This window comes from Streptomyces sp. NPDC005574 (assembly GCF_040605435.1).
Taxonomy (GTDB): domain Bacteria; phylum Actinomycetota; class Actinomycetes; order Streptomycetales; family Streptomycetaceae; genus Streptomyces.
In genome coordinates, this window is sequence record NZ_JBEXCW010000052.1 from 1 (window position 1) to 57671 (window position 57671).

Annotated in this window: 51 protein-coding genes and 1 pseudogene (1 of these 52 running past the window's edge); 29 read left to right on the forward strand and 23 right to left on the reverse strand. The window is 72.6% G+C overall.

Annotated elements, in window-relative coordinates:
- Positions 1-99: 99 nt before the first annotated feature.
- Complete coding sequence (locus ABZT03_RS27680) at positions 100-924, reverse strand: NAD(P)-dependent oxidoreductase (RefSeq protein WP_356044015.1); 825 nt, start codon at positions 922-924, stop codon at positions 100-102.
- A 243-nt stretch (positions 925-1167) separates the two neighbouring features.
- Between ABZT03_RS27680 and ABZT03_RS27685 the strand changes: the two genes are divergently transcribed.
- From ABZT03_RS27685 to ABZT03_RS27770, 18 genes are all read left to right on the forward strand, one after another.
- Complete coding sequence (locus ABZT03_RS27685; protein WP_356044018.1) at positions 1168-2109, forward strand: 5-dehydro-4-deoxyglucarate dehydratase; 942 nt, start codon at positions 1168-1170, stop codon at positions 2107-2109.
- Positions 2106-3269 (forward strand): hypothetical protein, encoded by a 1164-nt coding sequence (locus ABZT03_RS27690; RefSeq protein ID WP_356044021.1) that lies wholly within the window; start codon positions 2106-2108, stop codon positions 3267-3269. Before ABZT03_RS27685 ends, ABZT03_RS27690 begins: the two co-directional genes overlap by 4 nt.
- A gap of 301 nt (positions 3270-3570) precedes the next feature.
- Positions 3571-4164, forward strand: coding sequence for a TIGR03086 family metal-binding protein (locus ABZT03_RS27695; RefSeq protein ID WP_356044024.1), 594 nt, complete (start codon positions 3571-3573; stop codon positions 4162-4164).
- Positions 4165-4420: 256 nt separating this feature from the next.
- Entirely contained in the window at positions 4421-5077 is a 657-nt protein-coding gene (locus ABZT03_RS27700; RefSeq protein ID WP_356044027.1) for a GntR family transcriptional regulator, read from the forward strand.
- Positions 5074-5985, forward strand: a complete 912-nt coding sequence (locus ABZT03_RS27705) for a dihydrodipicolinate synthase family protein (protein ID WP_356044030.1) — start codon at positions 5074-5076, stop codon at positions 5983-5985. Before ABZT03_RS27700 ends, ABZT03_RS27705 begins: the two co-directional genes overlap by 4 nt.
- Positions 5982-7721, forward strand: a complete 1740-nt coding sequence (gene araD, locus ABZT03_RS27710) for an L-arabinonate dehydratase (RefSeq protein WP_356044033.1) — start codon at positions 5982-5984, stop codon at positions 7719-7721. The genes ABZT03_RS27705 and araD overlap by 4 nt, the downstream gene beginning before the upstream one ends.
- 197 nt (positions 7722-7918) lie before the next feature.
- Entirely contained in the window at positions 7919-8854 is a 936-nt protein-coding gene (locus ABZT03_RS27715) for a sugar ABC transporter permease (RefSeq protein WP_356044036.1), read from the forward strand.
- On the forward strand, positions 8851-9750 hold the full coding sequence (locus ABZT03_RS27720; RefSeq protein WP_356044038.1) for a carbohydrate ABC transporter permease: 900 nt from the start codon (positions 8851-8853) through the stop codon (positions 9748-9750). Before ABZT03_RS27715 ends, ABZT03_RS27720 begins: the two co-directional genes overlap by 4 nt.
- A gap of 124 nt (positions 9751-9874) precedes the next feature.
- Positions 9875-11041, forward strand: coding sequence for a Gfo/Idh/MocA family oxidoreductase (locus ABZT03_RS27725; protein WP_356044041.1), 1167 nt, complete (start codon positions 9875-9877; stop codon positions 11039-11041).
- Positions 11041-11886, forward strand: coding sequence for a PmoA family protein (locus tag ABZT03_RS27730; protein WP_356044043.1), 846 nt, complete (start codon positions 11041-11043; stop codon positions 11884-11886). Before ABZT03_RS27725 ends, ABZT03_RS27730 begins: the two co-directional genes overlap by 1 nt.
- Entirely contained in the window at positions 11883-13403 is a 1521-nt protein-coding gene (locus ABZT03_RS27735) for a family 43 glycosylhydrolase (protein WP_356044045.1), read from the forward strand. The genes ABZT03_RS27730 and ABZT03_RS27735 overlap by 4 nt, the downstream gene beginning before the upstream one ends.
- 125 nt (positions 13404-13528) lie before the next feature.
- Positions 13529-14875, forward strand: a complete 1347-nt coding sequence (locus tag ABZT03_RS27740; protein ID WP_356044048.1) for a sugar ABC transporter substrate-binding protein — start codon at positions 13529-13531, stop codon at positions 14873-14875.
- 157 nt (positions 14876-15032) lie between these two features.
- Entirely contained in the window at positions 15033-15827 is a 795-nt protein-coding gene (locus tag ABZT03_RS27745) for a rhamnogalacturonan acetylesterase (RefSeq protein ID WP_356044050.1), read from the forward strand.
- A 45-nt stretch (positions 15828-15872) separates the two neighbouring features.
- Positions 15873-17195: a pectate lyase gene (locus tag ABZT03_RS27750; RefSeq protein WP_356044051.1), complete on the forward strand. Its 1323-nt coding sequence runs from the start codon at positions 15873-15875 to the stop codon at positions 17193-17195.
- A gap of 83 nt (positions 17196-17278) precedes the next feature.
- Positions 17279-18406: a pectinesterase family protein gene (locus ABZT03_RS27755; protein WP_356044054.1), complete on the forward strand. Its 1128-nt coding sequence runs from the start codon at positions 17279-17281 to the stop codon at positions 18404-18406.
- Between the two features lies 1 nt (position 18407).
- Positions 18408-19439: a pectinesterase family protein gene (locus tag ABZT03_RS27760; protein WP_356044057.1), complete on the forward strand. Its 1032-nt coding sequence runs from the start codon at positions 18408-18410 to the stop codon at positions 19437-19439.
- 154 nt (positions 19440-19593) lie between these two features.
- Positions 19594-20706 (forward strand): chondroitinase-B domain-containing protein, encoded by a 1113-nt coding sequence (locus ABZT03_RS27765; protein ID WP_356044059.1) that lies wholly within the window; start codon positions 19594-19596, stop codon positions 20704-20706.
- Between the two features lie 113 nt (positions 20707-20819).
- Positions 20820-21617, forward strand: coding sequence for an HAD family acid phosphatase (locus ABZT03_RS27770; RefSeq protein ID WP_356044061.1), 798 nt, complete (start codon positions 20820-20822; stop codon positions 21615-21617).
- A gap of 334 nt (positions 21618-21951) precedes the next feature.
- Here the strand turns inward: ABZT03_RS27770 and ABZT03_RS27775 are convergent, their stop codons facing one another.
- Together ABZT03_RS27775 and ABZT03_RS27780 are read right to left on the reverse strand one after the other, a co-directional pair.
- Positions 21952-22809, reverse strand: a complete 858-nt coding sequence (locus tag ABZT03_RS27775; RefSeq protein WP_356044063.1) for a hypothetical protein — start codon at positions 22807-22809, stop codon at positions 21952-21954.
- Positions 22806-23372, reverse strand: coding sequence for a SigE family RNA polymerase sigma factor (locus ABZT03_RS27780; RefSeq protein ID WP_356044066.1), 567 nt, complete (start codon positions 23370-23372; stop codon positions 22806-22808). Before ABZT03_RS27780 ends, ABZT03_RS27775 begins: the two co-directional genes overlap by 4 nt.
- Before the next feature lie 266 nt (positions 23373-23638).
- Here ABZT03_RS27780 and ABZT03_RS27785 point away from each other — a divergent pair, with 266 nt between their 5' ends.
- Entirely contained in the window at positions 23639-25090 is a 1452-nt protein-coding gene (locus ABZT03_RS27785) for an NCS2 family permease (protein WP_356044069.1), read from the forward strand.
- Positions 25091-25169: 79 nt separating this feature from the next.
- Here the strand turns inward: ABZT03_RS27785 and ABZT03_RS27790 are convergent, their stop codons facing one another.
- The 3 genes from ABZT03_RS27790 to ABZT03_RS27800 all read right to left on the reverse strand — a co-directional run bounded on the left by ABZT03_RS27790 (position 25170) and on the right by ABZT03_RS27800 (position 27992).
- Positions 25170-26621: a penicillin-binding transpeptidase domain-containing protein gene (locus tag ABZT03_RS27790; RefSeq protein WP_356044070.1), complete on the reverse strand. Its 1452-nt coding sequence runs from the start codon at positions 26619-26621 to the stop codon at positions 25170-25172.
- Between the two features lie 126 nt (positions 26622-26747).
- A complete protein-coding gene (locus ABZT03_RS27795; RefSeq protein WP_356044073.1) occupies positions 26748-27215 on the reverse strand; it encodes a GNAT family N-acetyltransferase in 468 nt (155 codons plus the stop codon).
- A 3-nt stretch (positions 27216-27218) separates the two neighbouring features.
- Complete coding sequence (locus tag ABZT03_RS27800; RefSeq protein ID WP_356044076.1) at positions 27219-27992, reverse strand: IclR family transcriptional regulator; 774 nt, start codon at positions 27990-27992, stop codon at positions 27219-27221.
- Positions 27993-28143: 151 nt separating this feature from the next.
- On the opposite strand from ABZT03_RS27800, the gene ABZT03_RS27805 reads away from it, so the two are divergent.
- From ABZT03_RS27805 to ABZT03_RS27825, 5 genes are all read left to right on the forward strand, one after another.
- A complete protein-coding gene (locus ABZT03_RS27805) occupies positions 28144-29673 on the forward strand; it encodes an aldehyde dehydrogenase (NADP(+)) (RefSeq protein WP_356044077.1) in 1530 nt (509 codons plus the stop codon).
- 117 nt (positions 29674-29790) lie between these two features.
- Entirely contained in the window at positions 29791-30399 is a 609-nt protein-coding gene (locus ABZT03_RS27810) for a DUF1349 domain-containing protein (RefSeq protein ID WP_356044080.1), read from the forward strand.
- 49 nt (positions 30400-30448) lie between these two features.
- Positions 30449-30958: a GNAT family N-acetyltransferase gene (locus ABZT03_RS27815; RefSeq protein ID WP_356044082.1), complete on the forward strand. Its 510-nt coding sequence runs from the start codon at positions 30449-30451 to the stop codon at positions 30956-30958.
- Between the two features lie 73 nt (positions 30959-31031).
- Positions 31032-31754: a DsbA family oxidoreductase gene (locus tag ABZT03_RS27820; RefSeq protein WP_356044085.1), complete on the forward strand. Its 723-nt coding sequence runs from the start codon at positions 31032-31034 to the stop codon at positions 31752-31754.
- Between the two features lie 119 nt (positions 31755-31873).
- On the forward strand, positions 31874-32932 hold the full coding sequence (locus tag ABZT03_RS27825; RefSeq protein WP_356044086.1) for an aminotransferase class V-fold PLP-dependent enzyme: 1059 nt from the start codon (positions 31874-31876) through the stop codon (positions 32930-32932).
- Here the strand turns inward: ABZT03_RS27825 and thpD are convergent.
- The 5 genes from thpD to ABZT03_RS27850 form a co-directional block, all read right to left on the reverse strand.
- Positions 32916-33809, reverse strand: a complete 894-nt coding sequence (gene thpD, locus ABZT03_RS27830) for an ectoine hydroxylase (RefSeq protein ID WP_356044088.1) — start codon at positions 33807-33809, stop codon at positions 32916-32918. The two genes, ABZT03_RS27825 and thpD, sit on opposite strands and share 17 nt — an antisense overlap.
- 7 nt (positions 33810-33816) lie before the next feature.
- On the reverse strand, positions 33817-34221 hold the full coding sequence (locus ABZT03_RS27835; RefSeq protein ID WP_356044090.1) for an ectoine synthase: 405 nt from the start codon (positions 34219-34221) through the stop codon (positions 33817-33819).
- Between the two features lie 92 nt (positions 34222-34313).
- Complete coding sequence (gene ectB / locus ABZT03_RS27840) at positions 34314-35585, reverse strand: diaminobutyrate--2-oxoglutarate transaminase (protein ID WP_356044091.1); 1272 nt, start codon at positions 35583-35585, stop codon at positions 34314-34316.
- Between the two features lie 45 nt (positions 35586-35630).
- The gene (ectA, locus tag ABZT03_RS27845) at positions 35631-36149 is read right to left on the reverse strand and encodes a diaminobutyrate acetyltransferase (protein ID WP_356044093.1); all 519 of its coding nucleotides are present in this window, start codon (positions 36147-36149) and stop codon (positions 35631-35633) included.
- 367 nt (positions 36150-36516) lie between these two features.
- Positions 36517-37626 (reverse strand): aminotransferase class V-fold PLP-dependent enzyme, encoded by a 1110-nt coding sequence (locus ABZT03_RS27850; RefSeq protein WP_356044095.1) that lies wholly within the window; start codon positions 37624-37626, stop codon positions 36517-36519.
- A gap of 178 nt (positions 37627-37804) precedes the next feature.
- Here ABZT03_RS27850 and ABZT03_RS27855 point away from each other — a divergent pair, with 178 nt between their 5' ends.
- From ABZT03_RS27855 to ABZT03_RS27870, 4 genes and pseudogenes are all read left to right on the forward strand, one after another.
- Entirely contained in the window at positions 37805-38668 is an 864-nt protein-coding gene (locus ABZT03_RS27855) for a transporter substrate-binding domain-containing protein (RefSeq protein WP_356044097.1), read from the forward strand.
- Positions 38665-39505, forward strand: a pseudogene (locus ABZT03_RS27860) (amino acid ABC transporter permease). Before ABZT03_RS27855 ends, ABZT03_RS27860 begins: the two are co-directional and overlap by 4 nt.
- Positions 39502-40299 carry an amino acid ABC transporter ATP-binding protein gene (locus ABZT03_RS27865; RefSeq protein WP_356044099.1) on the forward strand — a complete coding sequence of 266 codons (798 nt, stop codon included), beginning with the start codon at positions 39502-39504 and terminating at the stop codon, positions 40297-40299. Before ABZT03_RS27860 ends, ABZT03_RS27865 begins: the two are co-directional and overlap by 4 nt.
- Positions 40300-40342: 43 nt before the next feature.
- Positions 40343-41434, forward strand: a complete 1092-nt coding sequence (locus ABZT03_RS27870) for an amidohydrolase family protein (protein ID WP_356044101.1) — start codon at positions 40343-40345, stop codon at positions 41432-41434.
- A gap of 269 nt (positions 41435-41703) precedes the next feature.
- Here ABZT03_RS27870 and cobC read toward each other — a convergent pair whose 3' ends face one another.
- The 6 genes from cobC to cobM are packed head-to-tail and all read right to left on the reverse strand — an operon-like array spanning position 41704 to position 48051.
- Positions 41704-42780, reverse strand: coding sequence for an Rv2231c family pyridoxal phosphate-dependent protein CobC (gene cobC / locus ABZT03_RS27875; RefSeq protein ID WP_356044102.1), 1077 nt, complete (start codon positions 42778-42780; stop codon positions 41704-41706).
- Positions 42770-43693 (reverse strand): sirohydrochlorin chelatase, encoded by a 924-nt coding sequence (locus ABZT03_RS27880; protein ID WP_356044104.1) that lies wholly within the window; start codon positions 43691-43693, stop codon positions 42770-42772. Before ABZT03_RS27880 ends, cobC begins: the two co-directional genes overlap by 11 nt.
- Positions 43690-44298 (reverse strand): precorrin-8X methylmutase, encoded by a 609-nt coding sequence (locus tag ABZT03_RS27885; protein WP_356044105.1) that lies wholly within the window; start codon positions 44296-44298, stop codon positions 43690-43692. The genes ABZT03_RS27880 and ABZT03_RS27885 overlap by 4 nt, the downstream gene beginning before the upstream one ends.
- Positions 44295-45992 carry a precorrin-3B C(17)-methyltransferase gene (cobJ, locus tag ABZT03_RS27890; RefSeq protein ID WP_356044107.1) on the reverse strand — a complete coding sequence of 566 codons (1698 nt, stop codon included), beginning with the start codon at positions 45990-45992 and terminating at the stop codon, positions 44295-44297. The genes ABZT03_RS27885 and cobJ overlap by 4 nt, the downstream gene beginning before the upstream one ends.
- The gene (gene cbiE / locus ABZT03_RS27895) at positions 45989-47236 is read right to left on the reverse strand and encodes a precorrin-6y C5,15-methyltransferase (decarboxylating) subunit CbiE (RefSeq protein ID WP_356044109.1); all 1248 of its coding nucleotides are present in this window, start codon (positions 47234-47236) and stop codon (positions 45989-45991) included. The genes cobJ and cbiE overlap by 4 nt, the downstream gene beginning before the upstream one ends.
- On the reverse strand, positions 47233-48051 hold the full coding sequence (gene cobM, locus ABZT03_RS27900) for a precorrin-4 C(11)-methyltransferase (protein WP_356044111.1): 819 nt from the start codon (positions 48049-48051) through the stop codon (positions 47233-47235). Before cobM ends, cbiE begins: the two co-directional genes overlap by 4 nt.
- Before the next feature lie 143 nt (positions 48052-48194).
- Between cobM and ABZT03_RS27905 the strand changes: the two genes are divergently transcribed.
- Positions 48195-48956: a ZIP family metal transporter gene (locus ABZT03_RS27905; RefSeq protein ID WP_356044112.1), complete on the forward strand. Its 762-nt coding sequence runs from the start codon at positions 48195-48197 to the stop codon at positions 48954-48956.
- Positions 48957-48967: 11 nt separating this feature from the next.
- Here ABZT03_RS27905 and cobI read toward each other — a convergent pair whose 3' ends face one another.
- The 6 genes in view from cobI to ABZT03_RS27935 are tightly spaced (each overlapping or abutting the next) and all read right to left on the reverse strand, a layout consistent with a single transcriptional unit that may run on beyond the window.
- Positions 48968-49717: a precorrin-2 C(20)-methyltransferase gene (gene cobI, locus ABZT03_RS27910; RefSeq protein ID WP_356044115.1), complete on the reverse strand. Its 750-nt coding sequence runs from the start codon at positions 49715-49717 to the stop codon at positions 48968-48970.
- A complete protein-coding gene (locus ABZT03_RS27915) occupies positions 49714-51162 on the reverse strand; it encodes a cobyrinate a,c-diamide synthase (RefSeq protein ID WP_356044118.1) in 1449 nt (482 codons plus the stop codon). The genes cobI and ABZT03_RS27915 overlap by 4 nt, the downstream gene beginning before the upstream one ends.
- Positions 51156-51764, reverse strand: a complete 609-nt coding sequence (gene cobO, locus ABZT03_RS27920) for a cob(I)yrinic acid a,c-diamide adenosyltransferase (protein WP_356044119.1) — start codon at positions 51762-51764, stop codon at positions 51156-51158. The genes ABZT03_RS27915 and cobO overlap by 7 nt, the downstream gene beginning before the upstream one ends.
- A complete protein-coding gene (locus tag ABZT03_RS27925) occupies positions 51764-53788 on the reverse strand; it encodes a putative cobaltochelatase (protein WP_356044120.1) in 2025 nt (674 codons plus the stop codon). Before ABZT03_RS27925 ends, cobO begins: the two co-directional genes overlap by 1 nt.
- The gene (cobN, locus tag ABZT03_RS27930) at positions 53785-57438 is read right to left on the reverse strand and encodes a cobaltochelatase subunit CobN (protein ID WP_356044121.1); all 3654 of its coding nucleotides are present in this window, start codon (positions 57436-57438) and stop codon (positions 53785-53787) included. The genes ABZT03_RS27925 and cobN overlap by 4 nt, the downstream gene beginning before the upstream one ends.
- On the reverse strand, positions 57435-57671 hold the final stretch of the coding sequence (locus tag ABZT03_RS27935) for a cobyric acid synthase (protein ID WP_356044122.1). It continues 1272 nt past the right edge of the window; 237 of the gene's 1509 nt are visible here — the last part of the coding sequence; its start codon lies off the right edge, out of view — the gene reads right to left on this strand; the stop codon is at positions 57435-57437. Before ABZT03_RS27935 ends, cobN begins: the two co-directional genes overlap by 4 nt.

Genomic DNA, 57671 nt, shown 5'->3' on the forward strand with positions numbered 1-57671 from the left:
CGGCATCGCCCTCGCGCTCACCGTGATCCTGATCGCCGGGATCCGGGAGCCGAGGCCCGTTCGGTGCCCGCCCGCCGCCGTGTCCGTGTGTTCCGGGTGTCAGTGGGGCCAGATCGGCGGGTCGTTGACGAAGTGGCCGCCCAGGTGGGCGTGGGCCACGTTGTCCGGGTCGAGCTCGCCCTGCTCGGCGACGAGTTTCGCGGCGTACGGCTCGGAGTCGTCCTGCGGTTCGTAGCCGAGCGCCCGCGCGCTGGTCAGGTCCCACCACAGCCGGGTGTTGGCGGAGGAGCCGTAGACGACGGTGTGGCCGACGTTCTCGGCGGTGAGGGCCGCGTGGAAGAGCCGGGCGCCGTCGGGCGGACTCATCCACAGCGACAGCATGCGCACGCTGGTCGGCTCGGGGAAGCAGGAGCCGATGCGGACGGAGACGGTCTCCAGGCCGTGCCTGTCCCAGTAGAGCTGTGCCAGGTCCTCGCCGAAGGACTTGGACAGGCCGTAGAAGGTGTCGGGGCGGCGCGGGGTGTCGACCGGGATCAGCGCGTCGGGGTCGAGCGGTGTGTCGCCCGGCGGGCGGGGGGTGTAGCCCACCACGTGGTTGGAGGAGGCGAAGACGATCCGTGCGACGCCCTCCTCGCGGGCGGCCTCGTACAGGTTGTACGTCCCCTCGATGTTCGCCCGGAGGATCTTCTCGAACGGGGCTTCCAGGGAGATGCCCGCGAGGTGGATGATCGCGTCGACGCCCCGGACGGCCTCGCGCACGGCGTCCTTGTCGGCGAGGTCCGCGGTGATCGCGTCCGGTTCGCCCTCGATCGGGCGCATGTCGAGCAGACGCAGGTCGTAGCCGAAGGCCGGCAGCAGGTTCTGCATGAGGGAGCCGAGCCCGCCGGCGGCGCCGGTGAGCAGAACGGTGCGGGGAGCGGGCATCCTCGGTTCTCCTTGGTTCGGCGGCCGCGCGTCGACGACTTCACTCGTGGACGTCATTCACATGCGTGGACAAGCTAAGGATGCTGCGTCCTGCCCGTCAAGTGCGTCGCCGACCTGGGAAATCTACTCTCCTGTTGGCCTTTTGGGCGCTTGACCCGCCCTGATGGGGCTCCTTAGGGTGGGTGCGTTCATAAATGTAGACGTTGATCAGAAGAACGTACGCGCCTGTCCTAGGGAGAGCCCGTGACGCAAGCCCTGCTCGCCGCTCGACTCAGCGCCCCCGGCGGGCCGCTGTTCTTTCCCGTCACCGCCTACGGCCCGGACGGCTCGGTCGACCTCGACGTCTACCGCGCGCATGTGCGCCGCGGCGTGGACGCCGGGGCCGCCGCCGTCTTCGCGTGCTGCGGCACCGGGGAGTTCCACGCCCTCGCGCCGGAGGAGTTCGAGGCGTGCGTGCGGGCGGCCGTCGAGGAGACCGCCGGGCGGGTGCCGGTCGTCGCGGGCACCGGCTACGGCACCGCGCTCGCCGTGCGGTACGCGCGCCTCGCCGAGGCGGCCGGCGCCGACGGGCTGCTCGCCATGCCGCCCTACCTGGTGGTCGCCGGGCAGGAGGGGCTGCTGCGGCACTACCGCGAGGTGGCCGCGGCGACCTCCCTGCCCGTCGTCGTCTACCAGCGCGACAACGCCGTGTTCACCCCGCGGACCGTCGTCGAACTGGCGCGCACCGAAGGGATCATCGGGTTCAAGGACGGCCTCGGCGACCTCGACCTCATGCAGCGGATCATCAGCGCCGTCCGCACCGAGGTCCCCGGCGACTTCCTCTACTTCAACGGGCTGCCGACCGCCGAACAGACCCAGCTCGCCTACCGCGCCCTCGGCATCACCCTCTACTCCTCCGCCGTGTTCTGCTTCGCCCCGGAGATCGCCCTCGCCTTCCGCGCCGCCCTGGACTCCGGCGACGACCCCACCGTGCACCGGCTCCTGGACGGCTTCTACCGGCCCTTCGTCGAACTGCGCGCCCAGGGCCGCGGGTACGCCGTCGCCCTGGTCAAGGCCGGTGTACGGCTCCGGGGCCTCGACGTGGGGGAGGTGCGGCCCCCGCTGCACGAGCCGAGCGAGGATCATGTGAAGCAGCTCGCGCAGATGATCGAACGCGGCTACGCGCTGATCGAGGAGGACAAGTGAAGGCGTCGGCGTTCGTCTACCCCTGGGACGTCAACGGGGACCCCGCGGCCCCCGAGCGCATCGCCGCGCTGGGCGTGGAACAGGTGACGCTCGCCGCCGCCTACCACTCCACGCGCGCGCTCACCCCCCGCCACCCGCGCCACCGCGTGGTCACCGCCGAGTACGCCGCCGTGCTCTATCCGCCCGGCGACCGCTGGGAGGGCCGCACCCCGCGCCCCCACCCGGCGGGCGACTGGGCCCCGGGGGACGCGTTCGGCGAGGCCGCCGACGCGCTCGCGGGCGCCGGTCTGGAGGTGCACACCTGGGTCGTCCTCGCGCACAACTCGCGCCTGGGCGCCGAGCATCCGGACACCTCGGTCGTCAACGCCTACGGCGACCGCTACCCCTGGGCGCCCTGCATCGCCCAGCCCGCCACCCGTGCCTACCTCGTCGACCTGGCCGCCGAGGCGGGGGTGCGGCCCGGGGCGCGCGGCACCGAACTGGAGTCCCTGGGCTGGTACGGGCTCCAGCACCTGCACGCCCACGACAAGACCGGCGGGGTGGGGCTCGGCGACGCCGGACAGTACCTGATGTCCCTGTGCTTCTGCCCGGTCTGCCGGGAGGGCTACGGCCGGCAGGATCTGGACGCCGACGCGCTGGCGGCCGCCGTGCGGGCCGCGCTGGCCCCGGTCTGGCAGGGCGCGAGCTCCGACGGCGGCTGGGCCGGCGTGGAGAAACTGCTCGGCGAGACCCTCGCGAACGCCACGCGTGCCTGGCGCGAGGAAGCCGCCCGCACCCTCCAGGAGGCGGCCGTCGCCGCCGTCCGGGAGGCCGCATCCGACGGCTTCCAGGTGCTGCTGCACGCCGACCCCGTGTGGTACCACGTCGGGGCGAACCCGGGTGTCGACCCCGCGCACATCCTGTCCGTCGCGGACGGCGTCGTCGTGCCCTGCGCGGGCGGCCCCGGCCCGCTGACCCCCTTCGCGGAGCAGCGCCGCGAAGGTGCTGTCCTCGCCGCCAACTTCACCGTGGTCTCGGGCATGGGCGGCAACCCGTACACCCTGGCCGCGGACGCCGCCCTCGCCCGCGACCACGGCGCGACCGAACTACGCCTGTACCACGCCGGGTTGGCATCGGACGGCGACCTGTCGGTGGTGAGGGAGGCGCTCAGCGAGCGGTGAGCCGGGCGAGGGCGGCACGGGAGCCGGCGAGCCCGCCCGCACCCGTCCGGCCCCGGGCCTGCCCGCACGCGTCCGGTCCCGGGCCTGCCCGCACGCGTCCGGTCCCGGGCCTGCCCGCACCCGTCCGATCCCGGGCCGGGCTCGCCCGATCCCGGGCCTGCCCGCACCCGTCCGGTCCCGGGCTCGCTCCTCCCCTCGCCGCCGCCGCCGTCGGCTGGTCCGCATTCCTCTCCTCCCGGCCGATGAGTTCCGCCGTTCCGGGCGGTCCACCTCTCGGGAAACGAATCGTGAGGAGCAGCGGATGACCGACACCATCTTCGATCTCGGGCCACAGGCGCGGATCGTGGCCCGGCTCGCGGAAGGCGTGCTCGACGAGCGGCTGGGAGGCGGGACGCCGTGTCCGGGCTGCGCGGTGCGCAACATGCTGGGACACCTGGCGGGCCTGTCCGTCGCCTTCCGTGACGCCGCCCGCAAGGAACTGGGCGCCACGACCGACACCGCGCCGAACGCCGCCGTGCCCGACATCGGACCGGGCTGGCGCGAGGAACTGCCCAAGGCGCTCGACGAACTCGCCGACGCGTGGCGCGACCCCGCCGCCTGGACCGGCATGACCCGGGCCGGGGGAGTGGACCTGCCCGGCTCGCTCGCCGCCGCCGTGGCCGCCGACGAACTGGTGATCCACGGCTGGGACCTGGCCCGGGCCACGAGCCAGTCCTACGAGCCCGACCCCGCCGCACTGCGGGCGGCCCACGCCTTCCTCCACGCGGGAGCCGAGGATCCGGCCGGCGGCCAGGGGGTCTTCGGGCCCGTGGTGGCCGTCCCGGCCGACGCCCCGCTGCTGGACCGGGCGGTCGGCCTGAGCGGGCGCGACCCGGGATGGCGGCAGAGGGCCTGACCTGGGGAGGACCTGGTCCGCACGCCGGAGCGTGAGGAAGAGGCGGGGAGCGTACGGACGCCGTACGCTCCCCGCCTCTTCCCTGTCCCGGCGGCACCTTCCGCGCCGGGCAACCTCAACTTCCTCTGCAGGAAGCATTGACGAAACACGGGGCCCCTCCTACGTTCGACCCCGTCGTACTTCGTACGTCATATATGAGACGCGATACGCGAGATCCCATACGTGAGATCCGATACGCGAGATCCGAGAGGCGCGCATGACCTCTGTGCCCACGCCGATCCCCTCCCGCACGCAGTTCGTGCTGGAAGGGATCAAACACCGCATCCTCACCGGACAGCTGACGCCCGGTCAGGCCCTGGTCGAGACCGAACTCGCCGCGCAGTTCGGGGTGTCCAAGACCCCGGTGCGGGAGGCGCTCAAGACCCTGGCCGGCACCGGGCTCGTCGTGATGAACCAGTACAAGGGCGTCACGGTGCGCATGGTGGACGCGGACATGGCGCGCGAGGTCTACGACGTACGGCTGCTCCTGGAACCCGAGGCGCTCAGGCGCGCCGTCCGGCGCGAGGCGTCCCTGGACGCGGCGCGCTCGGCGCTGACCCGGGCCGACGACGCCACCGACACCGCCGAACGCTCCCTGGCCAACCGGGAGTTCCACCGCGCCCTGTACCTGCCGTGCGGCAACCCGCTGCTCGGCCGGATGCTCGACGAGGTCCGGGACCAGGCGGCCCTGGTGTCCGCGGTCGCCTGGGCGGCCTCGCCGTCCTGGGAGCGGGAGGCCGGCGAGCACCGGGAGATCCTGCGGCTCGCCCTGGCCGGTGACGCGGACGGCGCGGCGAGCGCCCTGCACGCGCACATCGCGTCGTTCGTGCAGCGGGCGTTCCCGGGGGCCGGCGAAGAGGAGGGGCAGGAATGAGCGGCGTGACCTTCGAGACCCAGCGGACGGCCCTGGCCGACGTGGTGGCGATCCCGGTGACCCCGTTCGCCGAGGACGGCTCCGTCGACCAGGACGCCCACCGGGCCCTGCTGCGTCGTCTGCTCGACGGCGGGGTGCGGACCCTCACCCCCAACGGCAACACCGGCGAGTTCTACGCCCTCACCCCCCGGGAGCGGCGACTCGTCACCGAGCTGACGGTGGAGGAGGCCGGTGGCCGGGCCGCGATCCTCGTCGGGGTCGGCCACGACGTGCCCACCGCCGTCGCCTCCGCACGCCACGCCCGCGACCTCGGCGCCGGCATGGTCATGGTCCACCAGCCCGTCCACCCCTACGTCTCGCAGAGCGGCTGGGTCGACTACCACCGGGCGATCGCCGAGGCCGTGCCCGAGCTGGGCGTCGTCCCGTACATCCGCAACGCCCAGCTCACCGGCGTCCGCCTCGCCGAACTCGCGGACGCCTGCTCCAACGTCATCGGCGTGAAGTACGCCGTCCCGGACGCGTCCCGGTTCGCCGCCTTCGCCAGGGACGCCGGCCTGGACCGCTTCGTGTGGGTGGCCGGCCTCGCCGAGCCCTACGCCCCCTCCTACTTCTCCGCGGGCGCCACCGGCTTCACCTCGGGGCTGGTGAACGTCGCCCCGGCCGTGTCGCTGAACATGATCGAGGCGCTGCGGGCCGGGGACTACCCGGGCGCGATGAAGGTCTGGGAGCAGATCCGCCGCTTCGAGGAACTGCGCGCCGCCAACGGCTCCGCGAACAACGTCACCGTCGTCAAGGAGGCCCTGGCCTCCCTGGGGCTGTGCCGGCGTGAGGTCCGTCCGCCGAGCAGGCAGCTGCCTGAGGACGAGCGCGCCGAGGTCGCCGCCATCGCCTCCGGGTGGTCCGTATGAACCGGCCCGTCGCCGCCAGGCGCCCGGAGGAACTCCGCAGCCACCAGTGGTACGGCACCGAGGGGCTGCGCTCCTTCAGCCACCGGGCCCGCACCCGCCAGCTCGGCTACCTGCCGGAGGAGCACCTCGGCAAGCCCGTCATCGCGATCCTCAACACCTGGTCCGACATCAACCCCTGCCACGTGCACCTGCGCGACCGCGCGCAGGCCGTGAAGCGGGGCGTGTGGCAGGCCGGGGGCTTCCCGCTGGAGTTCCCGGTCTCCACGCTCAGCGAGACCTTCCAGAAGCCCACCCCGATGCTCTACCGCAACCTGCTCGCGATGGAGACCGAGGAACTGCTGCGGTCCTACCCGGTCGACGGGGCCGTCCTGATGGGCGGCTGCGACAAGTCGACGCCCGCGCTCCTGATGGGCGCGGCCAGCGTCGACCTGCCCACGGTGTTCGTGCCCGCCGGGCCGATGCTGCCGGGTCACTGGCGGGGCGAGGTCCTCGGCTCCGGCACCGACATGTGGAAGTACTGGGACGACAAGCGGGCCGGTCTCATCGGCGACTGCGAGATGACCGAGCTGGAGAGCGGCCTCGCCCGCTCGCCCGGGCACTGCATGACGATGGGGACGGCGTCCACGCTGACGGCCGCGGCCGAGGCGCTGGGCGTCACGGTCCCCGGGGCGTCGAGCATCCCGGCCGTCGACTCCGGGCACGACCGGATGGCCGCCGCTTCGGGCCTTCGCATCGTCGAACTCGTGCACAGGGGAAGGACGTTGAACGACATCCTCACCCGGGACGCCTTCGAGGACGCGGTGACGACGGTCCTCGGCCTCGGCGGCTCCACCAACGCCGTCATCCACCTGATCGCGATGGCCGGCCGGGCCGGCGTCCGACTCACCCTGGACGACTTCGACCGGGTGGCCCGTACGGTCCCGGTCCTCGCCAATGTACGCCCCGGCGGCCGGACGTACCTCATGGAGGACTTCCACTTCGCGGGTGGCCTGCCCGGCTTCCTGTCCCGGATCCCGGACCTGCTCCACCTGGACCGGCCGACGGTCTCCTGCGACACCCTGCGCGAGCAGCTCGCCGGCGCACAGGTCCACAACGACGACGTCATCCGGCACCGGGACAACCCGGTGGCGGACGAGGGCGGGGTCGCCGTCCTGCGCGGCAACCTGTGCCCGGACGGCGCGGTCATCAAGCACATCGCGGCCGAACCGCACCTGCTCGAGCACACCGGCCCGGCGGTCGTCTTCGACGACTACCGCACGATGCAGCGCACCATCAACGACCCGGACCTCGGCATCACCGCGGACAGCGTGCTGGTGCTGCGCAACGCCGGCCCCAAGGGCGGTCCGGGGATGCCCGAGTACGGGATGCTCCCCATCCCCGACCACCTGCTCAAGCAGGGGGTACGTGACATGGTGCGGATCTCCGACGCCCGCATGAGCGGCACGAGTTACGGCGCCTGCGTGCTGCACGTGGCACCCGAGTCGTACGTCGGCGGGCCTCTGGCCCTGGTGCGCACGGGCGACCCGATCACCCTCGACGTCGAGGCGCGGACCCTTCAACTCCACGTGGACGACGAGGAGCTGGAGCGCCGGAGGGCGGAGTGGACCCCGCCGCCCGTCCGGTACGAGCGCGGTTACGGCGCGCTCTACAACGAACAGATCACCCAGGCGAACACCGGCTGCGACTTCGAGTTCCTGGCCCGCCCGGGCAAGGTGCGGGACCCGTACGCGGGCTGAACCCCGGGCTCACCGAGCCCACTTGGACCACCGCACCGCCAGGACCACCGCACCGCAAGACCCACCGCACCGCGGGGATCACGCACCGCAGGACCCACCCCGCACAGGACCACCCGCACCGCCCGTCACGGACAAGAACGCCCCACGCACCAGCAGAAAGCGCTTCCCCGCACGACGTACCAGAACGGAGAACTGTCATGGCCCAAGCCGCAGCCGTGGCGAAACCGCCCGCGCCACCCCGGCGACGCCGTGCCTCCGCCACGCCGCGCAGGCTCCCGTACCTGCTGATCGCCCCGGCGGCCCTGCTGATGCTGGGCTTCATCGCCTACCCGGTCATCAGCGTCTTCTACTACAGCCTGCAGAACTACAACCCCACCAAGCCGTGGCGCAACGGCTTCGCGGGATTCGACAACTTCGTCCACGCCTTCACCGGCGACCCGCAGTTCTGGGGCACGCTGACGTTCAGCGCCAAGTGGGTGATCGTCGAGGTGGGCCTGCAGCTGCTGTTCGGTCTGGCGCTGGCCCTCATCGTCAACCAGACCTTCGTGGGCCGCTCCCTCGGCCGGGCGCTGGTCTTCTCCCCGTGGGCCGTCTCCGGTGTGCTGACCTCCGCGATCTGGGTGCTGCTCTACAACTCCCAGACCGGCGTGACCCGTTACCTCGCGGACATGGGCATCGGCCAGTACGGCACCAGCTGGCTGTCGGACACCTCGACGGTGTTCCCGGCGGCGATCGTCGCCGACCTGTGGCGCGGTGTCCCCTTCTTCGCGATCCTCATCCTGGCCGACCTCCAGTCCGTCTCGAAGGACCTGTACGAGGCCGCCGAGGTCGACGGGGCGAGCCGGATCAAGCAGTTCCGGCACATCACGCTGCCCCACCTGAAGGACGCCATCGTCCTGTCCACACTGCTGCGGGCGGTCTGGGAGTTCAACAACGTCGACCTGCTCTACACCCTCACCGGCGGCGGACCGGCCGGCGAGACGACCACACTCCCGCTCTACGTCGCCAACACCAGCGTCGACGCCCACAACTTCGGCTACGCGTCCGCCCTGACCACGGTCGCGTTCGTGATCCTGCTGTTCTGCTCGATGGTCTATCTGCGACTGAGCAAGTTCGGAGGCGACCAGAAATGATCACCACGGAGGCCACCGAGGTCGCGCCCGCTCGCGAGTACGTGCCCGCCGCGCCCGACCGGGGCCCGCGCCGCGGCCGCCGGGCCTGGGACCAGGCCCCCCGCTGGCAGATCTACCTGCCGCTGGGCATCTACCTCGTCTTCACCCTGATCCCCTTCTACTGGATCCTGCTCTTCGCGCTGCGCCCGGCCGGCTCGACCTCGCTGGTGCCCTGGCCGGTCACCTTCGACCACTTCGAGAAGGTGTGGACGGAGCGCGCCTTCGGCACCTACTTCCAGAACAGCGTCCTGGTGGGCGTGGCCACCCTGTTCCTGACCACGGTCGTCGCCCTGGCCGGCGGGTACGCGCTCGCCCGGTTCGACTTCAAGGTCAAGAAGGCCTTCATGCTGGCCCTGCTGTGCACCCAGTTCGTACCGGGCGCGCTGCTGCTGGTGCCGCTCTTCGAGATCTTCGCCAACCTCCAGATGATCAACTCGCTGGCCAGCGTGGTGATCGCCGAGACGGTCTTCCAGCTGCCCCTGTCGATCATCCTGATCAGCGGGTTCATCAGGAACGTGCCGCCCTCACTGGAGGAGGCCGCCTGGGTGGACGGCTGCAACCGCCTCGCCGGCTTCCGCATCGTCGTCCTGCCGCTGCTGCGGCCCGGTCTGATCGCGGTCGGCTCCTTCGCCTTCGTGCACGCCTGGAACCACTTCCTGTTCGCCCTGATGTTCCTCAGCGACCAGGGCAAGCAGACCATCCCGGTCGGCCTCAACACGCTGATGAGCGCGGACAGCGTCGACCTCGGCGCGCTGGCCGCGGGCGGCATCGTCGCGGCCGTGCCCGTGGTGCTGGTGTTCGCCTTCATCCAGAAGTGGCTGATCACCGGCTTCAGCGCGGGGGCGGTGAAGGGATGACCGGGGCCGTCCGCGCCGACCGCGTCCGCCCGCCCGGCGGCGCGCCTACCCTGCACGCAACGATCGACGGCGCCGAGGCGGCCGGCCGGAAGGCGGCGCGCGGCGCGGGCGCAGGGAGGCTCCCATGACGAACACCGCACTGCCCGTCGTCCTGGCCGGCGCCCGCGGCCACGGCCGCTGGCACCTGGACAACATCCGCCGGCTCCAGGACAAGGGGATCGTCGAACTCGCCGGTGTCTGCGAGCTCACCCCGCTCGCACCGGGCGAACTCCCCGACGGCCTCGGCACGCCCGAGCAGTCCGCGGACTTCGGCGGCCTGCTCGACTCCACCGGCGCCCGGATCGCGGTGATCTGCACCCCGATCCCCACGCACACCGATCTGGCGCTGACGGCGGCACGCCGGGGCGTCCACCTGCTCCTGGAGAAGCCGCCCGCGCCCTCCTACGCCGAGTTCCGCCGGATGGCCGACGGGGTCGCGGAGGCCGGGGTCGCCTGCCAGATCGGGTTCCAGTCGCTGGGCTCGCACGCCGTGCCCGCGATCCGCGGGCTGATCGCACAGGGCGCGATCGGTGAGCCGGTCGGGATCGGCGGCGCCGGGGCGTGGGCGCGTGCGGAGGAGTACTACCGGCGTGCGCCGTGGGCGGGGCGGCGCAGGATGAACGGGGCCGACGTGATCGACGGGGTGCTCACCAACCCGCTCGCGCACGCCGTCGCCACCGCTCTCGCCCTGGGCGGCGCCCCGCACGCCGAGGACGTCACCGGCGTCGAGACCGAGCTGCTGCGCGCCAACGACATCGAGTCCGACGACACCTCGTGCGTCCGCGTCACCACCGCCACGGGCCGGCGGATCACGGTCGCCGCGACCCTGTGCGCCGAGAACCCCGGCGAGCCGTACGTCGTCGTGCACGGCACCAGCGGCCGGATCACCTTCTGGTACAAGCAGGACCGGGTGCTGCTCCAGCGGGCCGACCACGGTCCCGAGGAGTCCGTGTACGGGCGCACCGACCTGCTGGAGAACCTCGTCGACCACCTCACCGACGGCGCCGGGCTGCTGGTCGCACCGGACGAGACCGGCGCGTTCATGAAGGTCGTCGAGGCGGTCCGGCGCTCGCCCGACCCGGCCCCGCTGCCGGCCACCGCCTGGCACCTGCTGCCCGGCGAGAACCGCCGCGTGGTGCCCGGCATCGACGGACTCGTCGCGGCCGCCGCCGACACCCTCGCGCTCTACTCGGAGCTCGGCGCCCCCTGGGCGGCGGGCACGGGACCCCTTCCCAAGGAGGTGAGCACCTGATGACCAGCACCGACTCGCCGGTCCTGCGTGTCGCGGGCCGCCCCGTCTGCCGTTACGTCACCCGGCCGGAGCTGCCGGCCCGGCTCTCCCCACGCCCGTACCTGCACCCGGTCACCACCCTGTCCGGTACGGCGGTCACCGAGCTCAGCCCGGCCGACCACACCCACCACCTCGGCGTCGGTGTCGCCGTTCCCGACGTCGAGGGGCACAACTTCTGGGGCGGGCGCACCTACGTCCGCGACCGGGGGCCGACCGAGCTGGACAACCACGGCGCCCAGCGCCACACCGCGTTCCAGCTGCGCGACCCGGACGGTTTCGTTCAGGAGCTGCGCTGGGTGGCCGCGGGCGGCGAGCTGCTGCGCGAGCGGCGGACGGTCGCGGCCGGTGAACTGACCGACAGCGCCTGGGCACTGGACTTCACCTTCTCCCTCACCAACGTCACGCCCAAGCCGCTGTCGATCGGCAGCCCGGCCACCAACGGCCGCCCCGGCGCCGCCTACGGCGGTTTCTTCTGGCGGGCCCGCAAGGAGGAGGGCGCCCCGCACGTCTTCACCGCGGACCGCGAGGGCGAGGCGGAGACCCACGGCGCCCGCGCCGGGTGGCTCGCCCTCGCGGGTGCCACCTGGACGCTGGTCTTCGCCGGGGCCACGGAGGCCACCCGGCGCGACCCGTGGTTCGTGCGCACCGCCGAGTACCCGGGCGTCGGCTCGTCGCTGGCGCACCGGGAGCGGCTGCCGGTCGCCCCCGGCGACACCGTCGTCCGGCGGATCGTCACCGTCGTCGCCGACGGCGCCCTGGACCGGGACGGCGCCGCGGCCCTGGCGCGCAAGGCGGTGAACCGGTGACCGCCGAACCCGCCGAGGAGACCTACCGCAACCCCGTCCTGAACGCCGACTGGTCCGACCCGGACGTCGTGTGCGTCGGCGACGACTTCTACCTGACCGCCTCCAGCTTCGGCCGGGCCCCCGGCCTGCCCCTGCTGCACTCCCGCGACCTGGTCAACTGGACGCTCGTCGGCCACGCCCTCGAACGCCTGGAGCCCGCGGCCGAGTTCGCCTCGCCGCGGCACGACCGCGGGGTGTGGGCACCGTCGTTGCGGCACCACGACGAGCGGTTCTGGATCTTCTGGGGCGACCCCGACCAGGGCATCTTCCAGATCAACGCCCCCGCGGTCAGGGGCCCGTGGACCCGTCCGCACCTCGTGAAGGAGGGCAAGGGCCTGATCGACCCGTGCCCCCTGTGGGACGAGGAGAGCGGCGAGGCCTACCTGGTGCACGCCTGGGCCAGGTCCCGCGCGGGCGTCAAGAACTGGCTGACCGGCCACCGTATGCACCCCGACGGAACCTCGCTGATGGACGAGGGCAAGGTGATCGTCGACGGCGACCGCATCCCCGGCTGGTTCACCCTCGAAGGGCCCAAACTCCACCGCCACGACGGCTGGTTCTGGATCCTGGCGCCCGCCGGGGGAGTGGAGACCGGCTGGCAGGGCGCCTTCCGTTCGCGCGGCTTCTTCGGGCCGTACGAGGAGAAGGTCGTCCTGGAACAGGGGGACACCGACGTCAACGGGCCGCACCAGGGCGGCTGGGTGCGCACCCCGTCCGGTGAGGACTGGTTCCTGCACTTCCAGCAGCGGGGTGCCTACGGCAGGGTCGTGCACCTCCAGCCGATGCGCTGGGACGGCGCGGACGGCTGGCCGGTGCTCGGCGACCACGGCACCCCCGTGGTCGTGCACCGGCGGCCCGCCCTGCCGCCGCAGCAGGCCGCCCGGCCCGCCACCGACGACGACTTCCCCGGCGGGCGGTTCGGCCGCCAGTGGCAGTGGACGGCCAACCCCCAGGCCGGCTGGGCCACCCAGCACTCCGGCGACGGGCTGCGGCTGGCCTGCGTCCGCTCGGCCGGCGCGCACGATCTGCGCACCGTGCCGAACGTGCTCACGCAGCGGCTGCCCGGCACGCCCGTGGCCGTGGAGGTCGACCTGCGGCTGCACAGCGAGGAGCCGGGCGCCCGCGCCGGACTCGCGGTGCTCGGCGACGCGTACGGCTGGATCGGGCTCCAGCGGGGCGCCGACGAGAGCGTGCACCTCGTGCACCGCTTCGCCGAGCCGGTCGCCGACCGGGAGCGGGACGCCGGCCCCCCGTGCCCCGCGCCCGAGGGACGCGCGCGGCTGCGCATCGAGATCGGCGCCGGCGCCCGCTGCCGCTTCTCCTACGACGTCGGGGCCGGCCCGCGCGCCTCCGGCCCCGTCTTCGCCGCCACCCCCTGGCGCTGGGTCGGAGCCCTGCTCGGCCTGTTCGCCCTCGCGCCGGCCGGCTCCGGGCACGCCGGCGCGGCCACGTTCGCGCACTTCCGCATCACCCCCTGACCCGCCCGACTCGCACGCCTGTGGGAGCCGCCATGACGCACCTCCGTAGCAAGCGCTTGCTGAATCCGTACGAAGCCCGCACCACGTCACGTCCGAGCCGGATCCAGAAGAAGAGAGCCGATCACATGAAGACCAGCATCCGCAGAAGCCGGCGCGCCGCCATCGCCGTCGCCCTCGGCGCCTCGCTCGCGTTCACCGCCACCGCCTGCGGCGACGACGGCAGCGGCACCGGCGGTGACAAGGGCGCCGAGGGCAGCGGCAAGGGCCAGATCGTCTTCTGGGACAACAACGGCGGCGTCCGCACCGACATCTGGAAGGAGGTCATCGCCGACTTCCAGAAGGCCAACCCGGACATCAAGGTCAAGTACGTCGGCATCGCCTCCACCGAGTACCAGTCGAAGGTCGACACCGCGATCCAGGGCGGCGGTCTGCCGGACGTCGGCGGTGTCGGCGCGGCCATGCTCGCGGGCTTCGCCGCCCAGCACGTGCTGGACCCGCTGGACGACCGCCTCGCCGGGTCGCCGCTCGACGGCAAGCTCAACGAGGACATGGTGAAGTCGCTGAAGGCGGCCGGCGGCGGCGACGGCACGCTCTACTCGATCCCGACCTCCGCCAACAACGGTGTGCTCTACTACCGCACCGACCTGTTCAAGCAGGCCGGCCTGGACGAGCCGACGACCTGGGACAGGTTCTACAAGGCCGCGGACAAGCTGACCGACGCGGGCAGGAACAGGTTCGGCTACACCATCCGCGGCGGCGCCGGCTCGATCGCCCAGGCGCTGGACGCGATGTACGGGCAGTCCGGCATCACCTCGTTCTGGGACGCGAGCGGGAAGAAGACCACCCTCAACGACCCGAAGAACGTGGCGGCGCTGGAGAAGTACGCCGCGCTCTACAAGAAGGACACCCCGTCCGCCGACCTCAACAACGACTTCACCAAGATGGTCGCCCAGTGGGACACCGGCACCATCGGCATGCTGAACCACAACCTGGGCTCCTACCAGGACCACGTGAAGGCGCTCGGCGCCGACAAGTTCCGGGGCATCCCGCAGCCGGTCGGCGCCACCGGCAAGCGGGTGCAGGTGTCCAACCCGGTCGACGGGCTCGGGCTGTTCAAGAACTCCCGGCACAAGGAAGCCGCCTGGAAGTTCATCGAGTTCGCCTCCTCGCACGCGGAGAGCTCGAAGTTCAACGAGTCGGCGGGCCAGGTCCCGGCGAACAACGACGCCGCCAAGGACGCCTGGATCTCCGCGGCCGAGCCGACCAAGCTGGCCGCCGCCGCGCTGACCGACGGTTCCACGACCATCGTGCAGCTGCCGTACTACCTGCCTGACTGGAACACCATCTCCAAGGCCGACAACGAGCCGAACTTCCAGAAGGTCCTGCTCGGCAAGATGAGCGCCAAGGACTTCCTGGACACGGTCGCCGGCCAGCTGAACGCGGCGCAGGCCGAGTGGAAGCAGCGCGGCTGACTCCGCAGGCCGGCGCCGTAGCGGCCGGTCCGGGGTGGTGAGGTCGTGCTCGATCCCCGGACCGGCCGTGGCCCGGCGCGCCCGCGCGGCGCGCCGGACATGGGCACCGCCTTGTCCCCGAAGATCCCACATCTCCCTGTTGAGAGGTGCACCTCCCGTGTCCCTTACCCGCAGACAGGTCACCGGCGCGGCCCTCGCCGCGCTGCCCCTCGCCGCCGCCGGCGTCACCACCGCGCAGGCCGCCGGGCGCCGCCGCACCCTCTACATCGCGGGCGACTCCACCGCCGCCCAGAAGTACGCCGACGCCGCACCCGAGACCGGATGGGGCATGGCACTGCCGTTCTTCCTGTCCCGGGACCGGCCCGTCGCCAACCACGCTGTGAACGGGCGCAGTTCGAAGAGCTTCGTCGACGAGGGGCGGCTCGCCGTCGTCCTGGACGCGATCCGGCCCGGTGACCTCCTGCTGATCCAGTTCGCCCACAACGACGAGAAGACCACCGACCCCCTTCGGTACACCGAGCCCTGGACGACGTACCAGGACTACCTGCGGCAGTACGTCGAGGGGGCGCGCGCCCGGGGCGCCCGGCCGGTGCTCGCCACGCCCGTCGAGCGGCGGCGGTTCGACGCGGACGGCAACGCCGTGCCGAGCCACGGCGACTACCCGGCGGCGATGCGCGCGCTCGCGGGGGAGGAGCGGGTGGCGCTGCTCGACATCCAGGCCCTGTCGCTCGCGCTGTGGCAGCGGCTGGGGGTCGAGGAGACGAAGAGGTACTTCAACTGGACGGCGACCGAGCAGGACAACACGCACTTCAACCCGCCGGGCGCGATCGCCGTGGCCCGGCTGGTCGTGCGGGAGCTGCTGCGTACGCGGGTGCTCGGGCCGCGTGAGGTGCGCCGGCTCGGCGAGGAGATCCCCGAGTCCTGGATCACCTGGCCGCCGGCCACCGCGTAGGCACCGCGCGACCACCACCCTCGAACCGGAAGAGAGAGCCGCACCATGAACACACATATATGGCATGGGCATGCCACAGCTGTCCGGATGGCCGCGTCGCTCGGCTGCGCCGCGCTCGTCCTGTCCGTGACCGGCACCTCCGCGCAGGCCCAGCCCCGCGACCCGGCCCGCCAGACCCTCCCCGCCAAGGACGGCTGGGCCGCGTACGGCACCGGCACCACGGGCGGCGCCGCCGCCGACGCGGCGCACGTGCACACCGTCACCACCTGGGCCCAGTTCAAGGCCGCGCTCGCCGCCGACGGCAGTGCACCGAAGATCATCAAGGTGAAGGGCACGATCGACGCGGTGTCCGAGGGCTGCGACTCCCTCGCCGCGCCCGGCTACGACTTCGACGCCTACCTCGCCAGGTACGCACCGCAGACGTGGGGCCTGGACACCGACCTGAGCGCCGAGCCCGACGACAGCCCCGAGGGCCTGCGCCGCGTCTCCGCCGCGAACCAGGAACAGACCATCAAGGCGAACATCCCCGCCAACACCACCATCGTCGGGATCGGGAAGAACGCCGGGTTCAAGGGCGCCAGCCTCCAGATCAAGGCCGTCGACAACGTCATCGTCCGCAACCTGACGTTCGAGAGCCCCGTGGACTGCTTCCCGCAGTGGGACCCCACCGACGGCACCAACGGCAACTGGAACTCCGAGTACGACACCGCCGTCGTCTACGGCTCCACCCACGTCTGGCTGGACCACAACACCTTCACCGACGGCAGCCACCCCGACAGCGCCGCACCGACCTACTTCGGCATGCTCTACCAGCAGCACGACGGCGAGCTCGACATCGTCCGCGGCGCCGACTACGTCACCGCCTCCTGGAACGCCTTCACCGAACACGACAAGACGATCCTCATCGGCAACAGCGACAGCGAGTCGACGGCGGCGGGCGACCGCGGCCACCTCAAGGTCACCTTCCACCACAACCTGTTCTCCGGGCTGGTGGAGCGCGCCCCGCGGGTGCGCTTCGGACAGGTCGACTCCTACAACAACCACTTCGTCGCCGACACCTCCTACTCCTACAGCTTCGGCATCGGCAAGGAGTCCCAACTGGTCGCCCAGCACAACGCGTTCACCCTGCCCGCCGGGGTCAGCGCGGCCAAGGTCCTGAAGCGCTGGAACGTGTCGCCGCTCACCGCGGACGACAACTACGTCAACGGCACCCCGACCGACCTGATCGCCGTCCACAACGCGGAGATCCCCGGCGAGATCCTCCAGTCCGGCGCGGGCTGGACGCCCACCCTGCGCACGAGGACCGACCCCGTGAAGTCGGTCCCCCGGATCGTCGACTGCGGCGCGGGCGCCGGACGCCTGGGCTGATCCCGTACGACGGCCGGGGCGGGCCGCACCGCCCCGGCCCCCTCCCCGCACAGCCGCACCGCACACCGCGAAGGAGCACCCGCATGCCCTCGCCCCACCCCCGACTCCCCCTGTCCAGAAGGGGATTGCTGCTCGCGGGCGCCGGCACGGCCGCCGCCCTCGGCCTCGCTGCCGGACAGGCCGCCGCCGGCCCCCGGCGCCCGTTCGGCCGCTACGGCTCACCGGCCGCCCGGCTCACCCCGCAGACCCTGTACGTCGACCCGCACGGGCGCGGTGACGTCACCTCCGTCCGGGAGGCCGTGGCCGCCGCGACCGGCGCCGGCCGGACCCTGGTCATCGCCCCGGGCACCTACCGGGACACGGTCGTCCTCGACACCACCCGTACCGGGGCGACCTGGATCGGCGCCTCCGAGGACCCCCGTGACGTCGTGCTCGTGTACGACAACGCGGCCGGCACCCCCAAGCCCGGCGGCGGCACCTACGGCACGACCGGGTCGGCCACCACGACCGTGCAGGCCGACGGCTTCACGGCCCGCTGGATCACCTTCGCCAACGACTGGCTGCGCGCCGACCACCCCGGGGTCACCGGCACCCAGGCCGTCGCCGTCAAGGTGCAGGGCGACCGCAGCGCCTTCCACTACTGCCGTTTCCTCGGCCACCAGGACACCCTGTACGCCGACTCCCCTGCCCTCGGCACGTTCGCCCGGCAGTACTACGCGCACTGCTACGCCGAGGGCGACGTCGACTTCGTCTTCGGCCGGGCCACGGCGGTCTACGAGCACTGCCACTTCCACACCCTCGACCGCACGGACCTGGCGGCCGCCCCCTACGGCTTCGTCTTCGCGCCCTCCACGGCGGGTGCCGACCCGCACGGGTACCTGGTCACGGACAGCCGGGTGAGCAGCGCCGCACCCGACGGGTTCTACAAACTGGCCCGCCCCTGGGTGCCCAGCTCCGACACCACCGCGCGTCCCTCGCTCACCGTCCGGGACTCCCACCTCGGCCCCGGCATCGACGCGGTCGCGCCGTACGCGAACATGTCGGACGCCTTCCCGTGGCAGAGCCAGCGCTTCGCCGAGTACCGCGACACCGGGCCGGGAGCGCGGATCACCGTTCCCGGCAACCGTCCCCAACTCACCCCGGAGCAGGCGAGGTCGGAGACCCGCGCGACCTACCTGGGCGACTGGGCGCCGTGGAAGCAGGGGTGCTGAGATGCGCCGGCGCACCCTGCTGGCAGGCATCGCCGGCGGCCTGGCCGCCGGGGCGGCGACCCCCGCCCACGCCTCCGGCCACCGCGTCCTGCACGTCCGGCCCGGCGACTCGCTCCAGGCGGCCGTGGACGCCGTCGACGGACCCGGCCGGACGATCGTCGTGCACCCGGGGACCTACCGGCAGGTCGTCGACATCCCGGCCACGGCGGGCGAGTTGACCCTGCGCGGGGCCACCCGCGACCCGCGGGACACGGTCATCGTGTACGACAACGCCAACGGCACCCCGAGGCCCGACGGCAGCGGCACGTACGGCACGGCGGGCTCCGCCACCCTCACCTCCGCCGCCCCCGGCCTCACCGTCCGCGACCTCACCCTCGCCAACGACTGGCTGCGCGCCGACCACCCCGGGATCACCGGCACGCAGGCGGTGGCGGCGTACACCTACGGCGACCGCACCCACTTCGACAACGTGCGACTGCTCGCCCACCAGGACACCCTGTTCACCGAGACGACGGCACTGGACGTCTTCGGCCGCCAGTACTTCCACCGCTGCTACATCGAGGGCGACGTCGACTTCGTCTTCGGCCGGGCGACCGCCGTCTTCGAGGCGTGCCACTTCCACACGCTCGCCCGGGACGTGGACTTCACCCCCAAGGGCATGGTCTTCGCCCCCTCCACGGCTCGCGCCAACCCCCACGGCCTGCTCGCGGTCCGCGGCCGGATCACCTCCGGCGCGGAGGACGGGGCGTACCGGATCGCCCGGCCCTGGGTGCCGTCGTACGAGACGACCGCCTGGCCCTCCCTGGTCGTGCGGGACACCTGGATCGGCTCCGGCATCGACGCCGTCGCCCCCTACACGAACATGCGGGACGCCTACCCCTGGCAGAGCATGCGCTTTCGCGAGTACGCCGACTTCGGCCCGGGCGCGGTGACATCGGTGCCGGAGAACCGGCCGCAGCTGACCGCCGAGGAGGCCGCCCGGCACACCCGGCGTACCTATCTGCGGGACTGGAGGCCGTATGAGCGGCCATGACCAGGCAAGGCGGCGGGCGTTCGCCGTCGGAGCCGGGGCGGCGCGGCTGCCGCGGACCGGTACCTCACCGGACGCTTCGCCGGCGGCGAACCGACCCGCCCCCTTCCCGCCCCCTTCCCTCTCCCTCCCCGAACGGCGAAAGGACCCGCGCCCCATGTCTCGTCGTACCGCTCTGATCCTCACCTCGGCTCTCGCCCTCGGCGCCGGCCTCGCCGTGCTCCCCACCCAGGCGCAGGCCGCGACCGTCGTCGTCAGCACCACCACCGACCTGTCCAACGCCCTGAAGAACGCCACCGCCGGCACCGTCATCCAGGTCCGCGGCGGCACCTACCGCCCCACGGCCACGCTCCAGTCCACGGCCAACGGGACCTCCTCCGCGCCGGTCACCCTCACCGCGTACGGCTCGGAGAGCGTGAAGATCGACGGCTCCTCGCTGCCCGCCGGCGACTGGATCCTCAAGCTGACCGCCGACTACTGGAACGTCTCCGACCTCACCTTCCAGAACTCCCCGGACAGCGCGGTCGTCTGCCAGTCCTGCACCGGCACCAACTGGAACAACGTGAAGACCATCAACGGCGGCGACTCCGGCTTCACCCTCACCGGGGACGGAACGGTGAACAACACCGTCCGGAACCTGGACAGTTACGGCAACTACGACGCCGCCAACCACGGTGAGAACGCCGACGGTGTCGCCGTGAAGTTCGGCTCCGGCACCGGCAACCTCATCACCGGCGCCCGCCTCTACAACAACGCGGACGACGGGATCGACTTCTGGTCCTTCTCCTCGCCCGTCACCGTCGAGCACACCTGGTCCTTCGGCAACGGCGTCAACCGCTGGTCCGACTCCGCCTTCGCCGGTGACGGCAACGGCTACAAGCTGGGCGGCGACGGCGAGGTGGTCGCCCACGTCGTCAACAACTCCGCCGCCTGGGGCAACGCCGGCAACGGCTTCACCGAGAACTCCAACACCGGCGCCCTGGTCGTCAACCGCACCACCGCCTACGCCAACAGCAAGTGGGGCTACTACTTCGCCACCAGCTCCGCCAGGCTCGGCAAGAACCTCGCCGTGAGCAACGGCGGCGGCTCGGTCAGCAAGGGTTCCAAGGTCGTCTCGTCCGGCAACACCTGGGACTCCGGCGTCGCCACACCGGCCTTCCGCTCGACGGACGCCACCGGCACGTACAACGCGCGGGGCACCGACGGCTCGCTGCCGGCGACGACCTTCCTGACGACGGGCAGCACCACCGTCGGAGCCACCATGAATTGACCCCGGCCGCCCTCCGCGTCCCCGGCCGCTTGACCCGATTTTTGCCCGCGCGGGGGTATCGATCGGGCAACGGGTCTCGCGCCCGGCAGGGTGACGCGCGTAGAACACCTGTCATGTATAAGCCACTGCGTATCGCGGCGATCGCCGCAGCGTGTGCCGTCGCCGGTGCCGCCCTGTACGGCACCGGTGCCGCCACGGCCGGCCAGTCCACGGCCAACTCCACCCACGAGCCGTACAACATCGGGCTCCTGGTGAAGGACATCGACACCTACTACGGCACCACCGCCGACGCCGCCGGCGTGTACCAGGCGTCGCCCGACAGCCCGTACGCCAAGGACCTCGCGCGCCTGGACCGGGCCGCCCGCGCGTACATCGACAAGGCTGCCCGCAAGGCCCACCACCGGGGCGAGAAGCCCGCGGTCGTCTTCGACATCGACGACACGCTGCTGCTCAGCCTCGACTACGAGAAGCGCTACAACTACACGTACAACGGCACCACATGGGCCGACTACGTCAACAAGGCCGACCGCCCCGCCGTCTTCGGCAGCCCCGAACTCGTGCGGTACGCCGAGTCCGAGGGCGTCGAGGTCTTCTACAACTCGGGCCTGAGCGAGGCGCAGCGGTCCGCCGCCGTCGAGAACCTGAAGAAGGTCGGCGCCGACGTGAACCTCGACGCCGACCACGTCTTCCTCAAGGACAAGGCCAACCCCCCGTCCTACCTGAGCGCCTGCGCCACCCCCGGCACCTGGACCTGCACGACCGTGCAGTACAAGGCCGGCACCCGCAAGCACATCGAGACGGACCTCGGGTACGAGATCGTCGCCAACTTCGGTGACCAGTACTCCGACCTTGACGGCGGCTACGCCGACCGCACGTACAAGCTGCCGAACCCGACGTACTTCGTCAGCTGAACCGGCGCCCGGCGGGGTCCCTCCCGTAAGCGTCAGCGCGTGAACGCCCCCGCCGGTCGTCACCGGCGGGGGCGTCCCGGTCGCCGGCCGAGGGGGGCTCTGACCGGCGCGCTGCCGGCCGAGGGGGGCTCGGGCCGGCAGGTCTGTGGCGTCGTACGACATCGTCCGTCGTCGTGCGGTGGTTGGTGCGGTGGTTCGCGCACTGGTAGAGACGTCGAATGCGAACGTGTGGTTGTTTCTGATCTTCGTTGTGCGTCTGCTCGTGGGCGGCGGGACCCCCGCACTCCCTGGTCGCCGCCGGCGCGCGGAAGGTTGCCGCGCCTTCAGGACTTCCTCACCCGTCGTCCCCGCCGTCCCCGTCGCCCGGGTGTGCCGCGAAGTCGCCCGAGACGGCGCGGTGTCCGCCGGCCGCCGTGGCCGTGACCGCGTAGCCGTCGTCCTTCGCGTCCCGGCCACCGCGGTCGTGGTCGTACTGGCCGGCGAACACCCACTCGCCCTTCGGGACCGTGCGGCCCTGCCTGAGCTCCCAGGTGTAGACGAGGAAGCCGTCCCGTTCGCCCACCGTCAGCGTGAAGTCGTCCTCCGGCAGCGAGCGCCAGGCGCCCGTGGAGTCGACCCCGCCGCTCTGCGCGACGCTCAGCCGGACGGTGAGCGCCGTCAGCGGCACGGAGGTCCTGATCGTGACGTCGCTCTGCGCCCAGAAGTCGTTGCTGTGCGGGTCCACCGAACCGTCCGACTGCAGCGGGCCGTCCTCCTCGCCGCCGCCGGACGGCACCACGGGGGCCGACGGGCCGGCGGAGGGCGTCCGCGCGGGGGAGGAGTCGACGGCCTTGGGCGAGGCCGGGCCGCTCGGTGTCGGCCGAACGGACGGGCGGGGCGGCCGGCTCGTCGCGTCCGGCGAGGGGGCGGGCGTCGCCGTGACCGTGACCGTCCGCTGCGGCTCGGCGTCCTCCTTCACCGCGGAGGCGACCGCGTAACCGCCGACGGCGAGCATCCCCGCGACCGCCGCCGTGGCGCTCACCACCCGCGCCCAGCCCCACACCCGCGGGCGGGTGGCCCGGTGACCGGGGCGGCCCTGCCCGCTCATGCCGCGTTCGACGCGGGCCAGAATGACGGCCCGGTCGGGCTCGTGGGCCTCGGCCGCCTCGCGCAGCCGGGCGCGCAGTCCGCCCGGCACGTCCTGCTGCCTCATCGGGTCCTCCCTCCGCTCTCGCCGGTGCGTCCCATCGCCGCGTGCACCCGCTGCGGCGCCCCCTGCCTCCCGAGCAGCCGCTGGAGTTCGGCCATCCCCTTCGACGTCTGGCTCTTCACCGTACCGACCGAGACACCCAGCGCGAGGGCGGTGTCCTTCTCCGAGAGGTCGAAGGCGTGCCGCAGCACGACACAGGCCCGCTTGCGGAACGGCAGCCGGCGCAGGGCGTCCTGGACGTCCACCACACCCGCCACGTCGGGGTCGTCGGTCCGCTCGTCGCGCTGGGACCAGAACAGGGCGACGCGCCGCCGCTCGCGCACCGCGCTGCGGATGCGGCTGCGCGCCAGGTTGGCCACGACGCCTCGCGCGTACGCCACCGGGTGGTCGGCCGCGCGCACCCGGTCCCAGCGGTGCCACAGGGCCAGCAGGGCGTCCGCCGCCAGGTCGTCGGCGGCGTCCGCCTCACCCGTCAGCATGTGGGCCAGCCGGGACAGTTCGGCGTAGTGGCGTTCGAAGAAGGCGTGGAACTCCGCGGAGGCGTCGTCGTCGACGACCGTGTCCACGGGCGGCCTCCCTTCGCAGCGGCGGATGCGTTCCGCGGGGCGGACGCCTGTGCGTGTCATGTGAATGACATGTGATCGTCCGAGGTGGCCGACCCGGGATGCGGAAGCGTAGCAGTGGCCGACCGGTCCCTTTCGTACAGGGTGTCGAACAACGTGTGGCGGTGCGAACCCGATTCCGTAACACGGAGAAAACCTGAGACCGGTTCGGCAAGGGAACAATCCAGCCAGCATCCGCACCGATCATTCAGGACCCTAGGAGTACCGCCATGTCCAGAACGCAGCAGGTGGCAGACCGGTCAAGTGCCGTGCCACCGGCGGGCAACAGCGTCGACCGGTTCTTCCGGATATCCGAGCGGGGGTCCACCTTCGGCCGTGAGATACGCGGCGGCCTGGCCACCTTCTTCACGATGGCCTACATCCTCGTGCTCAACCCCATCATCCTCGGCAGCGCCAAGGACAAGTTCGGCCACCAGCTCGACACCGTCCAACTCACCACCGCCACCGCCCTGGTGGCCGCGGTCATGACGATCATCATGGGTGTCGGCGGCAACCTGCCCCTCGCGCTCGCCGCCGGCCTCGGACTGAACGCCGTGGTCGCCTTCCAGATCGCCCCGCTGATGAGCTGGGACGACGCGATGGGATTGATCGTCCTGGAGGGCCTGCTGATCTGCGTCCTGGTGGTCACCGGGCTGCGCGAGGCCGTCATGCACGCCATCCCGCAGGCCCTCAAGCAGGCCATCAGCGTCGGCATCGGCCTGTTCATCGCCTTCATCGGCTTCGTCGACGCCGGATTCGTCAGCCGCATCCCCGACATCGCCCACACCACCGTCCCGGTCCAGCTCGGCGGCACCGGCACCCTCACCGGGTGGCCCGTCCTGGTGTTCTGCCTCGGCGTGCTGCTGACGATCGGACTGCTCGCCCGCAAGGTCAAGGGCGCGATCCTGATCAGCATCGTGACCATGACGGTCCTCGCGATCGTCATCGACTCGATCGCCGACATCAAGTCCTGGGGCCTGACCACCCCGAAGCTCCCCGACGACGTCGTGGCCTCGCCCGACTTCGGGCTCCTCGGCCACTTCAGCCTCTTCGGCGCCTTCGGCGAGACCAGCGTCATCACGGTCGTCCTGCTGGTCTTCACGCTGATCCTGTCGGACTTCTTCGACACCATGGGCACGGTCGTCGGCATCAGTGCCGAGGCCGGCCTGCTGGACGAGGCGGGCCGGGTGCCGAACCTCGGCCGGGTCCTGCTCATCGACGGCGCCGCCGCGGTCGCCGGCGGCGCGGCCTCGTCCTCCTCGGCCACCTCCTACATCGAGTCGGCGGCCGGTGTCGGCGAGGGCGCCCGCACCGGCTTCTCCAACCTGGTCACCGGCGGCCTGTTCGGCCTGGCCCTGTTCCTGACCCCGCTGCTGACCATCGTGCCGCTCCAGGCGGCGGCCCCGGCCCTGGTCGCCGTCGGCTTCCTGATGATGACCCAGGTCAAGAACATCGACTGGGACAGGTACGAGATCGCCATCCCGGCGTTCCTGACCATCGCCGTGATGCCGTTCACCTACTCCATCACCAACGGCATCGGGGCCGGCTTCCTCGCCTACGTGGTGATCAAGACGGTCCTCGGCAAGGCAAGGGAGATCCACTGGCTGCTGTGGGGGGCCTCCGTGCTGTTCCTGGTGTACTTCGCCATCGACCCGATCGAGCAGATCCTCGGCGCGAAGTAGCCACCCGGGCGGCCCTGTTCACCGTGCGGCCGGACGCGGAGAGCCCGCGTCCGGCCGCACGGCGCGGCCTCGGCCGGCCTCAGCCGGTGAGCGCCGCCTGCATCATCGCCTTCGCCACCGGCGCCGCCAGCCCGTTGCCGCTGACCTCCGAGCGGGCCGCGTCCGACTGCTCCACCACGACCGCGACGGCGACCTCCTTGGCGTCCTTCTTCCCGTAGGACGTGAACCAGGCGTACGGCGCCTTGCTGTTGTTCTCGCCGTTCTGCGCCGTGCCGGTCTTGCCGCCCACGGTGACACCGTCGATCAGTGCGTTGGTGCCCGTGCCCTTCTCGACGACCGTCTGCATCGCCGACTGCAACTGCTCGGCGGTCGAGGAACTGACGATCTCCTTGGTGTCCGCGCTGTCGTCGTAGTTCTTCACCACGTCTCCGCCGCTGTCGGTGGTCTGCGAGACCATGTGCGGCGACACCAGCTTGCCGCCGTTGGCAATGGCGGCGGACACCATGGCCATCTGCAGCGGGGTCGCGGTGACGTCGAACTGGCCGATCCCGGTCAGGGCCGTCGACGACTTGTCCATGTCCGACGGGTACACGCTCGGGTACGCCCGCACGGGCACGTCCTGCGCGTCGTCGTTGAAGCCGAACTTCTCCGCCGTCGCGCGAAGTCTGTCCTGGCCGAGGTCGACGGCCATCTTCGCGAAGACGTTGTTGCAGGAGTACCGCAGCGCGGTGCGGATCGAGGCGTTCTCGCAGGGCGCGGAGGTGTTCTCGTTGCGCAGCACGGTCGTCGTGCCCGGCAGCGTGTACGGGTCCGGGCTGTGCGTCGCCGTGTCCACCGACGCGTACAGGTCGTCCTCCAGCGCGGCCGCGGCCACCACCAGCTTGAACGTGGAACCCGGTGCGAGCGGCTGCCGCAGCGCACGGTTGGTCAGCGGTTTGTCCGCGTCCTCGGTGAGCTTCGACCAGGCCGAACCGGCGGTGTTGGCGTCGGTCAGCGAGGACGGGTCGTAGGACGGCGTCGACACGACCGCGAGGATCCGGCCCGTCTTCGGGTCGATGGCGACCGCCGCGCCCTTCTTGTCACCGAGCGCGTCGTACGCGGCCTTCTGCACGTCCGGGTCGATCGTCGTGATCACGTCGCCCGGGGACGCGCGCTCACCGGTCACCGTGTCCATGGCGGTCTTCAGCTGGGTGTCGGTGCCGTCGAGGAGCTTCTGGTAGATGCCCTCCAGCTGCGTCGGCGCGTAGCTCTGCGAGGCGTAGCCGGTGACCGCGGCGTACAGCTTGCCGTCCGTGTAGGTGCGTCTGTAGGCGAGGTCGCCGCTCTTCGTCCGCGCGGAACCGGTGATCGCCTTGCCGGCCACGATGATGTTCCCGAGCGGGTCCGCGTACGTCTCGATCGCGTTGCGCCGGTTGTCCTTGTCGTCCGCGAGCGCCTGGCCGTCGTAGAACTGCACCCAGGTGGCTCTGATCAGCAGAGCGAACACCAGGAGCAGTGTGAAGACGGCGGCGCGCCTGATCGTCTTGTTCATCGCGTCTGAAAGACGACCGGCGCGCGGCGGATCGTTCCCGTGCGTCCGGTTTTCTCATCGGTTGTTCATGCTCACGCCCCGGACGCGGCGGGAGCGGGTCCACACCTTCCGGGGCAAGCCCGGCGGTCAGCGCTCCAGCGTCAGCACGAGCTCGTCGATCTCCTGGCCCCGCGCGTTCGCGAACCCCCTGGCCTGCGCGGACACCTGGAAGCCGCACTTCTCCAGGACCCGGCGAGAGCCCTCGTTGTCGGCGGCGGTGCGGGCGTACAGCGGGCGCTCCGCCACCTCGGTGAGCAGCGCGTGCAGCGCGGCGGTGGCCACCCCGCGCCCCCAGTACGCCCGGTCGACCCAGTAGGTGACCTCGCGCTCGCCGGGCGCCCCGTACACGGCGGCGCTGCCCACCACGTCACCGGCGGCCAGGATGGTCCGTGCCACCTCGTTCGACCGGATGCGTTTCCAGAGGGCGTCGAAGGCGTCCCGGTCGGCCGGGTCCTCGGACGTGAAGGCCGCCATCCGCAGCGCCTCCGGATCGTTCATCTGCCGGTAGAAGACCGGCAGATCGCTGTCGTGGACCTCGCGCAGTACGACCTGCATTCCTCAGAGCCTCCGGGTGGCGAGCGTCAGGCGGTCACGGGCGTCGAACAGCGCGTCCTTCACCATCTGTTCGTGGGCGGGCGTCAGCCGCGCCACCGGGACCGAACAGCTGATGGCGTCACGCGCCGGGGTGCGGTAGGGGATGGCCACGCCGAAGCAGCGCAGTCCCAGGGTGTTCTCCTCGCGGTCGACGGCGAACCCCTGCTCCCGCACCTGGTGCAGCTCCTCGATGAGCTTCTCCCGGTCGGTGATCGTGTGCTCGGTGAGCGCGGGCAGCGTCTGTGGGAGCATCTTGCGGACCTGCTCGTCGGTGCAGGTGCTCAGCAGCGCCTTGCCCAGCGAGGTCGAGTGCGCGGGCAGCCGGCGGCCGACCCGCGTGAAGGGGCGCAGGTAGTGCTGGGACTGGCGGGTGGCCAGATACACCACGTTCGTGCCGTCCAGCCGCGCGAGGTGGATGGTCTCCGTGGTGTCGTCCGACAGCCGGTCCAGCGTCGGCCGGGCCGCCGCGACCACCTCGTCCCCGTCGATGTAGGAGGTGCCGACCAGCAGTGCCCGTACGCCGATGCCGTACCGCGTGCCGGTCGCGTCCGTCTCCACCCAGCCCAGCTCCACCAGGGTGCGCAGCAGCATGTACAGGCTGGACTTGGGATACCCGACGGCCTCCTGGACCGCCGCGAGGGAGTGCATTCCGGGGCGGCCGGCGAAGTACTCCAGCAGTTCAACCGTCCGCACCGCGGACTTGACCTGCGCCCCGCCCCCCGTCTCGCCAGCCGACATCGCCCTTGACCCCTTCGTTCGACGGGAAATAGTCTCCGAAGCGTAGTTCAGCATCAGAGACAGCGTTCAGTATATCGAACGACCCTGGTGGATGACCCAGTACTGCGGCAATACAGCGGCAAACAGGCAAACAAGTGTGGAGGGACCCCCGGTGGCAGCAGCACCAGTCTGGAGTGTCGACCCCCGAACCGGGAAGCAGCGGGAACAGGTCGCGGTCGAAGCCACGGCCGAGGAGGTGGACACCACCGTCCGCGCCGCCCACGAGGCACGCGGCGCACTCGTCGACCGCACGGTCCGCTCGGCCTTCCTGCGCACCGCCGCCGACCTGCTCGAAGGCGCCAGGGACCACCTCGTGGAGGCGGCCGACGCCGAGACCGCGCTCGGCCCCGTCCGGCTGACCGGCGAGCTCGCCCGTACCTGCTTCCAGCTGCGGGCCTTCGCGGACATCGTCGACGAGGGCGCCTTCCTCGACGTCGTCATCAACCACCCCGACGACACCGCGACCCCGCCGATCCCCGACCTGCGCCGCTACAAGGTGCCCCTGGGCGTCGTCGCCGTCTATTCGGCCTCCAACTTCCCCTTCGCCTTCTCGGTCGCCGGCGGCGACACCGCGAGCGCGCTCGGCGCCGGCAATCCCGTCGTCGTCAAGGCCCACCCCGACCACCCCGGACTGTCCGAGCTGGTCGCCTCCGTGCTGCGCCGGGCCGCCGTCGAACACGGCATCCCCGAGGGCGTCGTCGGTCTGGTGCACGGTTTCGAGGCGGGCCTCGAACTCGTCCGGCACCCGCTGGTCTCCGCCGCCGGCTTCACCGGCTCCATCCGCGGCGGCCGGGCCCTGTTCGACGCCGCGGCCGCGCGGCCGGTGCCGATCCCGTTCCACGGCGAACTGGGGTCGCTGAACCCCGTCGTGGTCACCGAGGCGGCGGCCGCCGAGCGGGCCGAGGCGATCGGCGCGGGTCTGGCCGGGTCCATGACGCTGGGGGTCGGGCAGTTCTGCGTGAAGCCCGGCCTCGTGCTGGCGCCGGCGGGCGCGGCGGGCGACCGGCTGGTCAAGTCCCTCACGGACGCCGTCAGCGACACCGACTCCGGGGTCCTGCTCGACCACCGCATGCGGGACAACTTCATCGCCGGTGTCGCCGAGCGGGCCGAACTGCCCGAGGTGGAGACCCCGGTGACCCCGGGCGCCGGCGGCGAGCACACCGTGAGCCCCGGCTTCCTCACCGTCGCGGCGCAGAAGCTGACCAGCGCCGGGTCCTACGACCTGCTCCTGGAGGAGTGCTTCGGGCCGGTCACCGTGGTGGCGCGCTACGAGGACGACGCGGAGGTCCGCGAGGTGCTCTCGCGGCTGCCGGGCAACCTCACCGCGACCGTCCAGCTGTCCGAGGAGGAGGCGGCGGGCCAGGGCCGGGGCGCGGAGATCCTCGCGGAACTCACCCCGCTGGCGGGCCGGGTCCTGGTCAACGGCTGGCCGACCGGGGTCGCGGTGGCGGCAGCCCAGCACCACGGCGGACCGTACCCGGCGACGACCTCCACCTCGACGTCCGTCGGCGGCACGGCCATCGAGCGGTGGCTGCGGCCGGTGGCGTACCAGAACGCGCCCGAGGCGCTGCTGCCCCCCGAGCTGCGCGACGACAACCCGCTGGGGCTGCCGCGGCGGTTCGACGGGCGCCTGGAGCGGTAGCGCTCCGCCGGGTGCCGTAGGAGTGCCACAGGGGTGCGGGTGCCGGTCCGTCGGGGCTTGCCGCGCGCGGTTCCCCGCGCCCCTGGGTGGGTGAACTCGACCTGAGAGACTGCGTGGATGGACGTCGAACTTCCCGAACTGCCCTTTCCGCTCCGTACGTACGGGCCCGGCGGCAACTGGTCGCACGAGGACGGTGTGCTCACCGGGTGGGCCGGTCCGCGGCAGGACCGGTTCGTGCCGCCCACCGGCGAGGGGCTCGACCCCGCCGCCGACGCGCCGCGGCTGCTCGGTGCCCCCGAGGGCGACTTCCAGCTGATCGCCCGGGTCACGGTCGGGTTCGCCGCGGCCTTCGACGCCGGGGTGCTCTACGTCCACGTCGGCGAACGGGCCTGGGCCAAGCTGTGCCTGGAGTACTCCCCGGAGGTGCCCACCGTCTGCACGGTGGTCACCCGCGGACACTCCGACGACGCCAACTCCTTCACCGTGGACGGCAGTTCCGTCTGGCTCCGGATCAGCCGCACCGGCCGGGCCTTCGCCTTCCACGCCTCCCGCGACGGGGAACAGTGGATCTTCGTCCGCCTGTTCACGCTGGGCAGTGAGCAGGAGACCGGCGACGCCCTGGTCGGCTTCATGACCCAGTCGCCGATGGGGAGCGGGTGTGTGGTGACCTACGACCACATCGAGTTCCGGCCGGACTGGCCCAAGGACCTGCGCGACGGCAGCTGACGGGCCGGCCCCGGGAACCGCGGCCGGTCCCGCTCACGTCCTCGGCTGCGTGATCAGAGCGCATCGGACCGTCGACTCCCTGGTGATCAGAACCGCCCTGCCGGTGGAGGCGGCGACGGTCGCCGAGCTGCACCGGCGGGCCCGGTCGACGTACTACCCCGACGGCCTGCCCGACGACGGCACCGACTGGCCCGCCCGCTGGCGCGAGGCGGTCGAACGCCCCGACGGCCAGGTGCTGTGCGCGGTGCGCGATGCCCGCCTGGTGGGCATCGCCTCGTTCCGGCGCCCGGCCGACGCCCCCGCCGACACGGTCAGGCTGTTCCAGTTCCACGTCGATCCCGGCCACTGGCGCACCGGAGTGGGGACGGCCCTGCACGCGGCCTGCGTCGAGCAGTGGACGGCGGACGGCACACGGTGTGCCGTGCTCGACGTCCACGTGGAGAACGGGCGGGCACGGTCCTTCTACGCCCGGCACGGCTGGCTCCCCGACCCCGCGCACCCGCTCACTGCCGACGACCACCACCTGTCCCTGCGCCGCACCGTCGGCGGCCGGGAATGAACCCGTTCCCTTGAACGTTCACGCATCTGGCGGAGGGAGCCTCCGTACCCGGACGACCTGGAGAGCCGAACACATGCGCGTCGAGATCTGGAGCGACATTGCCTGCCCCTGGTGCTACGTGGGCAAGGCCCGCTTCGAGAAGGCGCTGGAGGCCTTCCCGCACCGCGACGGCGTCGAGGTGGTGCACCGCTCCTTCGAGCTGGACCCCGGCCGCGACAGGAGCGACGTCCAGCCGGTGATCACCATGCTCACCCGCAAGTACGGCATGAGCGAGGCGCAGGCCAGGGCCGGCGAGGAGAACCTCGGGGCGCAGGCCGCCGCCGAGGGCCTGGACTACCGCACCAGCGGCCGCGACCACGGCAACACGTTCGACATGCACCGCCTGCTGCACTTCGCCAAGGAGCAGGGCCGTCAGGACGAGCTGATCCAGATCCTCTACCGGGCGAACTTCGCCGAGGAACGCTCCGTCTTCTCCGAGGGCGCCGAGCGCCTCACGGACCTGGCCGTCGAGGCCGGTCTCGACGCGGAGGCCGTGCGCGCGGTGCTCGCCGATCCGGACGCCTACGCCGAGGAGGTCCGCACCGACGAGCGCGAGGCCGCCGAACTCGGGGCGAGCGGCGTGCCGTTCTTCGTCCTGGACCGCAAGTTCGGCGTCTCCGGCGCCCAGCCCGCGGAGGTCTTCACCCAGGCGCTCACCCAGGCGTGGGGCGACCGCCCGCAACTGAAGCTGCTCGCGGACGACGCCGCGGCCGCCGAGGCGTGCGGCCCCGACGGCTGCGCCGTACCCCAGAACTAGAGCCATACGGGCCCTCTGGGGGATCACCGCAGGTCGGCGGCCATCCATAAGCGATCCTTGGCGATACCGTCCAGAACTCCGCAATGGACGAGGGGTCCGGTCGGCGCGACAGTGGTCGTATGGAGACCTTCGAGACCCTCGTCCGTACCGAGTTCGCCGCGAAGAACACCTACCTGAACACCGCGAGCACCGGTCTGCTGCCGGCCCGTACCGTCGAGGCCATGCGGACCGCCGTGGAAGCGGTGGCCGCGGGGCGGCCGACGGACATGTTCGCCGACGTCGAGGCCGCTCGCGCCGCCTTCGGCCGGCTGACCGGGGTGCCCGCCCACCGTGTGGCGGCGGGCGCCTCGGTCGCCGTGTACAGCGGTCTGATCGCCGCCTCGCTGCCCGAGGGCGCCGAGGTCCTCACCGCCGAGGACGACTTCAGCTCCCTGGTCAACCCCTTCCACGTGCGCGGCGATCTCAAGGTGCGCGCCGTGCCCCTGGAGCGGGTCGCCGAGTCGGTACGGCCCGGTACGGCGCTCGTCGCGGTCAGCGCGGCCCAGTCCGCCGACGGCAGGATCGCCGACCTGCCCGCGATCGGCGCGGCCGCCCGGCGGCACGGGGCGCGTACCTGCGTGGACGCCTCACAGGCCGCGGGCTGGCTGGACCTCGACGCCGGCGCCTACGACTACGTCATGTCGGTCGGCTTCAAGTGGCTGCTGTGCCCCCGGGGCGTGACCTTCCTCGTCGTCCCCGAGGACCTGGGCGGGCTCACCCCGCTGTTCGCCGGCTGGGTCGCGGGGGAGCGCCCGTGGGACGCCTGCTACGGCCCCGTCGAGGAACTCGCCCACTCCGCGCGGCGGTTCGACGAGAGCCCCGCCCTGTTCTCGTACGCCGGCGCCCGCCACTCCCTCGCCCTGCTGGAGGAGATCGGCGTGGACGCCGTACGCGCGCACGACCTGGCCCTGGCCGACCGGTTCCGCACCGGCCTGCGGGGCCTCGGCCACGAACCGGTGGCCGCCCCCGGCTCGGCCGTCGTCTCCGTCCCCGGACTCGGCGGCCGGCAGGGCGAGTTGAGCCGGGCGGGCGTGGAGGTCTCCGACCGGGCGGGCAACCTCCGGGCGGCCTTCCACCTCTACAACACGCCCGCGGACGTGGACCGGCTGCTGGAGGCCCTGCTCACCGTACGGGGGTGAAGTCCCGCGCGCCGATGTACTCGGGGCGCCGCACGGGCGCCGCGAACGGCTCGACGGCCCGGTTGTCCACGCTGTTGAACACGATGAACACGTTGCTGCGCGGGAACGGCGTGATGTTGTCGCCGGAACCGTGCATGCAGTTGCAGTCGAACCAGGTCGCCGAACCGGCCCGCCCCGTGAAGAGCTTGATGCCGTGCTCGCCGGCCAGCGCGGTCAGCGCCTCGTCGGACGGCGTGCCCGCGTCCTGCATCTGCAGCGACTGCTTGTAGTTGTCCTTCGGGGTGGCTCCGGCGCAGCCGAGGAACGTGCGGTGCGACCCCGGCATGATCATGAGCCCGCCGTTGGTCGCGAGGTTCTCGGTCAGCGCGATCGAGACGGACACGGTCCGCATGCGGGGCAGGCCGTCCTCGGCGTGCCAGGTCTCGAAGTCCGAGTGCCAGTAGAAGCCGCCGGCCCCGAAACCGGGCTTGACATTGATCCGCGACTGGTGCACGTACACGTCCGAGCCGAGGATCTGCCGGGCCCGCCCGACGACCCGCTCGTCCCGCACGAGGGAGGCGAACACCTCGCTGATGCGGTGCACCTCGAAGACGGAACGGATCTCCTCGGACCGCGGCTCGACGATCGACCGCTCGTCGGCGCGGACCGCCGGGTCCGTGACGAGCCGCTCCAGCTCGCGCCGGTACACCGCGACCTCGTCGTCGGGCAGGAGCTGGTCGACGGTGAGGAAACCGTCCCGCTCGAACGCCTCGAGGTCACCGGCCGGGAACGGGCCCGGGGTGGCGGGGGAGCCCCACACGACCGGGTCCTGGCGGGGGACGGCCACCTCGGTGGCGCCGCGGCTGGGGTAGAGATCGGTGACGGTGGTGGTGGTCATGGTGACGTCACACCTCCTCGGGTTCGGTGAGCAGCGGGTAGACGCCGTTCGCGTCGTGGTCCTCGCGTCCGGTCACGGGCGGGTTGAACACACAGATGCAGCGGAAGTCCTCCTTGATCCGCATGGTGTGCCGCTCGTGCCCGTCGAGGAGGTACATGGTCCCCGGCGTGATGGCGTACTTCCGCCCGGTCTCGTCGTCGGTGAGCTCGGCCTCGCCCTCGACGCAGACGACGGCCTCGACGTGGTTGGCGTACCACATGGAGGTCTCCGTGCCGGCGTACAGGATCGTCTCGTGCACCGAGAAGCCGACCCGCTCCCGGGCGAGGACGATGCGTTTGCTCTCCCAGGTGCCGGACTCGGCCCTGACGTGGCGGTCGGTGCCTTCGATCTCCTTGAACGAACGAACGATCACGGTGGTGCGATGCCTCCTCGGACAGGTGGTGGGTGCGTCGGTGGTGCCCGGGGGCCGCCCGTCGGCGGACGGTCCCGGGCCGCCGCGGCGACTCAGACGGTCTCGCGCACGGCGCGGGCGAGGACGCTGAGGCCCTCGTCCAGCTCGGCCGGCGTGATGGTGAGCGCCGGGAGCAGCTTGACGACCTCGCTCTCCGGGCCCGAGGTCTCGATGAGCAGGCCGAGTTCGAAGGCGCGCTGCGCCACCCGCCCGGCGCGCGCCTTGTCGTGGAACTCCAGGCCCCACACGAGCCCGCGTCCCCGGTACTCCCGGACGTCGGCGAGGTTCTCCTCGGTGATGGAGATGAGGGCCTGCTCGACCTGCTCCCCGCGGGTCCGGGTCTGCTTCTCCATCGCGGCCCCGTCCGCCCAGTACGTCTCCAGCGCGGCGGTGGCCGTGACGAACGCGGGGTTGTTGCCGCGGAAGGTGCCGTTGTGCTCGCCCGGCTCCCAGACGTCCAGCTCCGGCTTGAACAGGCACAGCGACATGGGCAGCCCGTATCCGCTGATCGACTTCGACACGGTGACGATGTCGGGCACGATGCCGGCCTCCTCGAAGGAGAAGAACGCCCCGGTGCGCCCGCAGCCCATCTGGATGTCGTCGACGATCAGCAGCATGTCCTGGCGCTCGCACAGTCCGGCGAGGGCGCGCAGCCACTCCGGGCGGGCGGCGTTGATGCCGCCCTCGCCCTGCACGGTCTCCACGATCACGGCGGCGGGCTTGTTGAGGCCGGAGCCCTGGTCCTCCAGCAGGCGCTCGAACCAGAGGAAGTCCGGGACCTGCCCCTCGAAGTAGTTGTCGAAGGGCATCGGGGTGCCGTGCACGAGCGGGATGCCGGCGCCGGCCCGCTTGAACGCGTTGCCGGTCACCGCGAGGGAGCCCAGCGACATGCCGTGGAAGGCGTTGGTGAACGACACGATCGCCTCGCGCCCCTTCACCTTCCGCGCCAGCTTCAGCGCCGCCTCCACGGCGTTGGTACCGGTGGGGCCGGGGAACATGACCTTGTACGGCAGGTCGCGCGGACGCAGCACCAGGTCCTGGAAGGACTCCAGGAACGCGCGCTTGGCGGTGGTCGACATGTCGAGCCCGTGCGTGACGCCGTCCCGCTCCAGGTAGTCGATCAACGCCCGTTTCAGTACGGGGTTGTTGTGGCCGTAGTTGAGCGAACCGGCCCCCGCGAAGAAGTCCAGGTACGCGTGGCCGTCCTCGTCGTACATGCGGCTGCCCTGCGCGCGGTCGAAGACGGTGGGCCAGCCGCGGCAGTAGCTGCGCACCTCGGACTCCAGGGTCTCGAAGACGCTCAGGTCGGGCTGGGTGATGGTCACGACGAATTGCTCCTCGTTGCGTGGGGGTTGGGCAGAGGGAGGGGGTCAGGCAGAGGGAGTGAGGGGAAGGGGCCCGATGCGGTGCAGCACCTCGGGGTCGTGCGGCCCGTCGGGGAAGGCGTCCGCGCCGAACAGCACCTCCCGCTCGACCTGGGCGCCGTGGCGTTCGGCGAACGAGGCGAACAGGCGCTCGGAGGCGGTGTTGCCGGGCGCGATCGTGGTCTCGAGGGTGGTGATCCCGGACTCGACGACGGCGCGGGCGGCCAGCCCGTCGAGCAGCGCGGCGGCGAGTCCGCGACCGCGGTGGGCCGGGTCCACCGCGACCTGCCACACGAGCAGGGTCCACGGGCGCTCAGGCCGTACGTACCCGGTGACGAAGCCGACCGGCTCGCCGTGCTCGTCGCGGGCCACGGCCGAGGTGGCGGCGAAGTCACGGCACCACAGCAGATAGCTGTACGACGAGTTCAGGTCGAGGGTCTTCGAATCCCTTGCTATCCGCCACAGTGCGGCTCCGTCGGCCACCGTCGGGCGGTCGATGTGCAGGTTTGCTTGCGTGGCAGTCATGCGGATTGAATTTACCTACGGGAATAGAAAAATGCATGGCCGGATGGGGTTACCCTCCGGCCATGCATGTGTTATCACGTGAGCGCGTGCGGAGTGATGTGGCGTTTCGTCCCGCCCATAAGGTGCAATTCGGGCGACCTGTGCAACGTGTCACAGCCGGGCCGTCTTCATGGGATCCGACCGAATCACCACTGTTTTCGTTCGCAGAATCTTTGCGTTTAGGGCGGAGAGCAGTGGGCAGGAGAACCCGGGAAGCCGATTCGAAATCCGTTCCGGAATTACGCCGGAATTGACCCAGCGTTGTCCGGTAATTTCTTTCCCGGCTTTCATGTCCGCGCAGGGAGATCGAAGCGGGTACTTTCGCCCGTCAGCGCCGGGCGGCCGCGACCGCGGCTGCGGCCCGCAGCGCCGCGTCCACGTCCACGGCCGGTCCCTCCTCGGCGAGCGCGGCACCGAGCGCCGCCAGACAGCGCCGTACCGCCTCCGGTGACGCGTCGGCGCCGTAGTGGTTGACCCGGATCATCTCGGAGGCCAGGGCGCCCCCGCCCGCGGCCAGCGGCAGACCCGGATCGGCCCGCAGGGCCCGCGCCACCAGCTCCGAGGCGTCCACGCCCGAGGGCGCCCGGAGGGTCGTGGCGACCGGCGCCGCCGCCGCGGCCCGGTGCACATAGGGCTCCAGCCCCCCGCCCAGCGCCCGAGCGCCCGCCCGGGCCGCCGCCGCGGCCGCCGCGTGCCGCTCCATCACCACGGGCAGGCCCGCCGCCTCGATCCGCTCCAGGCACGCCTCCAGCGCCAGCATCTCCAGCTGGGCCGGCGCGTGCGGCAGCACCGTGCGGCCGGCGTCGGTCCACCGCTCCTTCCAGTCCAGCAGCGAGAGGTACGACCGGCGCGGCGCACCCGGGTTCGCCGCCATCCGCGCCCACGCCCGCCCGCTCACCGACACCGCCGACACCCCGGCCGGGCCGCCCATCGCCTTCTGCGCCCCGATCACGCACAGGTCGACGCCCCAGGCGTCCGGCAGCACCGGCTCGGCCGCGACGGAGGCCACGGCGTCCAGGTAGAACAGCGCGCCGTGCCGCCGCACCACCTCGCCGATCTCCGCGACCGGATTGGTGTTGCCGGTCGCCGCCTCCGCGTGGACCAGCGACACGAAGTCGATCTCCGGGTGCCGGGTGAGGGCCTCCTGGATCTGCTCGGCGGTGACCGCCGTGTGGAAGGGCACCGCGAGGTCGATCACCCGGGCGCCGCAGTCCCGCAGCCAGTTGCCGAAGGTCTGCCCGTAGGGGCCGGTGACGACGTTCAGCGCCGTGGTGCCCGGCCCGGCCGTGGAGCGGATGGCGCCCTCCAGCGGGAGCAGCGCCTCGCCCTGGGTGATCACGACGTCCTGTCCGGTGCCCAGCAGCCGGGCCACGCGGTCCTCGATCGAGGCGAAGCGCGCGGCGCTCAGCGGGGGCAGGTCGAGGAGGGGGTGGGTCACTGCGGTGCTCTCTTCGCTCGCGGTTGTCGACTGCGGATGAGGGTAGCCGGAGGCTCTCGGGTGCCTTCTGACCGGCGACTTCCTAGGCCGGACGGCCTCGAAGCCAAGGGTTTGATTTGAGGGACTCAAACTTCTCCTTATAATCGGAACCCTCAGTTCCCACACAGGAGGCTCACCCGTGAAGACGCTCCCCGGGCGCCCGTCCCGCGTCCTGGCCGCCACCACCGCGACGGCCGCACTGGCGCTCGTGGCTGTCACCGCCTCCGGCTGCACCTCCAGCGGCGACGGCGGCAGCGGCTCGAAGACCGCCGCCGGCGGGGTCGAGCTCGTCAAGGCCGGCAAGCTCACCACCTGCACCCACCTGCCCTATCCGCCCTTCCAGTCGGAGATCGACGGCAAGTACCAGGGCTTCGACGTCTCCTTGATCGACCTGGTCGCCAAGGATCTGGGCGTGAAGCAGGACATCATCGACACACCGTTCGAGAACTTCAAGACCGGTGCCTTCCTCAACTCCGGCCAGTGCGACCTGGCCGCGGCCGGCATGACCATCACCGCGGAGCGCAAGAAGAACGTCGACTTCTCCGACCCGTACTTCGACGCCACCCAGGCCGTCCTGGTGGACAAGAAGAGCGGGATCACCTCCCTCGCCGACGCCAAGGCCAAGAACGCCAAGCTCGGCGCCCAGGCGCAGACCACCGGCGAGGAGTACGTCCAGAAGAAGGGCTTCGACCCGGTCTCCTTCGAGTCCTCCGACGCCGTCCTCAACGGACTGCGCGCCGGCCAGGTCAAGGCCGTCGTCATCGACTACCCGGTCGTCCAGGGCTGGCTGAAGAACAAGGCCAACGCCGACGCCTTCAAGGTCGTGGACAACCTCAACACCGGTGAGCAGTACGGCTTCACGGTGAAGAAGGGCAACACCAAGCTGCTCGCGGCCGTCAACAAGGCGATCTCCGACGCCAAGGCCGACGGCACGTACAAGAAGCTCTACGAGAAGTGGATCGGCCCCTACGACGCCTCCGCCGCCTCCCCCTCGGCCTCCTGACCCATGGCCGACACGGACACACGGATCCAGCCGAAGAAGCAGGGACTGAGCCGGCGGCAGAGGCGCAGCCTGTCGCGCGGCGCCCAGTACGTGGTCTTCGTCGCCGCCGTGATCGCCTTCGCGGTCTCGGCGGACTGGGGGCGGCTGAAGAACCAGTTCGCCCAGTGGAGCATCGCGAAGCAGATGTTCCCGGACGTCATCACCCTGGCGCTGAAGAACACCGTCCTCTACACCCTGTCCGGCTTCGTCGTCGGCCTGGCCCTCGGCATGGTCGTCGCGCTGATGCGGCTGTCGTCCGTGGGGCCCTACCGCTGGCTCGCCGGAATCTACATCGAGATCTTCCGGGGCCTGCCCGCCCTGCTGATCTTCATCTTCATCGGGGTGGCCGTGCCGCTGGCCTTCCCGGGCACCGAGATCGTCGGCGGCACCTACGGCAAGGTCGCCCTCGCGCTCGGACTGGTGGCGGCCGCCTACATGGCCGAGACGATCCGCGCGGGCATCCAGGCCGTGCCCAAGGGGCAGCTGGAGGCCGCCCGTTCCCTGGGCTTCACACCCGCGCGGGCGATGATCTCCATCATCGTCCCGCAGGCGTTCCGGATCATCCTCCCGCCGCTCACCAACGAACTCGTGCTGCTCTTCAAGGACTCCTCGCTGGTGCTGTTCCTCGGCGTCACCCTGGAGGAGCGCGAACTGTCCAAGTACGGCCGCGACCTGGCCAGTACGACCGCCAACTCCACGCCGATCCTGGTCGCGGGCCTGTGCTACCTGCTGGTCACGATCCCGCTCGGCTTCGTCGTGCGCCGCATGGAGGCCAAGGCCCAGGAGGCCACCAAGTGAGCGGTACCGCAGAGATCAACGTGCGCGGCCTGCACAAGTCGTTCGGCGACAACGAGGTGCTGCGCGGCATCGACCTGGAGATCGGCCAGGGCGAGGTCGTCTGCGTCATCGGCCCGTCCGGTTCAGGCAAGTCGACGCTGCTGCGCTGTGTGAACCTCCTGGAGCAACCCACGAAGGGCCAGGTCTTCGTCGGCGGCACCGAACTCACCGACCCGGACGTCGACATCGACGCCGTACGCCGCCGGATCGGCATGGTCTTCCAGCAGTTCAACCTCTTCCCGCACCTGTCGGTCACTGAGAACCTCACCCTGCCCCAGCGCCGGGTGCTGAGGCGCGGCAAGGCGGAGGCGGCGAAGGTGGCCGCCGAGAACCTGGAGCGGGTGGGCCTGTCGGAGAAGGCGGACGCCTACCCCGCCTCCCTCTCCGGCGGCCAGCAGCAGCGGGTCGCCATCGCCCGCGCGCTGGCGATGGGCCCCGAGGTGATGCTGTTCGACGAGCCGACCTCCGCGCTCGACCCCGAACTGGTCGGCGACGTCCTCGCGGTGATGCGCAGGCTCGCGCACGAGGGCATGACGATGATGGTCGTCACGCACGAGATGTCCTTCGCCCGTGAGGTCGCCGACCGGGTCGTGTTCATGGACGCCGGGGTGATCGTCGAGGACGGCGCGCCCGGCCAGGTGATCGGCGCCCCGCGGCACGAACGCACCCGCCACTTCCTCTCCCGCCTCCTCGACCCGGCGATGGCCGAGGTGGAGGAGGAGATCTCGGACCAGGTGGGCGGCGCCGGGACCTGACCTCACCACGGCGCCGGAACCTGGCCTCACTAAGGTGCCGTACATGAGCGATCAGACGGTGCTGCACGTGAAGGGACGGGTCCTCGCCGGCCCGGACGACGTCCGCGACGAGCTGTGGGTCGTCGGCGGCCGGATCTCCTACGACCGCCCCGCCGGCGCCCGCGACGTGCGGACCGTCGAGGGCTGGACCCTGCCCGGCCTCGTCGACGCCCACTGCCACGTGGGCCTCGGCGCGCACGGGCCGGTCGGCGACGACGTGGCGGAGAAGCAGGCGCTGACCGACCGGGAGGCGGGCACCCTGCTCATCCGCGACGCGGGCTCCCCCTCCGACACCCGCTGGACCGACGCCCGCGAGGACCTCCCCAAAATCATCCGAGCGGGCCGGCACATCGCCCGCACCCGCCGCTACATCCGGGGCTACGCGCACGAGATCGAGCCGGAGGACCTGGTCGCCTACGTCGCCCGGGAAGCCCGGCGCGGCGACGGCTGGGTGAAGCTGGTGGGCGACTGGATCGACCGCGACCTCGGCGACCTGTCGGCCTGCTGGCCCGCGGACGCCGCACGTGCGGCGATCACCGAGGCGCACCGGCTCGGCGCCCGGGTCACCGCGCACTGCTTCGCCGAGGACTCCCTGCGCGACCTGGTCGAGGCCGGCATCGACTGCGTGGAGCACGCGACCGGTCTGACGCAGGAGCTGATCCCCCTGTTCGCGGAGCGGGGCGTGGCCATCGTCCCGACCCTGGTCAACATCGCGACCTTCCCGAAGCTCGCCGAGGGCGGCGAGGCCCGCTACCCGCGCTGGTCGGCCCACATCCGGCGGCTGCACGAGCGCCGCTACGACACGGTCCGCGCCGCCCACGACGCCGGCATCCCCGTCTACGTCGGCACCGACGCGGGCGGCACCCTGCCGCACGGCCTGGTCGCGGCCGAGGTCGCGGAACTGGTCACGGCGGGCATCCCGGCCGCGCAGGCGCTGTCGGCGACGACCTGGGGCGCCCGCGCCTGGCTCGGCCGCCCCGGCCTGGACGAGGGCGCGCCGGCGGACCTGGTGGTCTACGAGAGCGACCCGCGCGCGGACGTACGGGTGCTCGCGGCGCCGCGCCGGGTGGTGCTCGCCGGGAACATCGTGAGCTGAGCGCCCCGGGGCGTGCGGGCGTAAGGGAACGGCCGGCGGGGCGATCGCGCTGCTCGTCGCGGGCGGGGGAGCGGTGGCGCTGACCCGGCGCCGCAGGAGCTGACGGCGGACGTCGGCAGCAGCCGTTCTCGTCCCGGACCCACGGCGCGACGCCGATGTGGGTCGGCGGCTCGACTCAGGTGCGGGCGCCGCCGATCCGCCCGGCCGGTCACCGGGGCGAACGCGTCGACGGGGGCGTGGCGTCCGGACCCCGGAGCCGGTGCCCGGGATCAGTGCTGCGCCAGCGTCACGGCCCGGTCCAGCGCCTGGAGGAAGGAGTTGACGGTGGACCGGTCCCGTACCGCCAGCCGCAGCCAGTCCTTGCCCAGGCCCGGGAAGGTGTCCCCGCGCCGCACCGCGAAGCCGAGATCCCGCAGATGGCGGCGCACGGCCACGGCGCCGGGCAGCGCGATCAGCACGAAGGGTCCCTCGGCGGGCTCCACGACCCGCAGTCCGTCCGGGGCGAACTCGGCGAGTCCCGCGACGAGATGGGCCCGGTCCGCCGCCGCCCGGTGGGCCGCGTGCGCCGCCTCCGCCAGCGCCCGCGGCCCCATGCACGCCTCGGCCGCCGCGAGCGCCGGCGTGGACACCGGCCACAACGGCTGCGCCCGCTCCAGTACGGCGATCGTCTCCGGGTCCGCCAGGACGTACCCGATCCGCAGCCCGGCCAGCCCCCAGGTCTTCGTCAGACTGCGCAGGACCACCAGGCCGGGCACGTCCGTCCGCCCGGCCAGCGCCTCCCGCTCACCGGGCACCGCGTCCAGGAACGCCTCGTCGACCACCACCGTCCGCCCGGGCCGGGCGAGTCGCGCGATCACGGCGGCCGGGTGCAGGACGGACGTCGGGTTCGTGGGGTTGCCGAGCACGACCAGGTCGGCGTCCTCGGGGACGGCCGCCGGGTCGAGTCGGAAGCCGTCCCGCTCCCGCAGCAGCACCCGGCCGACGGTGTGCCCGGCGTCCCTGAGCGCCGCCTCCGGCTCGGTGAACTGCGGGTGCACGACCACCGGCCGGCGCACCTTCAGCGCCCGCGCCAGCAGCACGAACGCCTCCGCCGCGCCCGCCGTCAGCAGCACCCGCTCCACCGGCAGCCCGTGCCGGGCCGCCACCGCGGCCCGCGCGGCCCGCCCGTCCGGGTAGGCGGCGAGGCCGGTCAGTGAGGCCGCGACCCGCGAGCGCAGCCACTCGGGGGGCGTGTCCGCGCGGACGTTGACGGCGAGGTCGACCAGCGCCGACCCGTCGTCGCGGACCTCCGCGTCCCCGTGGTGGCGCAGGTCGTGACCGTCCATGGCGGTGTCCTCAGTGCGCATGGGAGTGGGCGTGGCCGTGATCGTGGTGATGGCCGTGGCCGTCGTCGTCGGGGTGGAAGTGCGGCTGCTGCGCCAGGCCCACCTTGTCCTCGAAGCCGGGCAGCGCGACGCGGTACACGCACGAGTCGCAGTTCATCCGCACATCGCCCCGCACCGCCTCCTCGTACCGCTCCATCACCAGGTCCAGCAGCTCCGGCTCCGGACCGATCACGTCCGCGGACCGCACCTCGACCTCCGGGTGCGCGGCCGCCCAGTCCCCGGTCTGCCGCCGGACCCGCTCCGGCAGGATGCCCGTGAACAGGAAGTACGGCAGGACCACGATCCGGCGCGCGCCCAGCCGCAGGCAGCGGTCCAGGCCGCTCGGCACGTCCGGCGCGGCCAGCGACACGAACGCCGTCTCCACTCCCGCGTACCCGCGTCCCTCCCACAGCAGTCGTGCCGCCTTGTGCACCTCGGCGTTGGCGTCCGGGTCGGTCGAACCGCGCCCGACCAGCAGCACCGTCACCTCGGACCGGTCGGCCGGCGTCCGGGCGCCGTCGCCCAGCGCCTCGTCCAGCCGCCGCTCCAGCACGGACAGCAGCGAGGGGTGCGGACCCAGCGGACGGCCGTACGCGTAGGAGATCCCGGGGTGGCGCTCCCGCTCACGGGACAGCGCGGCCGGGATGTCGCCCTTGGCGTGCCCGGCGGACACCAGCATCAGCGGCACGGCCGCGAAACGCCGTACGCCCCGCTCGACCAGCTCGGCGACGGCCTCGCCGAGCGGCGGCGGGGACAGCTCGATGAAGCCGCCCGCGACGGGCAGTTCGGGATGACGGTCGGCCAACGCCCGTACGAAGGCGCGGAACGCCTCGGCCCCGGCGTCGTCCCGGGTGCCGTGGCCGGCGATGAGCAGGGCGGGCGGCGGGGTCGTCACGATGTCTCCTCGGAGGTCTGCGATCGCCTCGCGGGCGAAGCGGGGTGGTACAGCAGGGCGTTGAGCGCGGCGGCGGCGACCGCCGAACCGCCCTTCTCGGACACGTTGCTCACGGCGGGCAGTCCGCTCGCCCGCAACGCGGCCTTGGACTCGGTGGCGCCGACGAAACCGACCGGCAGACCGATGACGAGTGCGGGGGAGGCGTCCAGGGTGAGCAACTCCTCCAGCGCGGTGGGGGCGCAGCCGATCACCCACAGGGCGCCCGGACCGACCTCCTCGAACGCGAGGCGGACCGCGTGCGCCGAACGGGTCAGCCCGGGGCCCGACTTGGCGTCCTTGAGCCGGCAGACGGTCTCGCGCCGGGTGATACCGGCGGCGACCATCTCCACGTCCACGACGACGGGCGCCCCCGCGTGCAGCGCCCGGTGCGCGTTCTCCAGCACCCCTTCGTCGGTGACCAGGTCGGCGGCGTAGTCGAGGTCGGCCGCGGAGTGCACGACCCGCTCCACGACGGCCCGGGTCAGCGGCGGGAGGTGCGAGGTGTCCAGGCGGGCGCGCAGCCGCCGGAACGACTCCTGCTCGATGGGGTGGACCACACGCTTCACCGGGCGCCCTCCTGCGATTCCTGCCAGCGGTAGCCGCGCGGGGTCACCATGCGCCCCGCGATGTCCCGGGTCGCCGTGTTGCCCACGGTCACGACCGTCATCATGTCGACCGTCGCCGGGTCGAGGCCGGCCAGGGTGGTCAGCCGGGCCGACTCGTCCGGCCGCGACGCGTTGCGTACGACGCCGACCGGCGTGGTCGGCTCGCGGTGCTCCGCGAGGATCGCCAGCGCCTTCGGCAACTGCCAGTCCCGGCCCCGGCTGCGCGGGTTGTAGAACGTCACCACGATGTCCGCCTCGGCAGCCGCCCGCACCCGCCGTTCGATGACCTCCCACGGCGTGTGCAGGTCGGACAGGCTGATCGACACGTGGTCGTGGCCCAGCGGCGCGCCGAGGAGCGCGGCGGCCGCGAGCGCGGCGGTGACCCCGGGCACACCGATCACGTCGATGTCGTCGGACGCCTCGGCGAGCGCCGGGGAGGCCATGGCGTACACGCCCGCGTCCCCGCTGCCGATCAGCGCGACGGCCTGCCCCTTCCGGGCCTCGGCCACGGCCGTCCGGGCCCGTTCCTCCTCGGCGCCGAGCCCGGACTCCAGGACGCGGGTGCCGGGCCGCAGCAGGTCGCGGATCTGGTCGACGTACTGGTCGAGGCCCACGAGCACCGAGGCGCGCCGCAGTTCCGCCTTCGCGCGGGGCGTCAGCAGGTCCCGGGCGCCGGGTCCGAGCCCGACCACCGCGAGCCGCCCGCGGATCGGCAGTCGTACCACCGCGCAGGTCGCCGTCGCCGGGGTCGCGGCCGACTTCCGCTTGGGCACGAGGAGTTCACCGCCCCCCACCAGCGCGGCGGCCTCCGCGACGGACGGCGTGCCGACCGCGGCCAGCGGCGCGGCGGAGGGGTTCGGCACCTCGACCGCCGACAGCCGCTCGGCGGAGTGGGTGACGAGCGGCACGCCGAGGTGCGCGGCGGCGGCCACGATGCCGGGCTCCTCCGCCTTGGCGTCGACGGTCGCGAGCCGGGCCACGCTGCGGGCGGAGAGTCCCGCCTCCCGCAACGCCCCCTCGACCAGCGCGAGGACCTCGTCGGCCGGGGCCCCCTTCGAGGCGCCGACACCGACGACGAGGGTGGGCGGCCGGAGCACGACCTCGTGCGCGGTGGGCTCCACGAGACGGTCCGTGACGCGGATGGCGTACGCGCCCGTGCCCCTGTCCGAGACGCGCAGCGGCGGCAGCGGCCACGCCGACTCCGCCCGCAGCGCCACCGGTTCCCCGTCGAGCATGGCCCGGGACACCCCGGCGACATCCCCCTCGACGGGAAGGCCCAGCGTGTCCAGGCCCGGCACCCCCACCGCGTCCGTCGCCGTCGTCACCACGGGCTCCGCCCCCAGCAACTCACCGACCTGGCAGGCGAGTTCGTTGGCGCCACCCGCGTGGCCGCCCACCAGGGACACGGCGAACCGGCCGCCCTCGTCGACGCACACCACACCCGGGTCGGACGCCTTGTCGCCCAACAGGGGCGCCACGAGCCGGACGACGGCGCCGGTGGCCAGGAAGCACACGAGCTGCTCACACTCGGCGAACGCCCGCCGTACGGCGTCCGCGACGGGGCCGTCGTACACCCGGGTCCGGGACGGCCACGCCGTGGCCAGCCGGTCCCGGGCAGCCGCCCCCGCCGCGGTGGCGGAAATGAGGCCGATCACTGAGCGACTCCTTCGCTGTCGGTGCCCGCGCGGGGTCTGACGCCCCACAGCAGGAAAACGGGATTGGTCGCCGCGAGCCGGGTCACGTCACCCGGCAGCGGCGCGAGCCGGGACGACTGCAACAGCACCCCGTCGCAGGCGAGTCCGGCGTTCGTCAGCGCCTCGCGCACGGCCGGCACCCGGTCGAGCGCGGCGAGCGCGACCACGACCGTCCGGCGCGCCCGCCGCGCGCAGGCCGTGACGATCGCGGGCAGTTCGCGTCCCCCGCCGCCGACGAACACGGCGTCGGGATCGTCGAGGTCGGACAGCACCGTGGGCGCCGCCCCGTGCACGGCCCGCACGTCCACCCCGTGCGCGGCCGCGTTGGCCCGGATCCGCTCGACGCCGTCCCGGGTCTTCTCGACGGCGGTGACGGCGGCCCCGAGCCGCGCGCACTCCACGGCGACCGACCCGGAGCCGGACCCGACGTCCCAGACCAGGTCGCCCGTGCGGGGGCCGAGCCGGGCCAGCGCCAGCGCCCGCACCTCGAACTTGGTGATCATCGAGTCGCGGTGGGTGAACTCGGCCTCGTCCAGGGCCCATCGGGTGGGTCCGGGTGGCGGGCCGGCGACCGTGCGGACCCCGCCGAGGGCCCGCGTCTCGTCCAGGCAGACCACCACGTTCACGTCCGTGCCCCAGTCGCGGGCGGCCGCGGTGGCCGGCGACACCCGCTCCACACGCTCGTGCGCGGGATCACCCAGCGCGCGGGCGACGACCAGGACCCGTCCGCCGGACGACGGGGCGAGCGCGGCGCCGAGTTCGGCGGGCCCCGCTCCCGGACCCGTCAGGACGGCCACCTTCGGCCGGGCCCGGCACACGTTGACGGCCGTCCGCAGGTCCCGCCCGTGGGCGCTGACCACCACGGCGTCGTCCCAGGGCAGGCCGATCCGCGCGAACGCGGCGGCGACGGAGGACACCCCGGGCCGTACGTCCAGCCGCTCCGCCCCGAACCGCTCGGCCAGCACCCGCACGATGCCGAAGAACCCCGGGTCCCCGGAGGCCAGCACGACGACCGGCTCCCGCTTGTCGAGGAACCGCTCGATGACGTCCAGCGCCGGGGCGAGCGCACCGAGGACGACACGCTCCGCGCCCTCGGGCAGCCGGGCGGCCTCCAGATGCCGCCGGCCGCCCACCACGAGCCGGGTCCCGGCCGGCACCTCCCGCGCGTCCGACGCCCCCGTACCGGTGCCGACGACCGTGATCACGTGCTCGCACCCCGCGCGCGCAGGGCCTTGCGGGCCACAGGATCGGCCTTGCGGTACCCGTGGAAGTGGCCGGGGTGGTAGAGGTGCGACCGCGTGCCGTGCGCCCCGAGGGCGGGGCCGACCAGGAAGAGGGTGTGCTTCCAGAGCTTGTGCTCCTTGACCGTCTCCTCCAGAGTGCCGATCGTGCACCGCACGAGCAGCTCCTCCGGCCAGGTCGCCTGGTAGGCGACGACGACCGGGGTGTCCGTGGGGTAGCCGCCCTCCAGCAGCTCCCGCACGAGCTGTCCGCTGCGGGCGGCCGACAGGAACACCGCCATCGTCGTGCCGTGCTTGGCGAACTCGCGGACCTCCTCGCCGGGCGGCATCGGTGTCTTGCCGCCGCCGAGCCGGGTGAGGACCACGGACTGCGCGACCTCCGGGATGGTCAGCTCGCGCCGGGCGAGGGCGGCGACGGCGGAGAACGCGGAGACCCCGGGCACCACCTCGGTCTCGATGCCGAGCTCCGCGCACCGGTCGAGCTGCTCCTGCGTGCCGCCCCACAGCGCGGGGTCGCCGGAGTGGATCCGGGCCACCCGCAGCCCCTCCTGGCGGGCGCGCAGGTACACGGCGACGACGTCCTCCAGCGACATGGTCGCCGAGTCGAGGATCTCGGCGCCCTCGCGCGCGTGGTCGAGGACCTCCGCCTGCACCAGGCTGGCGGCCCAGATCACCACGTCGGCCTCGGCGATGGCTCGCGCGGCACGGAACGTCAGCAGGTCGGCGGCGCCGGGGCCGGCACCGACGAAGGTCACCTTGCCGGTGGGGGCATCGGCCATGGGAACGGTCCTCTCTAGCAAAGGTCTTGCGGGGTGTTGCGGGGACTCGCGGTGATCCGCGGGGGCGGCGCGAGGTGTCACGGGTGGTGCGGAAACGGGCGCCGGACGTGCGTGAACGGGGTCCGATCGGATAGCAAGGGCGTATGGCGGTCCTCGTCGCGCTGGGCGCGTTCCTGATGACGCTGGCCGGCGGCTGGACGGCACAGCGGGTGACCGATCGCCGTCACCTGGTCCTGGGCCTGGCCGGCGGCCTGATGCTGGGCGTGGTCGGCCTGGACCTGCTGCCGGAGGCGCTGCGCGCGGCCGGCACCGAGGTCTTCGGCGTACCGGCGGCCCTGCTGCTGTTCGTCGGCGGCTTCCTGCTGGCCCATCTGGTGGAACGTCTGCTGGCCGTACGGCAGGTCGCGCACGGCGCCGAGGAGGCCGGCCGCGCCACCGGGCCGGCCGGCCGGTCCGCCGACGGCAGGGTGCCGGAGGTGGGCCTCACGGCGGCGGCCGCGATGGTCGGCCACAGCGCCATGGACGGTGTGGCGATCGGCGCCGCGTTCCAGGTCGGCGGCGGCATGGGCACGGCGGTCGCGCTGGCCGTCGTCGCCCACGACTTCGCCGACGGCTTCAACACGTACACGATCACGAGCCTGTACGGCAACGCCCGCCGCAAGGCCGTCGCCATGCTGGTCGCCGACGCCGTGGCCCCCGTGGTGGGTGCCGCCTCCACCCTGTTCCTGACCATCCCGGAACCGCTGCTCGGCGGCTACCTCGGCCTGTTCGGCGGCGCGCTGCTCTATCTGGCCGCCGCCGAGATCCTGCCCGAGGCCCACCACGACCACCCGGCCCGCTCCACCGTGCTGTGCACGGTCGCGGGCGTCGGCTTCATCTGGCTGGTCGTGGGCCTGGCCGGATGAGCGGCGGGCGGTCACAGCTTGCCGCCGCGTCCGCCGCCGCGCCGGGCCGGCGCGATGAGCGTCGAGAGGTACGGCAGGCCGGTCCCGTCGAGGTCGGCGGCCGGCCGGATGGACTCCTCCGGCAGCCCGAGCGCCGACCCCCACACGGCGTCGTCGATCCGCCCGGTCTCCCGCAGCGCCTCGGCCACCTCCCGCGCCTGCCGCCCGAACTTGTAGGCCACGACGGTCCCGAGCCCGCTCAGCGCGTCCTTCAGCACCGCCGAGCCCGCCGTCACCGGCACCAGCGTGAGCGGCTCGGTGCCCTCGGTGAGGACGGCTCCCGAGCGGGCCGCGAGATCCTGCATGGCGGTGATCCCGGGCACCGTCTCCACGACGGTCCCCGGCACCAGGGCGGAGACGGTCTGCGCGAGATACGTGAAGGTCGAGTAGACGTTGGGGTCGCCGATCGTCGCGAAGGCGACGGATCCGCGCTCCCCGAGCAGCCGCGCGACGTGCCGCCCGCCGGCGTCCCACGCGGCCTCCCGACGCGCCCGGTCGCTGCGCTCGTTGAGCGCGAACACGATCCGGACGATCTTCTCCGCGGGCACGTAGTGCAGCACGGTCGCCTCGGCCCGCCCGGGCTCCCCGCCGTCGCTCCCGTCGGCCGCGGCCATCACGGGGACGACGACCACCTCGGCGGCGCGCAGGGCGTTGACGCCCTTGACGGTCACCAGCTCGGGGTCACCGGGTCCGACCCCGACTCCGATCAGTGTGCTGCTCATGACGTCCGGCACCTCTCCACGAACCGACGGGCGACACCGGGCTCACCGGCCCAGTGCGTGTGCAGATAACTCGCGTGCACACCGTTTTGTACGAAGCCTTCGACGCGCCGGTTCGGGCCGCGCACCCCCCACGCGGGAGCCGGTCCGGCGCCGGGCTCCACGACCGTGCGGTGGAACTCGTGCCCGCGCATCCGCGTCCCGGCGACGGCGAGCACACTGTCGCTCACGGCGACCGCGTCCCGGTACCCGAGCGTGAGGCGCCCGCTCATCCGCGCGCCGGCGTCGAGCACCCCGCACATGGGCTGTCCGTCGAGTTCCCGGCACAGGTACAGCAGCCCGGCACACTCGGCGGCGACGGGCGCGCCGGCCTCGACGAGAGCGGTGACCGCCTTCCGCAGCGGCTCGTTGGCCGACAGCTCGGCCGCGTACACCTCGGGGAACCCGCCGCCGATCACCAACCCGGCCGTCCCGTCGGGCAGCCGCTCGTCCCGCAAAGGATCGAACGCGACGACTTCGGCCCCGGCGGCGGCCAGCAACTCGGCATGCTCGGCGTAGGAGAACGTGAAGGCGGGCCCACCGGCCACGGCAACGGTTGTCAGCCCGTCCGGCGATTGAGGACGAGGCCCTTCGGGCCGAAGCGGGGGTCCGGGGGCGGCAGCCCCCGGCGAAGGGAAGGGAAGGGACGGCGGGGACGGGGAAGCCACAACCTCAGCCGCGTCCCAAGCCGAACAGGGCAACGCCCCGGCACTGGCAGCCAGCGCCGCCAACGCGTCGAGATCGCACCCGTCGGAGACCTGCGCGGCCATCGCGGCGACCGCGGACACGGCGTCGGCCCGCCGCTCGGCGACCGGCACCAGCCCCAGGTGCCGCGACGGCACATCGGCCTGCGGAACGCGCCGCAGCACACCGAGCACCGGTACCCCCGCCGAGTCGAGCGCCTCCCGCAGCAACTCCTCGTGCCGGTCGGAGGCGACCTTGTTGAGGATCACGCCCCCGATCCGCACCTCGGGGTCCCAGGACGCGAACCCGTGGACGAGCGCGGCGACCGACCGGGACTGCGAGGACGCGTCCACGACGAGCACCACCGGCGCCCGCAGCAGCTTCGCCACCTGCGCGGTGGACGCCAGCTCGCCCTCACCCGCGGCCCCGTCGTACAGCCCCATGACGCCCTCGACGACGGCGAGGTCGCAGCCGCGTGCCCCGTGCGCGAACAGCGGCGCGACCAGCTCCGGCCCGCACAGGTACGCGTCGAGGTTGCGCCCCACCCGCCCGGCGGCGAGCGCGTGGTAGCCGGGGTCGATGTAGTCCGGTCCGACCTTGTGCGGGGACACCGTGAGTCCCCGCGCGGTGAACGCGGCCATCAGGCCGGTGGCGACGGTGGTCTTGCCGCTGCCCGAGGAGGGCGCGGCGACGACCAGCCGGGGCACGGAGCAGGAGGTCACCACTCGATGCCTCTCTGGCCCTTCTGGCCGGTGTCCATGGGGTGCTTGACCTTGGACATGTCCGTCACCAGGTCGGCGGCGTCGAGGAGTCCACCGGGCGCGTTCCGCCCGGTGATCACGACGTGCTGGGTGCCGGGCCGGTCGCGCAGCACCGCGACGACCTCGTCGGTGTCGATCCAGCCCCAGTGCATCGGGTACGCGAACTCGTCCAGCACGTACAGCCGGTACGTCTCGGCGGCCAGGTCACGCTTGACCTGCTCCCAGCCCTCGCGGGCCTTGTCCTCGTTGGTCGAGTTGTCACCCTGGAGGTCGCGCTGCACCCACGACCAGCCCTCGCCCATCTTGTGCCAGGCGACCGAGCCGCCCTCCCCGGAGTCGCCGAGCACGCGCAGCGCCCGCTCCTCACCGACCTTCCACTTGGCCGACTTGACGAACTGGAACACCCCGATCGGCCAGCCCTGGTTCCAGGCCCGCAGCGCGAGCCCGAAGGCGGCGGTCGACTTCCCCTTGCCGACCCCGGTGTGCACGACGACCAGCGGACGGTTCCGTCGCTGACGGGTCGTCAGTCCGTCGTCCGGCACCACACTCGGCTGTCCCTGCGGCATTACGCGGCCCTCCTGTCGCCCTGAACATCCCTGACCAGCCCCGCGATCGAGTCCGCCCGCAACTCCTCCAGCGTCACCGCCGTGCCGCCCAGCTCACCCGCGAGCTGTCCGGCCAGTCCGAGGCGCACCGGCCCCGACTCGCAGTCGACGACCACGGAGGCGACCCCCTCGGCCGCGAACAGCCGCGCCGCCCGCCCGGCCAGCGCGACCGGCTCGGGGCCGCCGGTGGCCCGGCCGTCGGTCACCACCACGACCAGCGCCCGCCGCGCGGGGTCGCGCAGGCGTTCCACGCGCAGCACGTCGTGCGCCCTGAGCAGTCCGGCGGCCAGCGGCGTCCGGCCGCCGGTGGGCAGGGACTCCAGACGGGAGGCCGCCGCGTCGACCGAGGAGGTCGGCGGCAGCGCGAGGTCGGCGGCCGATCCCCGGAAGGTCACCAGCCCCACCTTGTCCCGCCGCTGGTAGGCGTCCAGGAGCAGCGAGACGACGGCGCCCTTGACGGCGCTCATGCGCTGCCGGGCCGCCATCGACCCGGAGGCGTCCACGACGAACAGCACGAGGTTGCCCTCGCGTCCCTCCCGGGTGGCCTGCCGCAGATCGTCCCTTCGTACGACGAGCCCAGGCCCCGACCGTCCCCGCGCCCGCTGGTGCGGCGCCGCGGCCCGCACGGTCGCCGCCAGGTGCAGCTTGGTGAGGGCGCCCCGGGGCCGGCGCGCCCCGGTGGTCCGCCCGTGCTCGGTCCGCGCCCGTGACCGCCGTCCGGCGGCGCCCTCGCCGAGACCGGGCACGCTCAGCACCCTGGTGCGGAACGGCTCCGTGGCGCGCACCGGCTGCTGGTCGCCGGAGCCGGCGCCCGAGGGCTGCGGTTCCCCGTCCTCGCCGGCCTCGGGACGCGCGCCCGTGTCACCGTCCGCGGGACCTTCGGGGCCGCCGGAGTCCGGTGCGGGCGGCCGCCCTCCGCCGCCTCCGCCGCCTCCGTCGGGGTCCGGGTCGTCGTCCTCGGGCTCGGGCTCGGGCTCGCCGTACTGCTCCAGCGTCTCGTCGAGCTTGTCCTCGTCGAGGCCCGGCGCGTCGAAGGGGTTGCGCCGCCGCCGGTGCGGCAGCGCCAGCAGCGCGGCCTGCCGTACGTCCTCGGCGAGGACGTCGGTGCGCCCGGCCCAGGCGGCCAGCGCGGTCGCGGTACGGGCCATCACGATGTCGGCGCGCATGCCGTCCACCTCGAACGCGGCGCAGGTCGCCGCGATCTGCCGCAGCGCTCCGTCACCCAGGCGCACCGAGGGCAGCAACTCCCGCGCGGCGACGACGCGTCGGCGCACGTCCGCCTCCTCGCCGGCCCAACGCGCCGCGAACGCGGCCGGGTCGTCGTCGTGGGCGAGCCGGCGCCGGACGACCTCCACCCGCTGGTCGGGCTCCCGGGAGGCGGCGACCTCGACGGTCAGCCCGAACCGGTCGAGCAACTGCGGTCGCAGTTCGCCCTCTTCGGGGTTCATGGTGCCCACCAGCAGGAACCGCGCGGCGTGCCGCACGGAGACGCCCTCGCGTTCCACGTACGACGCGCCCATGGCGGCCGCGTCGAGCAGCAGGTCGACCAGGTGGTCGTGCAGCAGGTTGACCTCGTCGACGTACAGGATGCCGCGGTGCGCGGCGGCTAGCAGTCCGGGCTCGAATGCCTTCACGCCCTCGGCGAGCGCCCGCTCGATGTCCAGGGCGCCGACCAGCCGGTCCTCGGAGGCGCCGACGGGCAGTTCCACCATGCGGGCGGGCCGGGACTCGAAGGCGCCGGGTTCGTGCGGGCCGTCCGGGCAGGCCGGGTCCGGGGCCGCGGGGTCGCAGGAGAACCGGCATCCGGAGACGACGTCCACCTTCGGCAGCAGGGCCGAGAGGGCGCGTACCGCAGTGGACTTGGCGGTGCCCTTCTCGCCGCGCACCAGCACACCGCCGACGGCGGGGGACACGGCGTTCAGCAGCAGTGCGAGCCGCAGGTCGTCCTGACCGACGACGGCCGTGAACGGAAAGGGGGTGGTCACTTCTCGTTGCCCTCCAGATCGCCTTCCAGCTCCAGGTACGTGGCCCGCAGCCGTTCCAGTGTGTCCGCGTCCGGTTCCGCCCACAGTCCACGCTCGGCGGCCTCCAGGAGACGCTCGGTGATGCCGCGCAGGGCCCACGGGTTGGACTTCTTCATGAAGTCCTGGTTCTCCGCGTCGAAGACGTACTCCGCGCTGAGCTTCTCGTACATCCAGTCGTCCACGACCCCGGCGGTGGCGTCGTAGCCGAAGAGGTAGTCGACGGTCGCCGCCATCTCGAAGGCGCCCTTGTAGCCGTGCCGCCGCATCGCCGCCATCCAGCGCGGGTTGACGACGCGGGCGCGGAAGACGCGGTGGGTCTCCTCGCCGAGCGTGCGGGTCCTGACCTGGTCCGGGGTCGCCGAGTCCCCCACGTACGCCTCCGGGCTGGTCCCGGTCAGGTGGCGGACCATGGCGACCATGCCGCCGTGGTACTGGAAGTAGTCGTCGGCGTCCACGAGGTCGTGCTCACGGGTGTCGACGTTCTTCGCGGCGACCGCAATGCGCCGGAACGCGGTCTCCATGTCGCCGCGCGCCGCCCGCCCGTCGAGCCCGCGCCCGTAGGCGTAGCCGCCCCACACCGCGTACACCTCGGCGAGGTCGGCGTCGGAGCGCCAGTTGCGGGCGTCGATCAGCGGCAGCAGACCGGCGCCGTACGCGCCCGGTTTGGAGCCGAACACCCGGGCCGTCGCGCGCCGCCGGTCACCGTGCTCGGCGGTGTCCGCGTCGGCGTGCGCCTTCACGTAGTTCTGGTCGGCGGACTCCTCCAGCTCGGCCACCGCCCGTACCGCGTCGTCGATCAGGCCGACGACGTGCGGGAACGCGTCCCGGAAGAACCCGGAGATGCGGACCGTGACGTCGATGCGCGGCCGGCCGAGCTCCGCCGGAGGCACGATCTCGAAGCCGGTCACCCGGCGCGAGGCGTCGTCCCACACCGGACGGCAGCCCAGCAGCGCCAGGATCTCGGCGATGTCGTCGCCCTGGGTGCGCATCGCGGAGGTGCCCCACACCGTCAGGCCGACGGACTTCGGGTATTCGCCGGTGTCCTGGAGGTAGCGCTGCACGAGCGAGTCGGCGAGCGACTGGCCGACCTCCCAACTGAGCCTGGACGGGATCGCCTTGGGGTCGACCGAGTAGAAGTTGCGGCCGGTCGGCAGGACGTTGACGAGACCGCGGGTGGGTGAGCCGGACGGCCCGGCCGGGACGTAACCGCCGTCCAGGGCCTTGAGGATGTGGTCGATCTCGTCGGTGGTGCGGGCCAGCCGGGGCACGACCTCGCGGCACGCGAACTCCAGCACCGCGACGGCGTCGGGGAGTTCGGCGCCGACGACCCCACGCACCAGCGCGGGCACGGCCGCGGAGTCCCAGCCGCGCTCCTCCATGCCCTCCGCGAACCGCCGGCACAGCTGCTCCAGCAGGTCGATCGCGTCGGCCCCGGACCTGGCCGGCCCGTCCACGAGCTCCGTCAGCTCCACCGGCACCTTCACCGGCGCACCCGGCTCGGCGAGCAACTCCTTCTCGGCCAGGCCGAAGTGCTCGGCCAGACAGGCCCGCAGACCGGGCAGCGCGTTCGCCGTGCCGCCCCACACCTGGGAGGCGCGCAGCACGGCCAGCACGAGGTTGACGCGCGGCTCGGCCTCCGGGCCGCCGCCCAGGATGTGCAGGCCGTCCCTGATCTGGACGTCCTTGATCTCGCACAGGTAGCCGTCGATGTGCATGACGAACTCGTCGAACGCGTCCTCGTCCGGCTGGTCGTCGACGTGCAGGTCGTGATGCAGCTCGGCGGCCTTGACCAGCGTCCAGATCTGGGCGCGCACCGCCGGGGCCTTCGTCGGGTCCAGGTCGGACACCAGCGCGTACTCGTCGAGGAGTTGCTCCAGTTTCGCGAGGTCGCCGTAGGTGTCCGCGCGGGCCATCGGCGGCACGAGGTGGTCGACGACGGTGGCGTGCCCGCGGCGCTTGGCCTGGGTGCCCTCACCCGGGTCGTTCACGATGAACGGGTAGATCAGCGGGAGTTCGCCGAGGACGGCGTCCGGGGCGCAGCCGCCGCCGAGCCCGAGTCCCTTGCCGGGCAGCCATTCCATCGTGCCGTGCTTGCCCATGTGCACGACGGCGTCGGCGCCGAAACCGTTCTCCAGCCAGCGGTAGGCCGCCATGTAGTGGTGCGAGGGCGGCATGTCGGGGTCGTGGTAGATCGCGATCGGGTTCTCGCCGAAGCCGCGCGGCGGCTGGATCATCACCACGACGTTCCCGAACTGCAGGGAGGCCAGCACGATGTCGTCGCCGTCCACGTACAGGGAGCCCGGCGGCTCGCCCCACGCCTCCAGCATGCCGTCGCGCAGCGCCGGGTCGAGCGTGTCGAACCAGGCCCGGTAGTCGGCCAGCGGCACGCGCGCGGGCGCGGCGGCGAGCTGCTCCTCGGTGAGCCATTCGACGTCGTGGCCACCGGCGTTGATGAGCCGGTGGATCAACTCGTCGCCGTTGTCCGGGTGGCCCTCGACGGCGTACCCGGCGTCCCGCAGCGCGTCCAGAACCCGTACCGCCGAGGCGGGCGTGTCCAGGCCGACCGCGTTGCCGACGCGGGAGTGCTTGGTCGGGTAGGCGGTGAAGACGAGCGCGAGTTTCTTCTCCGCGTTCGGCTTGTGCCGCAACCGGGCGTGCCGTACGGCGATCCCGGCGACCCGCGCGGCCCGCTCGGGGTCGGCGACGTACACCGGCACCTCGTCCGGGCCCTGCTCCTTGAACGAGAAGGGCACCGTGATGAGCCGCCCGTCGAACTCCGGGATGGCGACCTGCATCGCCGCGTCCATGGGGGAGAGGGCCGCGTCGGAGTTCTGCCAGGCGCTCCTGGACGAGGTGAGGCACAGGCCCTGCAGGACGGGGATGTCGAGGTCGGCGAGCGCCCCGACGTCCCACGCCTCCTCGTCGCCGCCGGCCGAGGCCTGCGAGGCGTGCGTGCCGCCGGCGGCCAGGACGGTGGCGACCAGGGCGTCGGCCCGCCCGAGGATCTCGTACAGGCCCGGGTCCGCGCCGCGCAGCGAACCGCAGTACACGGGCAGGGCGTTGACGCCCCGCGCCTCGATCGCGTCGCACAGGGTGTCCACGAAGCCGGTGTTGCCGCTGAGGTGGTGGGCCCGGTAGAAGAGCACGCCGACGGTGGGACGGTCCTCGGCGTACGCGCGCTGCCCGTGCACCCCGAACTCGGCCATCGCGCGCGGTTCCTCGAACCCCTCGCCGGTCAGCAGCACGGTGTCGGACAGGAAGCGGGCGAGTTCCGTCAGGTTCTCCGGCCCGCCCTCGACGAGATAGCGCAGCGCCTCCGCCACGACACCGGCCGGTACGGACGACTCGGCCATCAGCTCGGCGTCGGGGACGTTCTCCCCGCCGAGCAGCACGGTCGGCACACCGGACGCCCGGAGCGCGGCGAGCCCGTCCTCCCAGGCCCGCTTGCCGCCGAGCAGCCGTACGACGGCGAGGTCCGCGCCCGCGACCAGCGCGGGCAGCTCCTCCGCGACGTCGACCCGGGTGGGGTTGCCGATCCGGTACGGCGCGCCGGAGGCACGCGCCGCCAGCAGGTCCGTGTCGGCGGTCGACAACAACAACACTGTGCTCATGCGGGCGCTCCCGGTGGGATGAAGGGCAGTCCTTGCGGCGCGCCGGACTCGATGAGCCGCCACAGCGCGTCCGTGTCCGCGTGCTGTTCGATCAGGTCGCCGAGCCGGTCGAGCTGCTCCTCGCGCAGCGCGGCGAACGAGGTGTCGGCGGCCGGTACGAACCGGCGGCCCGCGGCGGCCGCCACCTCGCGCAGGAAGGCGCGCCGGAAACCGTCCGACTCCAGGGAGCCGTG

Bases quoted from the DNA above. Each gene is read 5' to 3' on its own strand.
- ABZT03_RS27800 (WP_356044076.1), bottom strand. From the start codon at position 27,992: ATGTCGGCTGGCGAGACGGGGGGCGGGGCGCAGGTCAAGTCCGCGGTG.
- ABZT03_RS27720 (WP_356044038.1), top strand. From the start codon at position 8,851: ATGATCACCACGGAGGCCACCGAGGTCGCGCCCGCTCGCGAGTACGTG.
- ABZT03_RS27725 (WP_356044041.1), top strand. From the start codon at position 9,875: ATGACGAACACCGCACTGCCCGTCGTCCTGGCCGGCGCCCGCGGCCAC.
- ABZT03_RS27810 (WP_356044080.1), top strand. From the start codon at position 29,791: ATGGACGTCGAACTTCCCGAACTGCCCTTTCCGCTCCGTACGTACGGG.
- araD (WP_356044033.1), top strand. From the start codon at position 5,982: ATGAACCGGCCCGTCGCCGCCAGGCGCCCGGAGGAACTCCGCAGCCAC.
- cobC (WP_356044102.1), bottom strand. From the start codon at position 42,780: ATGCGCACTGAGGACACCGCCATGGACGGTCACGACCTGCGCCACCAC.
- ectA (WP_356044093.1), bottom strand. From the start codon at position 36,149: ATGACTGCCACGCAAGCAAACCTGCACATCGACCGCCCGACGGTGGCC.
- ABZT03_RS27820 (WP_356044085.1), top strand. From the start codon at position 31,032: ATGCGCGTCGAGATCTGGAGCGACATTGCCTGCCCCTGGTGCTACGTG.
- thpD (WP_356044088.1), bottom strand. From the start codon at position 33,809: ATGACCACCACCACCGTCACCGATCTCTACCCCAGCCGCGGCGCCACC.
- ABZT03_RS27825 (WP_356044086.1), top strand. From the start codon at position 31,874: ATGGAGACCTTCGAGACCCTCGTCCGTACCGAGTTCGCCGCGAAGAAC.
- ABZT03_RS27705 (WP_356044030.1), top strand. From the start codon at position 5,074: ATGAGCGGCGTGACCTTCGAGACCCAGCGGACGGCCCTGGCCGACGTG.
- ABZT03_RS27715 (WP_356044036.1), top strand. From the start codon at position 7,919: ATGGCCCAAGCCGCAGCCGTGGCGAAACCGCCCGCGCCACCCCGGCGA.
- ABZT03_RS27755 (WP_356044054.1), top strand. From the start codon at position 17,279: ATGCCCTCGCCCCACCCCCGACTCCCCCTGTCCAGAAGGGGATTGCTG.
- cobI (WP_356044115.1), bottom strand. From the start codon at position 49,717: ATGAGCAGCACACTGATCGGAGTCGGGGTCGGACCCGGTGACCCCGAG.
- ABZT03_RS27765 (WP_356044059.1), top strand. From the start codon at position 19,594: ATGTCTCGTCGTACCGCTCTGATCCTCACCTCGGCTCTCGCCCTCGGC.
- cobN (WP_356044121.1), bottom strand. From the start codon at position 57,438: ATGAGCACAGTGTTGTTGTTGTCGACCGCCGACACGGACCTGCTGGCG.
- ABZT03_RS27795 (WP_356044073.1), bottom strand. From the start codon at position 27,215: ATGCAGGTCGTACTGCGCGAGGTCCACGACAGCGATCTGCCGGTCTTC.
- cobM (WP_356044111.1), bottom strand. From the start codon at position 48,051: ATGGCCGATGCCCCCACCGGCAAGGTGACCTTCGTCGGTGCCGGCCCC.
- ABZT03_RS27700 (WP_356044027.1), top strand. From the start codon at position 4,421: ATGACCTCTGTGCCCACGCCGATCCCCTCCCGCACGCAGTTCGTGCTG.
- ABZT03_RS27790 (WP_356044070.1), bottom strand. From the start codon at position 26,621: ATGAACAAGACGATCAGGCGCGCCGCCGTCTTCACACTGCTCCTGGTG.
- ABZT03_RS27770 (WP_356044061.1), top strand. From the start codon at position 20,820: ATGTATAAGCCACTGCGTATCGCGGCGATCGCCGCAGCGTGTGCCGTC.
- ABZT03_RS27870 (WP_356044101.1), top strand. From the start codon at position 40,343: ATGAGCGATCAGACGGTGCTGCACGTGAAGGGACGGGTCCTCGCCGGC.
- ABZT03_RS27775 (WP_356044063.1), bottom strand. From the start codon at position 22,809: ATGAGGCAGCAGGACGTGCCGGGCGGACTGCGCGCCCGGCTGCGCGAG.
- ABZT03_RS27785 (WP_356044069.1), top strand. From the start codon at position 23,639: ATGTCCAGAACGCAGCAGGTGGCAGACCGGTCAAGTGCCGTGCCACCG.
- cobO (WP_356044119.1), bottom strand. From the start codon at position 51,764: ATGCCGCAGGGACAGCCGAGTGTGGTGCCGGACGACGGACTGACGACC.
- ABZT03_RS27730 (WP_356044043.1), top strand. From the start codon at position 11,041: ATGACCAGCACCGACTCGCCGGTCCTGCGTGTCGCGGGCCGCCCCGTC.
- ABZT03_RS27695 (WP_356044024.1), top strand. From the start codon at position 3,571: ATGACCGACACCATCTTCGATCTCGGGCCACAGGCGCGGATCGTGGCC.
- ABZT03_RS27750 (WP_356044051.1), top strand. From the start codon at position 15,873: ATGAACACACATATATGGCATGGGCATGCCACAGCTGTCCGGATGGCC.
- ABZT03_RS27905 (WP_356044112.1), top strand. From the start codon at position 48,195: ATGGCGGTCCTCGTCGCGCTGGGCGCGTTCCTGATGACGCTGGCCGGC.
- ABZT03_RS27760 (WP_356044057.1), top strand. From the start codon at position 18,408: ATGCGCCGGCGCACCCTGCTGGCAGGCATCGCCGGCGGCCTGGCCGCC.
- ABZT03_RS27680 (WP_356044015.1), bottom strand. From the start codon at position 924: ATGCCCGCTCCCCGCACCGTTCTGCTCACCGGCGCCGCCGGCGGGCTC.
- ABZT03_RS27740 (WP_356044048.1), top strand. From the start codon at position 13,529: ATGAAGACCAGCATCCGCAGAAGCCGGCGCGCCGCCATCGCCGTCGCC.